This is a genomic window from Kitasatospora sp. NPDC087271, assembly GCF_044744605.1.
In the GTDB taxonomy this organism is placed as follows: domain Bacteria; phylum Actinomycetota; class Actinomycetes; order Streptomycetales; family Streptomycetaceae; genus Kitasatospora.
The window spans coordinates 756,095-811,823 of record NZ_JBIUYQ010000002.1; the positions used below are offsets into that span (position 1 = coordinate 756,095).

General features: G+C 74.3%; 50 protein-coding genes, 5 tRNA genes and 1 riboswitch (1 of these 56 only partly in view). Of the genes, 25 read left to right on the plus strand and 30 right to left on the minus strand.

The genetic code is table 11. The features are described 5' to 3' along the window. Positions 1-3,554: the 5' portion of an ATP-dependent RNA helicase HrpA gene (hrpA, locus tag ACIO9K_RS06540; protein ID WP_363621226.1), read on the minus strand. The gene continues 433 nt to the left of window position 1, outside the view; the window shows 3,554 of its 3,987 coding nt (coding positions 1-3,554); its start codon is at positions 3,552-3,554; the stop codon falls past the left edge of the window. A 187-nt stretch (positions 3,555-3,741) separates the two neighbouring features. Between hrpA and ACIO9K_RS06545 the strand changes: the two genes are divergently transcribed. Both ACIO9K_RS06545 and ACIO9K_RS06550 read left to right on the plus strand, forming a co-directional pair. Next, the gene (locus ACIO9K_RS06545) at positions 3,742-4,272 is read left to right on the plus strand and encodes a SigE family RNA polymerase sigma factor (RefSeq protein WP_400327432.1); all 531 of its coding nucleotides are present in this window, start codon (positions 3,742-3,744) and stop codon (positions 4,270-4,272) included. Next, positions 4,269-5,312: a hypothetical protein gene (locus ACIO9K_RS06550; protein ID WP_400327434.1), complete on the plus strand. Its 1,044-nt coding sequence runs from the start codon at positions 4,269-4,271 to the stop codon at positions 5,310-5,312. The genes ACIO9K_RS06545 and ACIO9K_RS06550 overlap by 4 nt, the downstream gene beginning before the upstream one ends. A gap of 265 nt (positions 5,313-5,577) precedes the next feature. Here ACIO9K_RS06550 and ACIO9K_RS06555 read toward each other — a convergent pair. The 4 genes from ACIO9K_RS06555 to ACIO9K_RS06570 form a co-directional block, all read right to left on the minus strand. Then, positions 5,578-5,651, minus strand: a tRNA-Phe gene (locus tag ACIO9K_RS06555). A gap of 27 nt (positions 5,652-5,678) precedes the next feature. After that, positions 5,679-5,752 (minus strand) — tRNA-Asp (locus ACIO9K_RS06560). Positions 5,753-5,807: 55 nt separating this feature from the next. Beyond that, positions 5,808-5,880: transfer RNA gene (locus ACIO9K_RS06565), tRNA-Glu, on the minus strand. Between the two features lie 126 nt (positions 5,881-6,006). Next, the gene (locus ACIO9K_RS06570) at positions 6,007-6,348 is read right to left on the minus strand and encodes a metallopeptidase family protein (RefSeq protein ID WP_350880588.1); all 342 of its coding nucleotides are present in this window, start codon (positions 6,346-6,348) and stop codon (positions 6,007-6,009) included. A gap of 70 nt (positions 6,349-6,418) precedes the next feature. On the opposite strand from ACIO9K_RS06570, the gene crcB (ACIO9K_RS06575) reads away from it, so the two are divergent. The 5 genes from crcB (ACIO9K_RS06575) (at position 6,419) to ACIO9K_RS06595 (ending at position 12,114) form a co-directional block, all read left to right on the plus strand. Then, positions 6,419-6,910, plus strand: coding sequence for a fluoride efflux transporter CrcB (gene crcB, locus ACIO9K_RS06575; RefSeq protein ID WP_363581401.1), 492 nt, complete (start codon positions 6,419-6,421; stop codon positions 6,908-6,910). Next, complete coding sequence (locus ACIO9K_RS06580; protein WP_063348329.1) at positions 6,907-7,257, plus strand: DUF190 domain-containing protein; 351 nt, start codon at positions 6,907-6,909, stop codon at positions 7,255-7,257. Before crcB (ACIO9K_RS06575) ends, ACIO9K_RS06580 begins: the two co-directional genes overlap by 4 nt. Further along, the gene (gene crcB / locus ACIO9K_RS06585) at positions 7,254-7,628 is read left to right on the plus strand and encodes a fluoride efflux transporter CrcB (RefSeq protein ID WP_400327437.1); all 375 of its coding nucleotides are present in this window, start codon (positions 7,254-7,256) and stop codon (positions 7,626-7,628) included. The genes ACIO9K_RS06580 and crcB (ACIO9K_RS06585) overlap by 4 nt, the downstream gene beginning before the upstream one ends. A 1,104-nt stretch (positions 7,629-8,732) precedes the next feature. Then, positions 8,733-11,042, plus strand: a complete 2,310-nt coding sequence (locus ACIO9K_RS06590; protein ID WP_400327439.1) for a DEAD/DEAH box helicase — start codon at positions 8,733-8,735, stop codon at positions 11,040-11,042. Between the two features lie 205 nt (positions 11,043-11,247). Continuing rightward, positions 11,248-12,114: a TIGR02452 family protein gene (locus ACIO9K_RS06595; RefSeq protein WP_400327441.1), complete on the plus strand. Its 867-nt coding sequence runs from the start codon at positions 11,248-11,250 to the stop codon at positions 12,112-12,114. Positions 12,115-12,206: 92 nt separating this feature from the next. Here ACIO9K_RS06595 and ACIO9K_RS06600 read toward each other — a convergent pair whose 3' ends face one another. Next, positions 12,207-12,542: a hypothetical protein gene (locus tag ACIO9K_RS06600; protein ID WP_063348325.1), complete on the minus strand. Its 336-nt coding sequence runs from the start codon at positions 12,540-12,542 to the stop codon at positions 12,207-12,209. A gap of 125 nt (positions 12,543-12,667) precedes the next feature. Between ACIO9K_RS06600 and ACIO9K_RS06605 the strand changes: the two genes are divergently transcribed. Beyond that, positions 12,668-13,180 (plus strand): RICIN domain-containing protein, encoded by a 513-nt coding sequence (locus ACIO9K_RS06605; protein WP_400327515.1) that lies wholly within the window; start codon positions 12,668-12,670, stop codon positions 13,178-13,180. 17 nt (positions 13,181-13,197) lie between these two features. On the opposite strand, the gene ACIO9K_RS06610 is transcribed toward ACIO9K_RS06605, so the two are convergent. Then, entirely contained in the window at positions 13,198-13,893 is a 696-nt protein-coding gene (locus ACIO9K_RS06610) for a tyrosine-protein phosphatase (RefSeq protein ID WP_363621242.1), read from the minus strand. Positions 13,894-13,948: 55 nt separating this feature from the next. Continuing rightward, complete coding sequence (locus ACIO9K_RS06615) at positions 13,949-14,713, minus strand: SDR family oxidoreductase (protein ID WP_363581387.1); 765 nt, start codon at positions 14,711-14,713, stop codon at positions 13,949-13,951. 182 nt (positions 14,714-14,895) lie between these two features. On the opposite strand from ACIO9K_RS06615, the gene ACIO9K_RS06620 reads away from it, so the two are divergent. Further along, complete coding sequence (locus ACIO9K_RS06620; protein ID WP_363621245.1) at positions 14,896-15,669, plus strand: DNA polymerase beta superfamily protein; 774 nt, start codon at positions 14,896-14,898, stop codon at positions 15,667-15,669. Between the two features lie 37 nt (positions 15,670-15,706). Beyond that, positions 15,707-15,779, plus strand: a tRNA-Lys gene (locus tag ACIO9K_RS06625). 129 nt (positions 15,780-15,908) lie between these two features. Here the strand turns inward: ACIO9K_RS06625 and ACIO9K_RS06630 are convergent. Then, positions 15,909-16,991, minus strand: coding sequence for an acyl-CoA desaturase (locus ACIO9K_RS06630; RefSeq protein WP_363581383.1), 1,083 nt, complete (start codon positions 16,989-16,991; stop codon positions 15,909-15,911). A 465-nt stretch (positions 16,992-17,456) separates the two neighbouring features. Here ACIO9K_RS06630 and ACIO9K_RS06635 point away from each other — a divergent pair, with 465 nt between their 5' ends. From ACIO9K_RS06635 to ACIO9K_RS06670, 8 genes are all read left to right on the plus strand, one after another. Then, positions 17,457-19,205, plus strand: coding sequence for an LCP family protein (locus ACIO9K_RS06635; RefSeq protein ID WP_400327445.1), 1,749 nt, complete (start codon positions 17,457-17,459; stop codon positions 19,203-19,205). Between the two features lie 217 nt (positions 19,206-19,422). Next, positions 19,423-19,872 (plus strand): SRPBCC domain-containing protein, encoded by a 450-nt coding sequence (locus tag ACIO9K_RS06640; protein ID WP_363581379.1) that lies wholly within the window; start codon positions 19,423-19,425, stop codon positions 19,870-19,872. A gap of 237 nt (positions 19,873-20,109) precedes the next feature. After that, positions 20,110-20,910 (plus strand): VOC family protein, encoded by an 801-nt coding sequence (locus ACIO9K_RS06645; RefSeq protein ID WP_363581377.1) that lies wholly within the window; start codon positions 20,110-20,112, stop codon positions 20,908-20,910. 170 nt (positions 20,911-21,080) lie between these two features. Further along, positions 21,081-21,827 (plus strand): beta-phosphoglucomutase family hydrolase, encoded by a 747-nt coding sequence (locus ACIO9K_RS06650; RefSeq protein ID WP_363621251.1) that lies wholly within the window; start codon positions 21,081-21,083, stop codon positions 21,825-21,827. A gap of 22 nt (positions 21,828-21,849) precedes the next feature. Beyond that, entirely contained in the window at positions 21,850-24,255 is a 2,406-nt protein-coding gene (locus tag ACIO9K_RS06655; RefSeq protein ID WP_400327448.1) for a glycoside hydrolase family 65 protein, read from the plus strand. A 114-nt stretch (positions 24,256-24,369) separates the two neighbouring features. Next, positions 24,370-26,103, plus strand: coding sequence for a pyruvate dehydrogenase (locus tag ACIO9K_RS06660; RefSeq protein ID WP_371517612.1), 1,734 nt, complete (start codon positions 24,370-24,372; stop codon positions 26,101-26,103). Positions 26,104-26,182: 79 nt separating this feature from the next. After that, on the plus strand, positions 26,183-26,815 hold the full coding sequence (locus ACIO9K_RS06665) for a helix-turn-helix domain-containing protein (protein WP_400327450.1): 633 nt from the start codon (positions 26,183-26,185) through the stop codon (positions 26,813-26,815). 32 nt (positions 26,816-26,847) lie between these two features. Beyond that, entirely contained in the window at positions 26,848-27,045 is a 198-nt protein-coding gene (locus tag ACIO9K_RS06670; protein WP_363621259.1) for a DUF6126 family protein, read from the plus strand. Between the two features lie 22 nt (positions 27,046-27,067). Here the strand turns inward: ACIO9K_RS06670 and ACIO9K_RS06675 are convergent, their stop codons facing one another. From ACIO9K_RS06675 to ACIO9K_RS06685, 3 genes are all read right to left on the minus strand, one after another. Next, the gene (locus ACIO9K_RS06675) at positions 27,068-28,495 is read right to left on the minus strand and encodes a PLP-dependent aminotransferase family protein (RefSeq protein ID WP_400327453.1); all 1,428 of its coding nucleotides are present in this window, start codon (positions 28,493-28,495) and stop codon (positions 27,068-27,070) included. A 51-nt stretch (positions 28,496-28,546) separates the two neighbouring features. Beyond that, on the minus strand, positions 28,547-29,467 hold the full coding sequence (locus tag ACIO9K_RS06680; RefSeq protein ID WP_363621263.1) for an undecaprenyl-diphosphate phosphatase: 921 nt from the start codon (positions 29,465-29,467) through the stop codon (positions 28,547-28,549). A 158-nt stretch (positions 29,468-29,625) separates the two neighbouring features. Continuing rightward, positions 29,626-30,438 carry an NRDE family protein gene (locus ACIO9K_RS06685; protein WP_400327455.1) on the minus strand — a complete coding sequence of 271 codons (813 nt, stop codon included), beginning with the start codon at positions 30,436-30,438 and terminating at the stop codon, positions 29,626-29,628. A 242-nt stretch (positions 30,439-30,680) separates the two neighbouring features. On the opposite strand from ACIO9K_RS06685, the gene ACIO9K_RS06690 reads away from it, so the two are divergent. Further along, a complete protein-coding gene (locus ACIO9K_RS06690; protein ID WP_400327457.1) occupies positions 30,681-31,166 on the plus strand; it encodes a carboxymuconolactone decarboxylase family protein in 486 nt (161 codons plus the stop codon). Positions 31,167-31,195: 29 nt separating this feature from the next. After that, a complete protein-coding gene (locus ACIO9K_RS06695; protein WP_400327517.1) occupies positions 31,196-32,011 on the plus strand; it encodes an isocitrate lyase/phosphoenolpyruvate mutase family protein in 816 nt (271 codons plus the stop codon). 155 nt (positions 32,012-32,166) lie between these two features. Here ACIO9K_RS06695 and ACIO9K_RS06700 read toward each other — a convergent pair whose 3' ends face one another. From ACIO9K_RS06700 to ACIO9K_RS06750, 11 genes are all read right to left on the minus strand, one after another. Then, on the minus strand, positions 32,167-32,424 hold the full coding sequence (locus ACIO9K_RS06700) for a hypothetical protein (RefSeq protein ID WP_350880538.1): 258 nt from the start codon (positions 32,422-32,424) through the stop codon (positions 32,167-32,169). 43 nt (positions 32,425-32,467) lie between these two features. Beyond that, positions 32,468-33,574 (minus strand): cytochrome P450, encoded by a 1,107-nt coding sequence (locus tag ACIO9K_RS06705; protein WP_363581355.1) that lies wholly within the window; start codon positions 33,572-33,574, stop codon positions 32,468-32,470. Continuing rightward, a complete protein-coding gene (locus ACIO9K_RS06710; protein WP_400327460.1) occupies positions 33,538-34,986 on the minus strand; it encodes a cytochrome P450 in 1,449 nt (482 codons plus the stop codon). Before ACIO9K_RS06710 ends, ACIO9K_RS06705 begins: the two co-directional genes overlap by 37 nt. After that, complete coding sequence (locus tag ACIO9K_RS06715) at positions 34,983-35,618, minus strand: GTP-binding protein (RefSeq protein ID WP_400327462.1); 636 nt, start codon at positions 35,616-35,618, stop codon at positions 34,983-34,985. Before ACIO9K_RS06715 ends, ACIO9K_RS06710 begins: the two co-directional genes overlap by 4 nt. Continuing rightward, positions 35,596-35,943 carry a DUF742 domain-containing protein gene (locus ACIO9K_RS06720; protein WP_350880532.1) on the minus strand — a complete coding sequence of 116 codons (348 nt, stop codon included), beginning with the start codon at positions 35,941-35,943 and terminating at the stop codon, positions 35,596-35,598. Before ACIO9K_RS06720 ends, ACIO9K_RS06715 begins: the two co-directional genes overlap by 23 nt. Next, positions 35,940-36,353: a roadblock/LC7 domain-containing protein gene (locus tag ACIO9K_RS06725; protein ID WP_363581351.1), complete on the minus strand. Its 414-nt coding sequence runs from the start codon at positions 36,351-36,353 to the stop codon at positions 35,940-35,942. The genes ACIO9K_RS06720 and ACIO9K_RS06725 overlap by 4 nt, the downstream gene beginning before the upstream one ends. Further along, positions 36,337-37,605, minus strand: a complete 1,269-nt coding sequence (locus ACIO9K_RS06730) for a sensor histidine kinase (RefSeq protein ID WP_400327519.1) — start codon at positions 37,603-37,605, stop codon at positions 36,337-36,339. Before ACIO9K_RS06730 ends, ACIO9K_RS06725 begins: the two co-directional genes overlap by 17 nt. A 233-nt stretch (positions 37,606-37,838) precedes the next feature. After that, positions 37,839-40,022: a SpoIIE family protein phosphatase gene (locus ACIO9K_RS06735; RefSeq protein WP_400327465.1), complete on the minus strand. Its 2,184-nt coding sequence runs from the start codon at positions 40,020-40,022 to the stop codon at positions 37,839-37,841. A gap of 172 nt (positions 40,023-40,194) precedes the next feature. Continuing rightward, positions 40,195-41,325 carry a PP2C family protein-serine/threonine phosphatase gene (locus tag ACIO9K_RS06740; RefSeq protein WP_079135705.1) on the minus strand — a complete coding sequence of 377 codons (1,131 nt, stop codon included), beginning with the start codon at positions 41,323-41,325 and terminating at the stop codon, positions 40,195-40,197. Positions 41,326-41,546: 221 nt separating this feature from the next. Next, positions 41,547-42,116, minus strand: a complete 570-nt coding sequence (locus ACIO9K_RS06745; RefSeq protein WP_363581345.1) for a TetR-like C-terminal domain-containing protein — start codon at positions 42,114-42,116, stop codon at positions 41,547-41,549. A gap of 70 nt (positions 42,117-42,186) precedes the next feature. Beyond that, on the minus strand, positions 42,187-43,014 hold the full coding sequence (locus ACIO9K_RS06750; protein WP_400327468.1) for an alpha/beta fold hydrolase: 828 nt from the start codon (positions 43,012-43,014) through the stop codon (positions 42,187-42,189). 345 nt (positions 43,015-43,359) lie between these two features. Then, positions 43,360-43,518, plus strand: a riboswitch (cyclic di-AMP (ydaO/yuaA leader). A 12-nt stretch (positions 43,519-43,530) separates the two neighbouring features. Here ACIO9K_RS06750 and ACIO9K_RS06755 point away from each other — a divergent pair. Further along, on the plus strand, positions 43,531-44,364 hold the full coding sequence (locus tag ACIO9K_RS06755; RefSeq protein ID WP_380492494.1) for a M23 family metallopeptidase: 834 nt from the start codon (positions 43,531-43,533) through the stop codon (positions 44,362-44,364). A gap of 60 nt (positions 44,365-44,424) precedes the next feature. Here the strand turns inward: ACIO9K_RS06755 and ACIO9K_RS06760 are convergent, their stop codons facing one another. Then, positions 44,425-45,414, minus strand: a complete 990-nt coding sequence (locus ACIO9K_RS06760) for a hypothetical protein (RefSeq protein WP_400327470.1) — start codon at positions 45,412-45,414, stop codon at positions 44,425-44,427. 42 nt (positions 45,415-45,456) lie between these two features. Between ACIO9K_RS06760 and ACIO9K_RS06765 the strand changes: the two genes are divergently transcribed. The 4 genes from ACIO9K_RS06765 to ACIO9K_RS06780 all read left to right on the plus strand — a co-directional run bounded on the left by ACIO9K_RS06765 (position 45,457) and on the right by ACIO9K_RS06780 (position 48,311). Then, positions 45,457-46,029, plus strand: coding sequence for a GNAT family protein (locus tag ACIO9K_RS06765; RefSeq protein ID WP_363621279.1), 573 nt, complete (start codon positions 45,457-45,459; stop codon positions 46,027-46,029). 191 nt (positions 46,030-46,220) lie between these two features. Beyond that, on the plus strand, positions 46,221-46,961 hold the full coding sequence (locus ACIO9K_RS06770) for a sensor domain-containing protein (protein WP_363621281.1): 741 nt from the start codon (positions 46,221-46,223) through the stop codon (positions 46,959-46,961). A gap of 99 nt (positions 46,962-47,060) precedes the next feature. Next, on the plus strand, positions 47,061-47,813 hold the full coding sequence (locus ACIO9K_RS06775; RefSeq protein ID WP_363581333.1) for a hypothetical protein: 753 nt from the start codon (positions 47,061-47,063) through the stop codon (positions 47,811-47,813). A 36-nt stretch (positions 47,814-47,849) separates the two neighbouring features. Further along, entirely contained in the window at positions 47,850-48,311 is a 462-nt protein-coding gene (locus ACIO9K_RS06780) for a GNAT family N-acetyltransferase (RefSeq protein WP_400327473.1), read from the plus strand. On the opposite strand, the gene ACIO9K_RS06785 is transcribed toward ACIO9K_RS06780, so the two are convergent. The 6 genes from ACIO9K_RS06785 to ACIO9K_RS06810 all read right to left on the minus strand — a co-directional run bounded on the left by ACIO9K_RS06785 (position 48,308) and on the right by ACIO9K_RS06810 (position 55,280). Then, entirely contained in the window at positions 48,308-49,468 is a 1,161-nt protein-coding gene (locus ACIO9K_RS06785; RefSeq protein ID WP_400327475.1) for a hypothetical protein, read from the minus strand. The two genes, ACIO9K_RS06780 and ACIO9K_RS06785, sit on opposite strands and share 4 nt — an antisense overlap. Positions 49,469-50,043: 575 nt before the next feature. After that, positions 50,044-50,117 (minus strand) — tRNA-Met (locus ACIO9K_RS06790). A gap of 50 nt (positions 50,118-50,167) precedes the next feature. Then, complete coding sequence (locus ACIO9K_RS06795) at positions 50,168-51,457, minus strand: PrsW family intramembrane metalloprotease (RefSeq protein WP_400327477.1); 1,290 nt, start codon at positions 51,455-51,457, stop codon at positions 50,168-50,170. A gap of 116 nt (positions 51,458-51,573) precedes the next feature. Next, positions 51,574-52,404, minus strand: a complete 831-nt coding sequence (gene trmB / locus ACIO9K_RS06800; RefSeq protein WP_400327479.1) for a tRNA (guanosine(46)-N7)-methyltransferase TrmB — start codon at positions 52,402-52,404, stop codon at positions 51,574-51,576. Between the two features lie 55 nt (positions 52,405-52,459). Next, the gene (lhgO, locus tag ACIO9K_RS06805) at positions 52,460-53,695 is read right to left on the minus strand and encodes an L-2-hydroxyglutarate oxidase (protein WP_400327481.1); all 1,236 of its coding nucleotides are present in this window, start codon (positions 53,693-53,695) and stop codon (positions 52,460-52,462) included. A gap of 157 nt (positions 53,696-53,852) precedes the next feature. Further along, a complete protein-coding gene (locus tag ACIO9K_RS06810) occupies positions 53,853-55,280 on the minus strand; it encodes a hypothetical protein (RefSeq protein ID WP_063348294.1) in 1,428 nt (475 codons plus the stop codon). Positions 55,281-55,729 lie beyond the last annotated feature (449 nt).

A 55,729-nucleotide genomic window follows, 5' to 3' on the forward strand; every position in this document is an offset into this window, starting at 1 on the left:
GCGGTGGCCGTCTTCAGCGTGGTGTCCGCGGACAGGTCGTACAGGTCCGCCCGCACCTTGTCGTGCAGCGTGCCGAAGGCCGCCTCGTCCCAGGCCGGTCCGCCGGCCAGGGTCATCAGCCGGTCCGTCGCACAGGCCACCACGTCCTCGAAGAGGGCGTTCACCGAGCCGTGCGGGTTGTGCGAGAGCGCCAGCTTCGCCTGGTTGCCCAGCCGGCCCTGGATCGACTTGGCCGGGGAGGTGGTGGTCAGCATCAGCAGCCGGCGGGTGCCCTCCCACATCGACCGCGTCTGCGCCTGCGGGGTGTCGAACAGCTTCACGCCGACCGACGCCCCCTCGTCCACCAGGGCCGGGTAGGCGCGCAGCGAGTGGCCGCGCGAGCGCTGCTCGAAGGTGCGCTGGAGCACGGGCAGGCCGCCCGGCCAGGCGGTCAGCCCGCCCTGCTCGATGCCCTGGCCGGAGGCCGCCGAGGACAGCGTCTCCTTGAGCTTCGGCTTGAGCCGCAGCCGCAGCTCCTCCAGGTCCTTGGACTCGGCGAGCTTGCGGCGGCCGTCCACCACCCGGAAGGTCACCTTGAGGTGGTCCGGCACCCGCTCGTCGTCCCAGGCCTCCGGCGGCACGGTGATGGCCGTCAGGCGCTTGAGGGCGTGCTCCAGGGACGGCAGCAGCGGCTCCTGGCGGTCCTTCACCGCGCGCAGCGCCGCCTTCGCGAAGTCCGGCGCCGGCACGAAGTTGCGCCGGATCGCCTTCGGCAGCGACTTGATGTACGCGGTGACCAGCTCCGTCCGCAGGCCCGGGATCTGCCAGTCGAAGCCCTCCGCGGTGACCTGGTTGAGCACCGGCAGCGGGATGTGGACGGTCACGCCGTCCGCGTCGCTGCCCGGTTCGAACTGGTAGGTCAGCTGGAAGCGCAGCTTGCCCTGCTGCCAGTGGTCCGGGTAGTCGGCCTCCGTGACGCCGTCCGCGGAGTCGTTGATCAGCATCGACTTCTCGAAGTTGAGCAGGTCCGGCTGCTCGTGCCGGGCCTTCTTCCACCAGGAGTCGAAGTGCCGGGTGGAGACCACGTCCTCCGGCAGCCGGGCGTCGTAGAACTCGAACAGGGTCTGGTCGTCGACCATGATGTCCCGGCGCCGGGCCCGGTTCTCCAGCTCCTCGACCTCGCCGAGCAGCTTGCGGTTCTCGGCGAAGAACCGGTGGTGGGTCTCCCAGTCGCCCTCGACCAGCGCGTTGCGGATGAACAGCTCGCGGCACAGCTCCGGGTCGATCCGGCCGTAGTTGACCTTGCGCTGGGTGACGACCGGCATCCCGTAGAGCGTCACCCGCTCGTACGCCAGGACGGCTCCGGCCTTCTTCTCCCAGTGCGGCTCGCTGTACGTCCGCTTGATCAGGTGGCCGGCCAGCGGCTCCACCCACTCCGGCTCGATCTTGGCGTTGATCCGCGCCCACAGCCGGGACGTCTCCACCAGCTCGGCCGACATCACCCAGCGCGGCGGCTTCTTGAACAGGCCCGAGCCCGGGAACACCGCGAACCGGGCGCCGCGCGCGCCGCCGTACTCGCGCTTCTCCACGTCGAACAGGCCGATGTGGGAGAGCAGGCCGGCCAGCAGCGACTGGTGGATCCGGTCGGCGTCCGGCTCGGCGTCCTCGTGCGGCTCCTCGATGGTGACGCCCAACTGCTTGGCGACCGTGCGCAGCTGGGTGTAGATGTCCTGCCACTCCCGTATCCGCAGGTAGTTGAGGAACTCCGCCTTGCACATCCGGCGGAAGGCCGAGGAGGACAGCTCGCGCTGCTGCTCCCGGACGTAGCGCCACATCGCCAGGTAGGACAGGAAGTCGGAGGTCTCCGAGTTGAACCGGCGGTGCCGCTCGTCGGCGGCCTGGCGCTTCTCGGCGGGGCGCTCGCGCGGGTCCTGGATGGACAGCGCGGCGGCGATCACCATCACGTCGCGCACGCAGCCGTTCTTGTCGGCCTCCAGCACCATCCGGGCCATCCGCGGGTCCACCGGGAGCTGGGCCAGCTGGCGGCCGAGCGCGGTGAGGCGCTTGCGCGGGTCCTTCTCGTCCGGGTCCAGCGCGCCCAGCTCGTGCAGCAGGTGCACGCCGTCCTTGATGTTGCGGGAGTCCGGCGGGTCCAGGAACGGGAAGGCGGCGATGTCGCCGAGGCCCGCCGCCGTCATCTGCAGGATCACCGAGGCCAGGTTGGTGCGCAGGATCTCGGCGTCGGTGAACTCGGGGCGGGAGAGGAAGTCCTCCTCCGAGTAGAGCCGGATGCAGATGCCGTCGGAGGTGCGGCCGCAGCGGCCCTTGCGCTGGTTGGCGCTGGCCTGGCTGATCGCCTCGATCGGCAGCCGCTGCACCTTGGTGCGGTGGCTGTAGCGGGAGATCCGGGCGGTGCCCGGGTCGATCACGTACTTGATGCCGGGGACGGTGAGGCTGGTCTCGGCGACGTTGGTGGCGAGGACGATCCGGCGGCTGCCGGAGCGCTGGAACACCCGGTGCTGCTCGGCCGAGCTCAGCCGGGCGTACAGCGGCAGGATCTCGGTGGACTTGAGTTTCAGCTTGTCCAGGGCGTCGGCGGTGTCGCGGATCTCGCGCTCGCCGGAGAGGAAGACCAGGATGTCGCCCGGGCCCTCGGCCTGGAGTTCCTGGGCCGCTTCGCAGATCGCCTGGATCTGGTCCCGGTCGCGGTCGGCGTCCGTCGCGTCGTCGTCCTCGTCCAGGTCGTCGACGACCGGGCGGTACCGGACCTCCACCGGGTAGGTGCGGCCGGAGACCTCGATGATCGGGGCGTCGTCGAAGTGCCGGGCGAAGCGCTGCGGGTCGATGGTCGCGGAGGTGATCACGACCTTGAGGTCCGGGCGGCGCGGGAGCAGCTGCTTGACGTAGCCGAGGATGAAGTCGATGTTGAGGCTGCGTTCGTGCGCCTCGTCGATGATCAGGGTGTCGTACTGGAGCAGTTCGCGGTCGGTCTGGATCTCCGCGAGCAGGATGCCGTCCGTCATCAGCTTGACCAGGGTGTCCTGGCCGACCTGGTCGGTGAACCGGACCTTCCAGCCGACCGCCTCGCCCAGCGGGCTGCGCAACTCCTCCGCGACCCGCTCGGCGACCGTACGGGCGGCGATCCGGCGCGGCTGGGTGTGGCCGACCAGACCGCGCACGCCGCGGCCCAGCTCCAGACAGATCTTCGGGATCTGGGTGGTCTTGCCGGAGCCGGTCTCACCCGCGACGATCACCACCTGGTGGTCCCGGATGGCCGCCAGGATCTCGTCCTTCTTCTGGCTGACCGGCAGCTCGGCGGGATAGCTGATCGGCGGGACGGCACCTCTGCGCTGCTCGACCAGCAGCTCGGCGCGGTCGATGTCGGCGGCGATCTGGGCGGCGACCTTCTGCCGGGCCTCGGGCTTGCGGACCCGACGGGCCCCCTCCAGTCGGCGCCCGATCCGCACCTGGTCGCGCAGGGTCAGCTCGGGCAGGCGGGCGGCCAGCTCACCGATACCGGGACCCTCGGCGGGTGCGGGGGCGGACTGGACTGCGGGAGAACTCACTGCGGGCATCCCTCTAGGTTCGCAAGGAGGCACGGCGGCGCGCACCTCGGTTTTCGAGCCTCTCCAGTGTCACAGCCCCCGGCGGCCGAGCGCGAACGGCGGGCCCGGGTGCCGGTGACGTCGGGCCGGGCGGCTCCGGGCCGGGCCGGGCAACGGTTCGCGGCGGTTTCGGGCTCTGGGGGTTGAGGAGGTGCTCATGGGAGCCCAGAAGACCGCGAGGGACGAGGAGTTCCGCGCGTTCACCGGCAGCGCGTGGACGCGGCTGCTCAGGACGGCGTACCTGCTCGCGGGGGACCGGCACACCGCCGAGGACTTGGTCCAGCAGGCCCTGGAGCGGGCGTACGTCGCCTGGGGCCGGGTCCGGGCGGCCGACGACCCGCACGCCTACGTGCGCCGGATCCTGATCAACGAGCACGCCCGCCGGTTCCGCCGCCGAGCGGCCGAGGAACTGGTCACCGCCGTCCCCGACCGGGCCGCACCCGAGGGCCCCGACGGCTACGCGCGGCTGGACGAACGGGCTGCGCTGCTCGCGGCCCTCGGCACGCTGCCGCCCCGGCAGCGGCAGGCCGTCGTGCTGCGGTACTGGGAGGACCTCACCGAGACCCAGACCGCCGCGGCGATGGGCTGCTCGGTCGGGACGGTGAAGAGCCAGGCGGCCAGGGGCCTGGCCAAGCTGCGGGAGGCCTCCTCACTCAACGGGCTGGCGAGCATCGGAGGCGGAAGATGAGCAACGAGGGCAACGAGGGCAACGAGGGCAACGAGGGCAACGAGGGCAACGAGGGCAACGAGGGCAACGAGGGCAACGAGGGGGCCGTGGGGAACGTGGACGGCGAGGACAGGGCCGGGGCGGGGTCCGAGGCCTCGGCGGCGCGGGTCCTGGGCGAGCTGGCCGGAAGCGTCGAGATCGGGGCCGTCCCGTACGACCGGCTGGTCGCCGGGGGGCGGCGCCGGCTGCGGCGCCGGCGGCTGCTGACCAGCGGGGCGGTGGCGGCGCTGGTCGCGGCGGCCGTCGTCGGGGGGACGGCACTCGGCGGGCTCGGGCGGGGGCGGGGGCCGGGCGACGCGGCCGACGCGGGGGCGGTGGTGGCGGACGCCCGGACCGTCACCACCGCCGAGGCCGCCGCGGGCACCGCAGGCACCGCGGGCACCGCCGCGACACCGACCGCTCCCGCGCGGGATCCGTTCACCCCGGTCCGGGTCGTGGTCGGCCAGGGCACCACGAACGGCAGGCAGTGGCAGGCGTGGGCCGCGTTCTGGCCGGCGGCCGCCACCAAGGAGGACGCCCTCCGGCAGGCCCGGCTGATCTGGGCGGACCGGCACGCGGCCATCCCGCAACTGCCGGAGACCACCAGGGCGGACATCGACCGGAGCTGGCGCCCGGACGTGGACCTGGTGAACCTCTACGCCACCGTGGACGGGCAGCGCCAGGTCGACGACGCGATGCACGACACCCCCGCCCCGGGGGCGCCGGACGGGGCGATCATCGACCGGGCCACCTCCGGAGGGGGGACGATGCTCGGGCTCAAGGGCGGGGAGCTGGGCGCCTCACCGGTGGTGATCGCCGGGGTCCGGCCCCAGGTCGCGAAGGTCGTGGTCACCTGGGACACCGGCGGCGTCAGCGCGTCGGTGCCGGTCGCCCTCGGGGACTCCCCGACGCGCTGGTACGCGATCGCCAAGAAGCCGGGCGCCCAGGCCCGCACGTTCACGTACTACGCGGCGGACGGCTCCGTGCTGGGCACCGACGCCAGCTGGTTCCGCTCCTACTGAACCCGCCCGGCGCTGTGCCGGCCCCGGCGCCGCCCGCGCGACCGGCCCACGTCCCCCTCGGGTCAGCCCGCCCGAGGGGGAGCCGCCCGGGATCAGTAGGGCAGCAGGTCGCCGGTGGCCAGCTCGAAGCCGAAGTGTTCCGGGGCCATGAGTGCGACGCCTCCCGAACCGAATCCCACCGGTGTCCGGCACCCAGCGTGGTCGGCGCCCGGCCCCCGGGACGGCGGAAGCCCCGCAGCGATCACGCTGCGGGGCTTCCGATCTGTGGCCAGGGCCGGGGTCGAACCGGCGACCTTCCGCTTTTCAGGCGGACGCTCGTACCAACTGAGCTACCTGGCCGTACTACACCGTCTCTTGCGAGACGAGCGATCCCGACGGGACTTGAACCCGCGACCTCCACCTTGACAGGGTGGCGAGCTAACCAACTGCTCCACGGGACCTTGTAGTGGTTTCCCACTAAGGTCTTGCGGCACTGCTTTTTACTACGGTACTGCGTGCCCCCAACGGGATTCGAACCCGTGCTACCGCCTTGAAAGGGCGGCGTCCTGGGCCACTAGACGATGAGGGCTTGCGGCCTGTCCCGCTGTTTCCAGCGTTCGGGGACGTCGAGAAGCATATGGGATGCAGGGCGGATCGCCAAAACGGGTTTCGGCCGGGTGGGTGGGGGCCGTCCGAGGGCCGCCCGGGGCGGGGGTCAGGACCAGCCGAGTTCGTCGAGTTCGTGGTCGTCGAAGCCGAAGTGGTGGGCGACCTCGTGGATGACCGTGGTGCGGACTTCGGCGACGACCTGGTCGTGGGTCTCGCAGTGCCGGAGGGTGGGGCCGCGGTAGATGAGGATCCGGTCGGGCAGGACGCCCGCGTACCACTCGCCGCGTTCGGTGAGCGGGGTGCCCTCGTAGAGGCCGAGGAGTTCCGGGTCGGCGGGGTCGGGTTCGTCCTCGACGAAGACGGCGACGTTGTCCATCATGGCCGCGAGCTGCGGGGGAATCTGGTCGAGGGCGTCGCTGACCAGCGTCTCGAACTCTTCCCGGGTCATCTCCACCGGTTCATTGTCGGGTCTGGAGTGACGCTGTGCCAGACGGCGGAAGCCGGTGTTTGATGGGGTTATGGCGACCTCGGACGGCACGGTGGACGGCCCGGCGCGGACCCGGCCGGTGGGCGACGGGACGGCCGCCCGGAGACGGCCGCCGGTGTGGCGCGGGCAGGGGCCGGCCGTGGCCGTGATCGCGGTGGGCGGGGCGATCGGGGCGGTGGCCCGGTACGGCGCCGGGTTGGCCTGGGCGAACGGGCCGGCGGCGTTCCCGTGGACGACGCTGCTGATCAACGTGGTCGGGTGCGCGGTGATCGGGGTCTTCCTGGTGGTGATCACCGAGGGGCGTCCGGCGCACCCGCTGCTGCGGCCGTTCTTCGGCACCGGGGTGCTGGGCGGCTTCACCACCTTCTCGACGTACGCGGTGGACATCCGGCGGCTGGTGGAGGAGGGGCGGCTCGGGCTCGGGCTGGCGTACTTGGGGCTGACGCTGCTGGGCGCGCTCGGCGCGGTGTGGGCGGCGGCCGCGCTGACGCGCCGTCTGATCGCCCGTGGGGGCGTGCGGTGAGCAGGTTGAGCGGGCCGGCGCTGCGGCTGACCGTGCTGGTGGGGGAGAACGACCGCTGGCACCACCGGCCGCTGTACAGCGAGATCGTGCACCGGGCGCGGGCGGCGGGGCTGGCCGGGGCGAGCGTGTTCCGGGGAATCGAGGGGTTCGGGGCGTCGTCGCTGGTGCACACGGCGCGGCTGCTGTCGCTGAGCGAGGACCTGCCGGTGGCGGTGGTGATCGTGGACGAGGAGGAGCGGGTGCGGGCGTTCCTGCCGCAGTTGGACGGGCTGGTGGCGGAGGGTCTGGTGCTGCTGGACCGCTGCGAAGTGGTCAGGTACGTGGGGCGGGAAGGGGCTTCGGGGTGAACTGGCTGCTGGTGGTGGCGGGCGCGGCGGTCGGCGCGCCGCTGCGGTACCTGACCGACCGGGCCGTGCAGGCCCGGCACGACTCGGTGTTCCCCTGGGGGACGTTCGCGGTGAACGTGGCCGGCTGCCTGGTGCTCGGCCTGGTGACCGGGGCGGTGGCGGCGGGGACCGCGTCCCCGCACGTCCAGGTGCTGCTGGGGACGGGGCTGTGCGGGGCGCTGACCACGTACTCGACCTTCTCGTACGAGACGCTGCGGCTGGTCGAGACCGGGGCGGGGCGGTACGCGCTGGCGAACGTGGCGGGCAGCGTGGTGGCGGGGCTGGCCGCGGTGTACGTGGGGGCGGGGCTGGCCTCGGCGTTCTGGGGCTGAGCGTCTGCCCGCCTGCCCGCCTGTCCGTCCGCCGGTCTGTCCGCCTGTCCGCCTGTCCGCCTGTCCGCCTGTCCGTCCGCCGGTCTGCTCGCCTGCCGGTTCGGCGGGTTGTGGCGGATGCGGCCCGGACGCTTCCTGGCGCGCTGCCCGTGTCCCGTCGGGGCGGGCGCGCGTTGGGCACCGAAAAGCGGCCGCGCGAGCAGTGGGCGGCCCGGGTGGGGCGGTGGAGAGGGAGCTCGGTGGCTTCGGTGCGGGCGGTTCGGGCGGTGGTGCGTACGGCTTCGGTGCTGGCGGTGGCCGGGCTGGGGTTGACGGGGTGCATGTCGGTCGGTCCTGAGGCGGAGGTGAAGCACGGGGTGGCGCCGGTCGGGCAGGCCGGTCCGGCGGGCAAGCCGGGGGTGACGAGCGGGCCGTCGGCCTCGCCGAGCGGCGCGCATCCGGGGAGTGCGTCCGGGCGACCGGAGCGTTCGGGGGGCTTGCAGAGCGAGAACGCGCCGGCCGGGGTGACGGCTGCGGCGGCGGGCGAGGTGGCACCCGGCGCGAACGGCGCGGCCGCCGGCGTGGTCCCGGTGCCGGGGGCGCCCGCCGTGGACGCCGCACCGGCCGGCACCGGCGTGAACGGTTCAGCGGGGGGCGTGAGTGCCAGCCCCGCGCCCCGGCCGGGCGGCGGTGCGTCGGCCGGTACCGGTGGTGCGGCGGGCACCGGCGGCGCGGGCGGGGCGGGTGGCACCGGTGAGGGCCGCTCCGGCGGCACGGCGGGCACGCCGTCGGCCACGCCGAGCAGCCACCCCTCGACGTCCCCCGAGCCCGAGCACAGCTCACCCGCCGCGACCGTCCCACCGACCCCGGAGCCCTCGGCCGGCAACTCCGGTTCCTCGGCCCCGAGCCCGCATGCGGGTGGGCATTAGCGGGCTGGCCAGGGCATTTGCCTCTGATCCCGAGGTTCGTCTATGGTGGTAGATCGTTCGTTTGATTCATTTGACTGGCGCCCTATTCCCATCTGGCGCCCTTGGCGCGTTCCGGCGATCCGTGGCTGACCGCATAGAGGCGGTTGTGAAACAGAACCCCCGGACTTTGGCGCGTGCCACTTCCGGAAGGTTTTACATGTCTCTCGTTGACGACGCCCGCTTCGCCATGCCCGCGAGCGAGGCCGCCGCCGATGTCACCGACACCGCCGACACCCTCACCGACGCCGTCGAGGCCGTCGAGCCCACCGACGCCGACGTCGAGCTGAACGCCGACGCCGCCGAGGCCGAGGAGGCCGTCGAGGCCGCCGAGCCCACCATCACCTTCGGCGACCTCGGCCTGCACGACGACGTCGTGCGCGCCCTCGCCAAGCGCGGTGTCACCACCCCGTTCCCGATCCAGGCCGCGACCATCCCGGACGCCCTGGCCGGCAAGGACGTGCTGGGCCGTGGCCGTACCGGCTCCGGCAAGACCCTCAGCTTCGGCCTGCCGCTGCTGACCCGCCTCGCCGACGGCGAGCGCACCAAGCCCAAGCACCCGCGCGGCCTGATCCTCGTCCCGACCCGCGAGCTGGCCATGCAGGTGGCCGACGCCCTGGAGCCGTTCGGCTCGGTGCTCGGCCTCAAGCTCAAGGTCGTCTGCGGCGGCACCTCGATGTCGAACCAGATCTACGCGCTGGAGCGCGGCGTCGACGTCCTGGTCGCCACCCCCGGCCGTCTGCGCGACCTGCTGAACCGCGGCAGCGCCAAGCTGGCCGACGTCCGGACCGTCGTGCTCGACGAGGCCGACCAGATGGCCGACATGGGCTTCCTGCCCGAGGTCACCGAGATCCTCGACCAGGTGCCGGCCGGTGGCCAGCGCCTGCTGTTCTCCGCCACCCTGGAGAACGAGATCGACACTCTGGTCAAGCGCTACCTGAAGAACCCGGTCACCCACGAGGTCGACCCGTCGGCCGGCGCGGTCACCACCATGACCCACCACATCCTCGTGGTGAAGCCCAAGGACAAGGCGCCGATCACCAACGCGATCGCCGCCCGCAAGGGCCGCACGATCATCTTCGTCCGCACCCAGATGGGCGCCGACCGCGTCGCCGAGCAGCTCATCGAGGCCGGCGTGAAGGCCGACGCGCTGCACGGCGGGATGACCCAGGGCGCCCGTACCCGCGTCCTCGGCGACTTCAAGGACGGCTACGTCAACGTCGTCGTCGCCACCGACGTCGCCGCCCGCGGCATCCACGTCGACGGCATCGACCTGGTCCTCAACGTGGACCCGGCCGGCGACCACAAGGACTACCTGCACCGCTCCGGCCGCACCGCCCGGGCCGGGCGCTCCGGCGCCGTCGTCACCCTGGTGCTGCCGCACCAGCGCCGCGGCGTCTTCCGCCTGATGGAGGACGCGGGCGTCGACGCCTCGCGCCACATCCTCGACCACGCCTTCGACGCCGAGGTCGCCAAGATCACCGGCGCCCGTTCGCTGATCGAGGTCCAGGCCGAGAGCGCGGCCGGCATCGCCGGTGCCGCCGAGCGCGAGCTCGCCGACATGACCCGCCAGCTGGAGCGCGCGCAGCGCCGCACCACCGAGCTGCGTGAGGAGGCCGACCGCCTGGCGGCGCGGGCCGCCCGCGAGCGGGCCGAGCTGGGCATCGAGGACGAGGCCCCGGCCGCCGAGGCGGGCGACGAGGCCGCTGCGGAGACCCCGGCCACCGAGGCGCCGGCTCCGGCCGCCGCGCCGCAGGCCGAGGAGCGCACGCCGTCGTACCGCGAGGCGCGCACCGAGCGTCCGGCCTTCGGCCGTGACCGTGACCGTGACCGCGATGACCGTGGCGGCCGTTCCGGTGGCTTCAACCGTGACCGTGACGACCGTGGTGGCCGTTCCGGTGGCTTCAACCGCGATGACCGTGGCGGCCGTTCCGGCGGTTTCAACCGTGACCGTGACGACCGTGGTGGCCGTTCCTTCGGTGACCGCGACGACCGCGGTGGCCGTTCCGGTGGCTTCAACCGTGACCGTGACGACCGTGGTGGCCGTTCCTTCGGTGACCGCGACGACCGCGGCGCCCGCTCGGGCGGTTTCAACCGTGACCGTGACGACCGCGGCGGCCGCTCCTTCGGTGACCGTCCGGCCCGCACCGGTGGTGGCTTCGACCGCGACCGTTCCGGCGGTTTCAACCGTGACCGTGACGACCGCGGCGGCCGCTCCTTCGGTGACCGTCCGGCCCGCACCTTCGGTGACCGCCCGTCCTTCGGCCGGGACCGCGACGAGCGCGGCGGCAGCAACAACCGTCCGTTCGCGCGTCGTGACGACCACCGCTCCGGCGGCCGTCCGCAGGCCTCCGGTGGTGGCTTCGGCCGTGACCGTGACGACCGTGGCGGCGCCCGCTCGGGTGGCTTCGACCGCGACCGTTCCGGTGGCTTCAACCGCGACGACCGCAAGCCGCGCTGGAAGAACTGACGCCGTACGGCCGGTGGTTGACCACCGGTAGCTGAACACCTGAACACACACGACGGGCCCGCTCCATGCACTGGAGCGGGCCCGTCGCGTTCCCCCCGATGCCCCCGGGTACCTCCCCCGGTACCCCTCGTGCCCCCGAGGCGTTGTTCTGCGGCTGAGAATAACCTGTGGCGCGGCCCGGCGGAAGTCCCGTAGCGTCCCGGACATGAGCAGCAGACTGCACGACGTGGCCCGGGTGAACGAGGAGATCGCCGAGCGGGGGAGCTACCGGGCGGCCGGTGGCGAACTCGTCACGGTGGGGGAGCAGTTGGCGGCCGCCAGGGCCGGCACGGTGTCGTACGCGCCGCCGGCGCTGGACGCGCTGCTGCGGGGCGGGGGCCCGGGGCCCGGGCCGGGTGGGCCCGGTGGGCCCGTCGGGGCGGTGGAGGTGACGGCCGAAGGCAGCATCGAGGCCGCCCGGCGCCTGGTCGAGGGCGGGGCGGGCCCGGTCGGGGTGCTCAACTTCGCCTCCGCGCGCAACCCCGGCGGCGGCTACCTGCGCGGCGCCCGCGCCCAGGAGGAGGACCTGTGCCGCAGCGCGCTGCTCTACACCTGCCTGCTGGAGGCGCCGGACTACTACGAGGCGCACCGCGCCTCCGCTGACCTCCGGTACAGCCACCGGGTGATCGTCTCGCCCGACGTCCCGGTGATCCGCGGCCGGGGCGGGGACCTGCTGGCGCGGCCGTACCCGGTCACCTTCCTTACCTCGCCCGCGCCCAACGCGGGCCAGCTGGAACGGCGTTCGGCCGACGTGGACGTCCGGGGCGTGCTCGCCGAGCGGGCCGTCCGGGTGCTCGCGGCGGCGGCCCGGCACGAGGTCCGCACGCTGGTGCTCGGGGCCTGGGGCTGCGGGGTGTTCCGCAACGACCCGGCCCAGGTCGCCGAGGCCTTCGAGGGCGCGCTCTCCCGGTACGGGGCGGCCTTCGAACGGGTGGTGTTCGCGGTCTGGGACCGCTCACCGGTCTCGGCGAACCGGGCCGCGTTCGAGGCGCGGTTCGGCGGGGCGGCGCAGCCCGGCGCGGCGGTGCGCTGAGGCCGCCGCCGGGTATCGCCGCCGGGTGTCGCTGCCGGGTGTCGCTGCCGAGGCCGGTGAGCGGGCCGGCGCGCGGCTCGCGCCGGGTGCTGCTACCGCTTGCGGGCGGCCAGCGCCGTCGCGGCCGTAGAGGCCGCCGCGACCACACCGGTGACGGCGAAGACCGACGGCCAGGCGCCGATCTTCTTCGCCAGCGGATGCGAACCGCCGAACGCCGCCACGTACAGACCGGTCAGCGCCGCCGCGGTGGCCGCGCCCGAGCTGCGGTGCCACTGCGCGGCCGCCCCGGCACCGGCCACCGCCAGCACGGCGCCGCCCAGTTCGCGCCGGCCGCTCCAGCGGGCGACGCCGTAACCGCCCACCAGGCCGCTCGCCGCGGTCAGCGCGGCGGGCGCGGCGGCCGAGAGCACGTTGGGGACCTTCGCCATCGTCGACTCCACTCGTAGAGGTTGTCCTGACTTCCTGTTCCGGCTTCCGACCATAGCCCGCCCGCCCCGCGCGCCGGTCCGGGCCTCCGGCCTCCAGCAGGCCGCCGTCCTCCCTGCCGTCCTCCCTGCCGTCCGCTTCGCCGTCCTCGACTCCGAGGCCTGTCAGCCCCCGGTGGCAGACTGCGAGCGTGACTGACACCGCGATCACCGACGGCCGCTACCGGATCCGCAACGTCGACAGCGGCCTGCTGCTCGAAGTCGCCGACGGCAGCCGGCGCAGCGGCGCCCGCGTCCGCCAGGGCGCGGACGACGGTTCCGACGCCCAGCTCTGGCAGCTCACCGCCGTCCACCCGGGCGGCGCCCTCTGCCACCTGGAGAACGCCGCCAGCGGCAAGCGCCTCGACGTCACCGGCGCCTCCACCGACGACGGCGTCCCCATCCAGCAGTGGTCCGCCAACGCCTTCGGCGCCCAGGAGTGGCTCCTCGAAGCCCACGTGGACGCCCCCGGCACCTACACCATCACCAGCTTCATCAGCGGCAAGCCCCTCACCGCCGCCGCACCGCCCGACCCCACCGTCCACCAGTGGGAGGACACCGACTCGCCCGCCCAGTGGTGGCGCTTCGAACGCCAGGAGTAGGTGCGTCCCCGGGCCGGTCAGGCCGACAGGTTGGCGCGCAGGGCGGTCAGTTCCTCGTCGGTGACGCCGTGGGCGCGGAGGTAGGCGGGGACGGAGGAGTGCTGGGTGTGGATCCAGCCCAGGGCGGAGGCGAGGAGTTCGGCGGTGACGGGGCGGGAGACGCGTTCGGTGCCGGTCTCGTCGACGTAGGGGGTGGGGCCCCGGTCGAGGCCGAGGCCGACGTTGGAGAGCAGGAAGTCGGCGGTGACGTCGGCCTCCGAGGCACCGAGCAGGGACTGCAGGACGGCGATGGTCAGGCCGGTGCGGTCCTTGCCGACGGCGCAGTGCACGAGGGCGGGCAGCGCGCCTGGGGCGGCGAGGCGGCGGACGACGGCGGCGAGGGACGGGCCGGCGGTCCGGGCCATGAAGGGGTAGAGCGCCGCCTGGTCCTCGGGCCAGGGCTGGTCGACGTCCTCGCGGTTGGCGGGCAGGGTCGGCAGGTTGAGGGCCTCGTGGTCGAGGCCGTGCCGCAGGTCGGGCCAGACCTCCAGCTCGACCGGACTGCGCAGGTCGAGGACGGTGCGCAGGCCGAGGGCCTTGAGGCGCCGGGCGCCCTCTTCGGTGAGGGTGTGGAAGGAGCCGGAGCGGTAGAGCACGCCCCGCCGCAGGGCGCCGATCCCGCCCGCGTCACGGAAGTTGCGCACACCGGGGATGTCGATGAAGGCATCGGTCATGGCCCCACGGTACGGGCGGGGGGCGGGCCGGCGGAAGGAAACCGGAGGGAACCTTTCAGCGCCCGCCGGAGACGTCCAGGAAGGCGTTGGTGGTGTACGAGGCGGCGGGGGAGAGCAGGAAGAGGATCGCCTCGGCGACCTCCTCCGCCCGTCCGCCGCGCCGCATCGGCAGTCCGGGGGCGACCCGGTCGACCCGGCCGGGCTCGCCGCCGAGGGCGTGGATGTCGGTGTGGATCAGGCCGGGGCGGACGGCGTTGACCCGGATCCCCTCGGCGGCGACCTCCAGGGCGAGGCCGCGGGTCATCGAGTCGACGGCGCCCTTGGCGGCCGCGTAGTCGACGTACTCGTTGGGCGAGCCGAGCCGCGAGGCGGCCGAGGACACGTTGACGATGGCACCGCCGCGGCCGCCGTGCCGGGTGGACATCCGGCGCACGGCCTGGGCCGCGCACAGGAACGGGCCGGTGATGTTGGCGGCCCAGATCCGGTTCAGCCGGTCCTCGTCGATGTCCTCCAGCCGGCACTGCTTCTCCAGCGTGCCGGCGTTGTTCACCAGGCCGGTGAGCAGCCCGAGTTCGGCGTCCACGGTGGTGAACAGCCGCTCCACCTCGGCGGTGCGGGTGACGTCGGCCCGGACGGCGAGCGCGGTGCCGCCCTCGGCCCGGACGGCGTCCACCACGGCGGTGGCCGAGGCCTCGTCCGTGCGGTAGTTGACGCAGACCCGGTAGCCGCGCCGGGCGGCGAGCAGGGCGGTGGCGGCGCCGATGCCGCGGCCGGCGCCGGTGACGATCAGGACGCCGTCGTCGGAGGTGGTGGTCGACATGCTCGGTACGCTACCCGGCGGACCGGCCGGGGCGGGCCCCGGAGCGGAAATCGTTCGCCCGGCGCGGCCCGGACCGGCGAGGATGCGGTAGCGGCGCCGCCACCGCAGCCCTGCCGACTGCCAGGTCGAGAGGCGTCGAGAGGCGTCGAGAGAGTCGAGAGAGTCGAGAGAGGAGACCGGCGATGTCCGACGCACCCGCACCGGCACCCGCACCCGTACCTGCCGTCCCCGGCACCGTCCTGCTCGCCGGCGTGGTCGGCTCCACCGCGTACGGCTTCGCCCACGCCGGCTCCGACGTCGACCGGCTCGGCCTGTACGCCGCCCCCACCGAGGAGCTGCACGGCCTGCACCGCCCGGCCGAGTCGCACGTCACCACCGGGCCCGACGTCACCCTGCACGAGGCCGCCAAGTGGTGCCGCCTGGCGCTGTCCTGCAATCCGACCGCCTCCGAGCTCGTCTGGCTGCCGGACGACCTGTACGAGATCCGCACTCCGCTCGGTGCCGAACTGGTCGAGATCCGCTCGAGCTTCCTCAGTGAATCGGGCGTCCGGAAGGCCTATCTCGGTTACGCAGAGCAGCAGTTCCGCAAACTGCTGACCCGCGACACGACCGACCCGGCCACCCGCCGCCGGGCCGCCAAGCACGCCCGGCACCTGGTCCGGCTGGTCGAACAGGCCGTCCGGCTGCACGAGACCGGCCACAACCCGGTCCGCCTCGCCGACCCCGGACACGTCCGCGACCTCGGCGAACGCATCGCCGACCGCCCCGCCGTCGCCGAATCCCTGCTCGCCGACGCCGCCGACCGGCTCGCCCGCCCCGGCGTCCTCCCGGCCGCCCCCGACCCGCGCCCCGCCGAATCCTGGCTCCGCCGCGTCCGTGCCGCCCACTACGCTCCGCCCCCCGCCCCCGGCGCGCCCGCGCAATCCACTGGCGGAGCCCTGCGCCCCACCGGGTAGGATCACGGTGGCCCTCCCCAACCGGGACGAGGGCCGCGGGCCACTAGCTCAATTGGCAGAGCTGCGGACTTTTAATCCGTAGGTTCAGGGTTCGAGCCCCTGGTGGCCCACCGAACTGAGGCCAGGTCAGACACCCTCTGACCTGGCCTTTTGCATGTCCGCCGCCGGTGAACGCACTGCGGCACCCCGGCTGGTCGAGTAGCCGGGGTGCCGCGGTGCGGTGTGGGTCGTGGGGCGGATCAGGCCGCGGCGCGGATCGGGGCGCCGGTCTGGTGGAGGTGGGTGAGGATCTCGCGGTACGAGCGGAAGAGGCCGGTCTCGTAGTAGGTGATCTCCTTCTCGGCGCAGAAGTCGCGGGTGAGGACGGCGGCGCGGCGCAGGGCCGGGGTGGGCATGCTGGGGAAGAGGTGGTGCTCGACCTGGTAGTTGAGGCCGCCCATCAGGGCGTCGATGAAGTAGCCGCCGCGGACGTTGCGGGAGGTGAGGACCTGGCGGCGGAGGAAGTCGAGCCGCATGCCGGGCGTCACCATCAGCATGCCCTTGTGGTTGGGGGCGAAGACGCAGCCCAAGTAGACGCCGAGCAGGGCCTGGTGGACGGCGAGGAAGGCGAAGGCCTTGCCGACCGGGAGGGCGGCGAAGACCAGCCCGAGGTAGGCGGCGAAGTGGGCGACCAGCAGGAAGCCCTCCAGGTAGGGGCGCTTCATGATCGGGCTGCGCAGCGCGCGGAAGCTGTTGTAGCTGAGGTTGAGGCCTTCGAGCAGGAGCAGCGGGAAGAAGAGGAACGCCTGGCGGCGGCCGATGAAGCGGGCGATTCCGCTGGCCCTCCTGGCCTGGTCCTGGGACCAGACGACGAGGTCGGGGGAGACGTCCGGGTCCCGCTCCTCGTGGTTGGGGTTGGCGTGGTGGCGGGTGTGCTTGTTCATCCACCAGCCGTAGCTCATGCCCATCAGGAGGTTGGCGACGATGCGGCCGCCGATCTCGCCGGCGCGGCGCCCGGTGAACACCTGACGGTGCGCCAGGTCATGTGCCATTAATCCCAGTTGGGCGAAGACGATGGACATGGCGGCGGCCAGTCCGAGCTGGAGCCAGGTGTCGCCGAGGGCGAACATGGCCCACCAGCCGCCGAGGAACGCGGCGAGGACGAGGCCCGCGCGGACGGTGTAGTAGACCGGGCGTCGGTCGAGCAGGCCCTCGGCGGTGATCCGGCGGCTCAGTTGGGCGAAGTCGCTCCCGCCGGTTCCGGGCGGGGCGGTGTCCGGTGGTCCGGCGGGCGGCTGCGGCCGGGTTTTCGCGGTCGGCGTCCCCGCGGTGTCGGTGGTCATGGTGCTGAGTCTGGTCTAGCGAACGGGCCTTGAGAAACGGGGGCATCCCCCTGGGGCGGGGTGAGGAAAACCCCCGGACCGTCCTGGGTGGCCGCGGACGTGCGGCGCGTGGTGCCTGATGGTGCCGCAGGGGCGGGGGGAGGTGGCGTAGGTCACGTCGTAATCGGCTGGTTTCGGGCGTTCTGTGGCGAGCTTGCGCCGTGGTGGCCGGGGTTGGTGGTGGACCGGAGGTCGGTGATCGGGTCGGGCCTAAATATGATCGGAAGCCACGTTCATCGGTTTGTACCGATGTTCGTATGTGCAACCTGGGAACGGTCCCGACCGTCTCCCTGTGTGCGGTGCGCCAGATCGTCCGGGGCGTCGCTTCCGTCGGTGAAAGGTACGCGCATGTCAGGTCAGTGGGGCGAGGGCCCGGCTCGGGGCGAGAACGCACCCGGCGCGCTCACGACGGGGAGCGATGGGTCCGTGCCTCCGCCGCGTACCGGGGGCCGGGCGGAGGCCCGGCGCGCCGCCCAGGGCAAGGGCGGTGGCCGCGGTGGCAAGGACGGCGGCAAGGACGCGGGCAAGGACGGCGGTCGGGGCGCGGGCAAGGACGGCGGCAGGCCGGAGGCGGCGGCCGGCGGCGGCCGGGCGGCGGCGCGCAACAGCCGCAAGCCCAAGAAGAACGTGAAGAAGATCGTCGCCTGGTCGGCGGCCGGCGTGCTGGTGCTGATCGCGGGCGCCGGCGGGGCGATCTACTTCAAGCTGAACGCCAACATCAAGTCCTTCGACGGCGACGCGATAGCAACCGACCGCCCGCCGGAGGCGCAGGCCGACGCGGACGGCAACAAGCCGGTCAACGTGCTGCTGATCGGCTCGGACAGCCGCGGCAGCAACAACTCCGACCTCGGCGGCGGCTCTGCGGACGGCGGCGCCCGCTCGGACACCACGATCCTGCTGCACGTCTACGCCGACCACAAGCACGCCGTGGGCATCTCGATCCCGCGCAACGCGAAGGTCCCGATCCCGCCCTGCAAACTGCCCAACGGCAAGTGGACCAAGGGGTCGTCCAGCGACCTGTTCAACGCGGCCTTCTCGGTCGGCGGCAGCGACGGCGGCAACCCGGCCTGCGCCCAGAACACGGTGGAGAAGCTCACCGGGATCCGGGTCGACCACACCATCGTGGTCGACTTCAACGGCTTCTCCGCGATGACCAAGGCCGTGAACGGCGTCGACATCTGCCTGCCGAAGGCCATCTACGAGGGCGACGTCAACCCCAACCTGCACAGGAAGGGCGACCTCGTCCTGCCGCAGGGCAAGCAGACCGTGCAGGGCCAGCAGGCGCTGGACTACGTGCGGCTGCGGCACGGCATCGGCGACGGCTCCGACATCGGCCGGATGAAGCGCCAGCAGGCCTTCCTCAGCTCGCTCGCGAGCAAGGTCAAGAAGGACGGGCTGAGCCCCACCAACCTGCTGCCGCTGGCCGACGCCGCGACCAAGTCGCTGGTGGTCGACCCGGGGCTGGCCTCCGCGGACAAGCTGCTCTCCTTCGGGCTGTCGCTCAAGAACATCGACATGCACGACCTCAAGTTCGTGACGGCGCCCTGGCGTTACCGCACCCAGGACAAGGACCTCGACCTGGTCCAGCCGGACGCCAACAAGCTCTGGGAGACCCTCAAGGCCGACCAGACCATCGACGGGCAGAACGCCACCGGCCAGCAGCCGGACGCCGCCGCCAGCCCGAGCGCACCGGCCGCGCCGCAGTCGGCCGCGCCCAGCGCGCCCGCCGCGCCGGTCGCGGACGCCGGCAACTCGTCGATCAAGGTGGCGGTCTACAACGGGACGACCGAGAACGGCCTGGCCGGCAAGGCGACCGCGCAGCTGAAGGCCGCCAAGTTCGCCGCCACCACGGCGGGCCAGGCGGCGAGCACCAAGTACAAGACCACCATGATCGAGTACGGCTCCGGGCAGAAGGCGAACGCCGACAAGGTCGCCGCGTTGTTCCCGGGCGCCAGCGTCGAGGCCGGCAACTCGGCGGGCGTGACCCTGATCGTCGGCAAGGACTTCTCCGCGGCCAACGGCGGCGGGGCCACCGGCCCGTCCACCGGGACGGGCGGCGCGGCCGCGAACGGCACCCCGGCGCCCCCGGCGCCGCTGCCCACCACCGTCACCAACGACGCCCGCTCGGCGGACGACGACATCTGCGCGAACACCACCTACGGCAGCGGCGGCTGACCGGACCCGAGCCGTGGGGACGACCCCCGGGCCCGCGCCGTCCAGGGCGCGCGGGCCCGGGGGTCGTGCCATGGTGGCCGGAGAAACCGGGGAGGCGCCCGGCACACGGGCGACCTGATGGACGAGGGCCCGACGCACCGGACCCCGACGCACCGGACCCGGGCACACCGGACCCGGCCCACGGACGAGGGGGGCGCGCACCGAAAGGCGGACCCCCATGCCCGAGATCGCCCTCCAGTTCGACATCGCCGCACCCCGGGCCGTCGTCCTCGCCGCGCTCAACACGCACGGCGGGCTGACCAGCTGGTGGACCACCGGCGTGGACCGGGAGGGCGACGTCCTGCTGTTCGACTTCCCCGGCGTCCCCGAGCCGTTCCGGCTGCGCCGCGAGCGGGCCGACCTGGACCGGGTGGTGTGGGCCAACGCCGGGGCCTTCCCGCCGCACTGGGCCGGCACCTGGATCAGCTGGGACCTCGCCGACCAGCCCGACGAGCCCGGCCGCACCCGGTTGCTGTTCCGGCACGGCGGCTGGCAGCCGGGCAGCGAGGACGGCGTCCCGCTGGTCGCCGGCACCTGGGCCGAACTGCTGGTCCGGCTCAAGGACTACGTGCAGAGCGGCAAGGTGCAGCCGTACTTCGTCACGGCCCAGCGGCACGACGCCGCGTGAACGGCCCCCGCGGCGGCGTGAGCGGCACGACGCCGCGTGAACGGCCCGCCGGCGGCTGAACGGGCCCCGGGCCCGTCCGATCGCCCGCCAGGGCGCCGTCCGGTGGCGGGATCGCGGCGCCGGGCCGATGGTGGGCGGTGTACCCGCCGTTCGCGCCGACGGCCGGCACCGGCAGCCCGGCACCGGGCGGCCGGGACCCGCCCGCCCCGACGACCACTGCCTTCGGGAGGCCCAGCAATGCCCGTAGTCACCGCTCCGTACAAGCCCGGCACCCCGTGCTGGATCGACCTGATGGCGAGCGACCAGCAGGCCGCGCTCGACTTCTACCGCGACCTGTTCGGCTGGCAGGGCGAGGTCGGCCCGGCCGAGTTCGGCGGCTACGCCGTGTGCATGCTCAACGACCGGCCGGTCGCCGGGATCATGGCGCGGTCCGCGCCCGAGGGCCAGCCGCTGCCGCCCGTCGCCTGGACCACCTACCTGGCCTCGGACGACGCCGACGTGAGCGGGGCCGCCATCGCCGAGCACGGCGGCACGATCCTCTACCCGGCGATGGACGTCGGCGTGATCGGCCGGATGCTGGTCGCCGCCGACCCGACCGGCGCGGTGTTCGGCGTCTGGCAGGCGATGGACTTCATCGGCGCGGGCGTGGTCAACGAGCCCGGCGCACTGGTCTGGAACGAGCTCAACACCGCCGACACCGAAGCGGCCGGCCGCTTCTACCTCCCGGCGCTCGGGCTGCGCCCGGCGACCATCCAGGGCATGGAGGGGTACTTCTCGCTCAACGCCGGCGACCGTACGGTGGGCGGCATGCAGCCGATCCCCGGGTACCTGGGGGCGGGCACGCCCTCGCACTGGATGGCCTACTTCTCGGTGGACGACACCGACTCCACCGTGGACGCCCTGGTCAAGGCGGGCGGCTCGGTGATCCAGCCGCCGTTCGACATGCAGTCCGGCCGGATGGCGGTCGTCCAGGACCCGCAGGGCGCGGTGTTCGCGGTGGCGGAGGCCGCCGAGGCGCAGATGCCCGACTCTCCGTAACAGCGCCGGGCACCCCTCGCCGTGACAGCGCCGGGCACCCACGAGCCCACCTGGCCACCCACGAGCACCCGGGCAACCCACGAGCACCCGGGCAACCGGAAGCCGCCCTTCCCGCGACGCGCCGCCGGGAAATGGGCGGCTTCCCCGCGTTCCCGGGTAAGACTGCACCCATGCTGGGGCTACCGGACGACATCCGCGCTTTCCTCTTCGACCTCGACGGGGTCCTCACCCAGACCGCCAAGGTGCACGCCGCGGCCTGGAAGGACACCTTCGACTCCTTCCTGCGCGCCGAAGCCGCCCGCACCGGCGGGCAGTTCGTCCCCTTCGACGCCGTCACCGACTACGACACCTACGTGGACGGCCGCCCGAGACTGGACGGCACCCGGGCGTTCCTGCACAGCCGGGGCGTCGACCTGCCCGAGGGCACCGACGCCGATCCGCCCAACACCCGTACCGTGCACGGGATCAGCCGGGCCAAGAACGACACCGTCCTGCGGTTGATCCGCGAGCAGGGCGTCCAGCCGTACGACGGCTCGGTCGCGTACGTGCACCGGCTGCGCGCGCTCGGGCTGCCCAGCGCCGTGGTGTCCTCCAGCGCCAACTGCCGGGACGTGCTGCGGGCGGCGGGCATCGAGGGGCTGTTCGACGTGATCGTGGACGGCGTCGTCGCCCAGCGCGAGGGCCTGCCCGGCAAACCCGCCCCCGACACCTACCTGTACGCCGCCCGCACACTGGGCGTCGAGCCCGCGCACGCCGCCGTCTTCGAGGACGCGCTCGCCGGGGTGGCCTCCGGCCGGGCGGGCGGCTTCGGGGCCGTGGTCGGGGTCAACCGCACCGGGCAGGCCGCCGAACTGCGCCGGGACGGCGCGACCGTGGTCGTCGACGACCTCGCCGAACTGCTGGAGGAGCGGGCATGAGTGAGCGGAGCGAGGCAGTCGCATGAGTGGCTTGGACAACTTCTCCGTCGACCCCTGGCTGATCGCCGAGCAGGGCCTGGACCTGACCGCGATGGCCCGCGCCGAGTCGCTGTTCGCGCTCTCCAACGGCCACATCGGCCTGCGCGCCAACCTGGACGAGGGCGAGCCGCACGGCCTCCCCGGCACCTACCTGAACGGTGTCTTCGAGCTCCGCCCGCTGCCGTACGGCGAGGGCGGCTACGGCTACCCGGAGTCCAGCCAGAGCGTCATCAACGTGACCAACGGCAAGATCATCCGGCTGCTGGTCGACGACGAGCCCTTCGACCTGCGCTACGGCGAACTCGTCCGCCACAAGCGCTGGTTGGACTTCCGGGAGGGGATACTGCACCGCGAGGCCGAGTGGACCTCCCCGGCCGGCCGGACCATCCGGGTGCGCTCCTCCCGGCTGGTCTCGCTCACCCAGCGCGCGATCGCCGCGGTCGACTACAGCGTCGAGGCGGTGGACGGACCGGTGCGGATCGTGCTCCAGTCCGAGCTGGTCGCCAACGAGCAGCTGCCCGGCGGCCCCGAGGGCGATCCTCGGGCCTCCGCCGTCCTGGAGGCGCCGCTTCAGCCCGAGGTGCACCACGCGAGCGACACCAAGGCCGTCCTGGTGCACCGCACCCGCTACAGCGCGATCCGGGTCGCCGCCGGGATGGACCACGTGATCGAGGGCCCGGAGGAGCTCGAAACCGTCGCCGAGGCCGAGGCCGACCACTGCCGGATCAGCGTCACCACCGTGCTCCGGCCCGGACAGCGGCTGCGGCTGGTCAAGTTGATGGCCTACGGCTGGTCGGGGACGCGCTCGCAGCCCGCCGTCCGGGACCAGGTGGAGGCCGCGCTGACCGCCGCCCGGTACACCGGCTGGGACGGTCTGGCCGCCGAACAGGCCGCCTACCTCAAGGAGTTCTGGGAGACCAGCGACGTCGAGATCGAAGGCGACGTCGAACTCCAGCAGGCCGTCCGGTTCGCCGTCTTCCACGTCCTCCAGGCCGGCGCCCGCAGCGAGGAACGGGCCATCCCCGCCAAGGGGTTGACCGGCCCCGGCTACGACGGGCACAGCTTCTGGGACACCGAGACCTTCGTCCTCCCGGTGCTCACCTACTGCCTGCCCGGGGCCGTCAACCAGGCCCTGCGCTGGCGGCACACCACGCTGCCGCTGGCCCGCGAACGGGCCGCCCAACTCGGCCTGGCCGGAGCGGTGTTCCCCTGGCGGACCATCCGCGGCGAGGAGTGCTCCGGGTACTGGCCGGCCGGTACCGCCGCCTTCCACATCGGCGCCGACATCGCCGCCGCCGTCGCCCGCTACGTCCGGGCCACCGGGGACGCCGAGTTCGAGCGCGCGTACGGGCTCGAACTGCTCGTGGAGACCGCCCGGATGTGGCGCTCGCTCGGCCACCACGACGTCTCGGGGAAGTTCCGCATCGAGGGCGTCACCGGCCCGGACGAGTACAGCGCCGTCGCCGACAACAACGTCTTCACCAACCTGATGGCGCAGACGAATCTGCGCGCCGCCGCCGAGGCCGCCGCCCGCCACCCGCACGAGGCCGCCGAACTCGGCGTCGACACCGAGGAGACCGCCGCCTGGCGGGACGCCGCGGCCGCGATGTACATCCCGTACGACGAGGACCTCGGCGTGCACCCGCAGGCCGACGGCTTCACCCACCACCAGGTCTGGGACTTCGAGCACACCCCGCCCGAGAAGTACCCGCTGCTGCTGCACTACCCGTACTTCGACCTGTACCGCAAGCAGGTGGTCAAGCAGGCCGACCTGGTGCTCGCCATGCAGGTCCGCGGCGACGCGTTCACCGACGAGCAGAAGGCCCGCAACTTCGCCTACTACGAGCGGCTCACCGTCCGCGACTCCTCGCTCTCCGCGTGCACCCAGGCGGTGATCGCCGCCGAGGTCGGCCAGCTCGACCTCGCGTACGACTACACGGCCGAGGCGGCGCTGATGGACCTGCACGACCTCGGCGGCAACACCCGCGACGGCCTGCACATGGCCTCGCTCGCGGGTGCCTGCATCGCCCTGGTGGCGGGCTTCGGGGGGCTGCGCGACCACAGCGAGTCGCTGTCCTTCCGGCCCCGGCTGCCGGGCGGGCTGATGAGGCTCGGGTTCTCGCTGATGGTCCGCGGGCAGTTGCTGGGCGTCCAGATCACCCACGAGGGGACGACGTACACGCTGCGCCGCGGCGAGGTGCTGCACCTGTGGCACGACGGCGAGCCGGTGCAGGTGAAGGCCGGGGAGCCGGTCACCCTGCCGACCACCGCGCCGCCGGCCCAGGAGCGGTGCGGCCAGCCGCCCGGCCGCGAGCCCGCCCGGCGGCAGGCGCAGGCGGGCCTGGTCAGCGGCAAGCTCGGGCAGCAGGACCACCTGGCGGCGGAGTAGCCGCGCCGACCGGTCGTTCACCTGTTCGGGCCCGCTCCGGGTGCGGGGCGGGCCCGGCCGTCGGAGGGTGCAGGTGTCCTGCGGCAGCCGGCGGCCGGTGATTGGAGAGCACCCGTGGCGAGCGTGGCCGAACAGATGGTGGAGGTGCTCCGGCAGGCCGGGGTCGAGCGGGTCTACGGCGTGGTCGGAGACAGCCTCAACCCGGTCGTGGACGCGATCCGGCGGACCGACGGCATCGGCTGGGTGCACGTGCGCAACGAGGAGGCGGGTGCCTTCGCGGCGGCGGCCGAGGCCGAGCTCAGCGGCCGGCTCGCGGTCTGCGCAGGCTCCTGCGGGCCCGGCAACACCCACCTCGTCCAGGGCCTGTACGACGCCCAGCGCAGCGGCCTGCCGGTGCTGGCGCTCGCCTCGCACATCCCGTCCGGGCAGATCGGCACCGGTTTCTTCCAGGAGACCCACCCCGAGCGGGTGTTCACCGACTGCAGCACCTGGTGCGAGATGCTCTCCACCCCCGCCCAGTTGCCCCGGCTGATGCGGATCGCCATCCAGCACGCGCTCGGCTCGCACGGCGTCTCGGTGCTGGCCTTCCCCGGGGACGTCGCCGCGCTCCCCGCCGCCGGACCCACCGGGACCAGCCACTTCCTCACCGAGCAGGCCGTCGCCGCGCCGCCGTGGTCCCAGGTGCAGGAGCTGGCCCGGCTGCTCAACGCGGCCCGCAAGGTCGCCCTGTTCTGCGGCGCGGGGGTGCGCGGGGCGCACGGCGAGGTGATGGAGGCGGCCCGGGCCCTGAACGCGCCGGTCGGGCACTCCCTGCGCGGCAAGGAGTGGATCCAGTACGACAATCCGTACGACGTCGGCATGAGCGGCCTGCTCGGCTACGGCGCCTGCCACGAGGCGCTGCACTCCGCCGACCTGGTGCTGCTGCTCGGCACCGACTTCCCGTACGACTCCTTCCTGCCGCAGGCTCACACCGTCCAGGTCGACCACGACGCCACCCGGCTGGGCCGCCGCACCGCGCTCGAACTGGCCGTCCACGGCGATGTCGCCGCCACCCTGCGGGCCGTCCTGCCGCTGCTGGACGCCAAGCGCGACCGCGCCTTCCTCGACGAGATGCTGCGCAAGCACTGCCGCTCGCTGGAGGACGTGGTCGGCGCCTACACCCGGGACATCGAGAAGCACCTGCCGATCCACCCCGAGTACGTCGCCTCGGTGCTCGACGAGGTGGCCGCCGACGACGCGGTGTTCACCGTGGACACCGGCATGAACAACGTCTGGGCCGCCCGCTACCTCCAGCCGAACGGCCGCCGCCGGGTGATCGGCTCCTTCCTGCACGGCTCGATGGCCAACGCCCTGCCGCACGCCATCGGCGCCCAACTGGCCTGCCCCGGGCGCCAGGTGATCGCGATGGCCGGCGACGGCGGGATCGGCATGCTGCTCGGCGAACTGCTGACGGTGGCCAAGCACCGGCTGCCGGTGAAGACCGTCGTCTTCAACAACGGGGCGCTCGGCATGATCAAGCTGGAGATGCTGGTCTCGGGCTACCCGGAGTACGAGATCGACAACGGGGACGTCGACTACGCGGGGATCGCGCGGGCGACGGGCATCCCGGCCAAGCGGGTCACCGAGCCGGCGAGGGTCCGGGAGGTGCTGGCGGAGGCGCTGGAACGGCCCGGCCCCGCCCTGGTGGACGTGGTCACCGATCCCAACGCGCTGTCCATCCCGCCGTACATCACGGCCGCCCAGCTGAAGGGCTTCGCGCTGGCGGCCGGGCGGACGGTGCTCTCCGGCGGGGTCGGGCGCATGATCGACCTGGCCCGCAGCAACCTGCGCAACATCCCGCGGCCCTAGCCGAGAAGGGGGATCCGGGCCCTCTTGCCTCTGAGGCAAAAATCTTGCCCGAGCGGCACGGCGGGTGTCCACTGGTCACATGACCACCAGCCCGACCGGGGACGCCGCCCCGGGAGACCGGCTCGACGACCAGGAAGTGGCCGGCCTCGCCGCCCGCCTCCGGGAACACCGGCTCAGCAGCCGCCTGACCCTCGAAGTGGCCTCCGCCCGGGTCGGGCTCTCCCCAGCCTATCTGTCCCGGCTGGAGACCGGCCGCCGCCAACCCTCCCTCCCCGTCCTGCTCGGCCTCGCCCGCGCCTACGGCACCTCCGTCTCCGGCCTGCTCGGCGAGACCATGGCCGAACCCGACCCGGTCGTGCGCGGCGGCGCCATCGAACCCGGCCGCGCCGGGGGCTGGGGCTACCGCCGGGCCGGCGCCCCCGGCCGGGCGATGCAGGCGCTGCGCGTCCACGTGCCCCCGGGCGTGCAGGACACGGTGGTCCGGGTCCACCCCGGCGAGGAGTGGCTGTACGTCCTGCAAGGCCGGCTCAAGCTGACCCTCGGCGACCGCGTCCACCGCCTCGACGTCGGCGACTCCGCCCACTTCGACTCGCTCACCCCGCACTGCATCGCCGCCGACGCGCCGGACGGCGTCGAACTGCTCTTCGTCCACACCCTGCTGCAGAGCCCCGGCGGCGAACTCTGCCTCGGCGGCCCCGCAGCACCCCACTGACCCAACGTCAGAACTCTTGGAGGAGATCCCTCATGGCCGATCCCACCAGCCCCGAGAAGGCCGCCGCGGCCACCGCCCCGGCCGCTCCGACCCCCGCCCCGCTGACCGTCGACGCCGGCATCTCGGCCAACCGCCGGGTCGGGGTCCGCCTGGTGATCTACACCGCGGGCATCCACGCCTTCGCCGGCTTCATCATGCTGCTGTTCGAACTGGGCAACCGCAACAAGTAGTTCACCGGGGCGGTCGCGGCCCTCAGTGCTCGCGCAGCAGCTCGCAGAGGGCGTCCAGCGCGGCTGGGAAGGCGTGCTCGGGCGGGGACGCGTAGCCGATCACCAGAGCGGGAGCGGCGTCCGGGGCGGCGGCCGACCGGTCGGCGAGGTGCCAGGACAGCCCTTCGAGGGCCAGGCCGGCGGCCTCGGCCCGGGCCAGCAGCTCCGCCTCGGACGCGGAACCGGGCGGCAGTTGGAGAACGGCGTGCAGCCCGGCGGCGATCCCGGTGACCCGCACGCGCGGGGCGTGCTCGGCGAGCGCGGCGACCAGCCGGTCCCGCCGGCGCCGGTAGTGCAGCCGGCAGCGGCGGACGTGCCGGTCGTACGTCCCGGAGGTGATCAGCTCGGCGAGGGTCAGCTGGTCGAGCACCGGGGACATCGTGTCGGCCAGCGTCTTCAACCGGGCCACCGGCTCGACCAGCGCGTCCGGCAGGGCCAGCCAGGCCAGCCGCAGGCCCGGCGCGAGGCTCTTGGCGGCCGTCCCGGCGTAAACCACCCGCTCCGGGTCGAGCGCCTGCATCGCGCCGACCGGCTGCCGGTCGTAGCGGAACTCGCCGTCGTAGTCGTCCTCGACGACGTACCCGTCCCGCTCGCGGGCCCAGCGCACCGCGGCGGCCCGCCGGTCGGCGGCCAGCGGCGCACCGGTGGGGAACTGGTGCGCGGGGGTGAGCAGGACGGCCCCGCACCGGCCGTCCAGCCGCTCGACCCGGGCGCCCGCCCCGTCCAGCGGCACCGGGACGGTGGCCAGCCCCGCCGCCCGGGCGACGGCGTGCTGCGGCGGCAGCCCGTACTCCTCGACCGCGAGGGCGCGGTCCCCGCGCTCCCGCAGGGCGGCGCAGAGCAGGCCCAGGCCCTGGGAGACACCGGTGCAGATCAGCAGGTGGTCGGGGTCGGTGCGGACGCCGCGGACCCGCGCCAGGTAGTCGGTGAGCGCCCGCCGCAGCTCGATCCGGCCGAACGGGCTGCCGTAGCCGAAGGCCTCGTGCGGCGCGGTGGCGAGGGCCCGGCGGGCGGCGGCGAGCCAGGCGGTGCGGGGGAAGAGCGAGAGGTCGGGCCGCCCGGCCATCAGGTCGTGCCGGACGGCCCGCCGCCCCGCCGCGGGCCGGGCCACCCGCCGGCTCCGGCCGGGCGCGGCCCGCCGGGCGACGGTGGTGCCGGAGCCCTGCCGGGAGGTGAGCCAGCCCTCCGCGGTGAGCTGCCCGTACGCCTCGACCACGGTGTTCCGGGCGATCCCGAGGTCCTCGCCGAGGGCCCGCGAGGACGGCAGCCGGGTGCCGGGCACGAGCCGCCCGTCCTGGACGGCCTCGCGCAGCGCGTCCTCCAGAGCGGCCCGCAGCCCGGCCCCGGCGGCGCGCCGCTCGGTGAGGTCCAGGTGCAGGTCGCCGCCGAAGGAGGTCCAGGAGCTGCTCACGGGCCCGATTATCGCGCGGCCCGGCATCCTCGCCCCCGAGTCGGTGGCGGATCAGACCGACAGGTAGACCGCGCTGCCGACGCCGGCGAGGAAGCAGTAGAGCGCGAACGGCGTCAGGCTGCGGGTCTCGAAGTACTTGGTGAGGAAGCGCACCGAGACGTAGCCGGCGACGAAGGCGGCGATGCTGCCGGCGACGACCGGGCCGAGGACGGCGGAGTTCTCCGGCTTGAACAGCTCGGGCACCTTCAGCACGGAGGCGGCCAGGATGACCGGGGTCGCGAGCAGGAAGGAGAAGCGGGCGGCGTCCTCGTGGTGCAGGCCGCGCAGGATGCCGGCGCTCATGGTGACACCGGAGCGGCTGATACCGGGGAAGAGCGCGAGGATCTGGGCGGCGCCGATCCAGGCGCCCTGGACGAAGCTGAGCCGGGCGAGGCGGTGGTCGGAGGCGATCGCCGGGTCGAGGCCCGGTTCCTCGGCGGGCGGGGCGGCGTGCCCGGCCCGCCGGCGGCCGGTGCCGCCGCGCTTGAGCCGTTCGGCACCGAGCAGCACCAGCCCGTTGAGGGCCAGGAAGACGGCGGCCGGGACGGGCTTGCCGAGCGCGTTGCGCAGCGCCTTCTCCAGGGCGAGGCCCGCCACCCCGACCGGGATGGTGGAGATGATCAGCAGCCAGGCGAGCTTCTCGTCCCGGCTCTCGACCCGGCGGCGGCGGACCGAGCTGAAGAAGCCTCCGATCACCCGGACCCAGTCCTTGCGGAAGAACACCACCAGCGCGAACGCGGTGGCCAGGTGCAGGCCGACCAGGACGGCGAGGTAGGAGGAGCCCTCGGCGGTCATGTCGAGGTCCCGCTGGATCTTCCCGCCGATCAGGGCGGGGAGCAGGATGCTGTGGCCCAGGCTGGAGACCGGGAAGAGTTCCGTCACACCCTGCAGCAGGCCGACGCCTATCGCTTCCGGGTAGGTCAGGGTGGACATCGCGCACCTTCGCTCGGGGGTCTGGATCCGGGGGAGCCCCGCGAAGCTACTACGGGCATGTAGACGCCCGGCAGCCCCGCCGCCAGAAGTTCATCGAGCGGACGTCTGGGCGCCACCGCCGCCGGTCAGCCGCCGGTGAGTCGCCGGTAAGTCGCCGGTCAGCCGCCGGACCGCGCCGCCGACCCGCCTCCGCCGAGCGGCACCCGCCGCCACGCCCCGCCGCCGGCGGGCACCGGCGCGGGGGCGAAGTCGTAGCGCGGCCCGTCCGGCCCGAGCGCGAGCAGCGAGATCGAGGAGGACCCCCAGATCCGCCCGTCGCCGAAGTCCCGCCGCTGGATCAGCGCCGCGTCGTCGTCCAGCGGCAGGCCGTCGCCCGCGACGATCGGCAGCCAGTCGCCCCAGGCCCGTTCGGCGGGCCCGTCGCCGGTCGGCTCCGGCCGGGGCGCGGCGGCGAGGCGGGCCCGGAAGCGGTCGGCGCGGGCGGCCATCAGCGCGCGGATCCGCTCGGAGGCGGTCCGGTTGGCGGCCGTGCCCTCCAGCCCGTCGTTGAGCACCACGCTGAGGCCGACCGGCAGTTCGCGCTCCTCCAGCCGGCCGCCGCCCCAGCTGGCGACCCGGGCGCCGTCGGGCCGGACCAGGACGAGGTGGAACGGGTCGTACGGGGTGAGGTCGAGGTGGCCGATCCCGCCGTCCCGGACGGCGGTGAGCGGCAGTTCGCCACGGGAGAGCCGGGTGTCGGCGGGGGCGAGCGGCCCGAAGCCGTTCAGCAGGCAGGCGGCGGTCCGCCGCCCGGGGTCGACGGCCAGCCAGGTGCCGCCGGCGGCGAGGTCGAGTCCGCCGACCAGGGCCGGCCGGTCCGGCCAGTGGTGGTCCGGCGGCAGCCAGTCGCGCCCGAGGTACTCGTCCCGGACGGAGAGGAGCAGCACCGGCACGGCCGCCCCCGGTTCGATGCTGACGAACGCCGTACACACGATCGTGGCCCCCTGACCTCGCCCGGCGGGGGCACGCGTGGTGGCGCCCCCGCGGTCGATCCTCGCACTCCCGTTCGCGCGCCGGGAGTGCGCGTCCGCGACCGGAGGTTCCCCCGGGCCCTCCCTTTTCGGCCGCCGCCGTGCCACACTCGCCCCACGGCCGGGCGCACGCGAAGTGGCCCAGGATTCTGTGGTTCGAATGCACCAGGAAACGGGTCCACCAGGTCCCTAGGCTGGCGGTCATGACGACGAACGATCACCAGCCGACCGAAGCGCCCGTCCCGGCCCCCGCCCAGCGCCTCGCGCTGCACAGCCTGGCCCCCGACTTCTACCAGGCCATGATCGCGGTGGACCGCGCCGCCCGGAAGGGCATCGACCACACGCTCGCCGAGCTGGTCAAGGTGCACGCCTCGATGATCAACGGCTGTGCCTTCTGCATCGACATGCACAGCACCGACGCCCTGAAGGGCGGCGAGCAGGACCACCGGCTGCTCTCCCTCCCGGCCTGGCGCGAGACCCCCTGGTTCACCGCCCGGGAGCGGGCCGCGCTGGCCCTCACCGAGTCGATCACCCTGCTGACCCAGGGACACGTCCCGGACGCGGTCTACGCCGAGGCCGCCGCCCGGTTCGACGAGACTGAGCTGGCCCAGCTGATCGCGCTGATCGTCACCATCAACGCCTGGAACCGGATCGGGGTGGCCTCCCGGCTCAGCCCGGCCGCCAAGTGAGGCCCGGGAACATGGCGGATATGGCGGATATGGCGGACATGGTGGACGTCCAGCAGGAGAGGGCCCGGCTGCTCCGGGAGCTGCACCGGCCGGGCGAGCCGCTGGTGCTCGCCAACGTGTGGGACGCGGCGAGCGCCCGTCTGGTCGCCGCCGCCGGAGCGCGGGCGGTGGCGACGGCCAGTGCGAGCGTCTCCTGGTCGCTCGGCAGCCGGGACGGCGGCGGCGCCGACCTCGAACAGGTCCTCGTACGGACGGCGCAGGTGGTCCGCGCGGTGGACCTGCCGGTCACCGCCGACCTGGAGAGCGGCTTCGCGCGGACCGCCGCCGGCGTCGGCGAGTCCGTCGCCGCGCTGCTGGCCACCGGCGCGGTCGGCGTCAACCTGGAGGACGAGGGCCGGCCGGCGGCCGAGGCCGCCGAGCGGATCGCGGCGGCCCGGGCGGCGGCGGACGCGGCGGGCGTGCCCGCTTTCGTCAACGCGCGCACCGACGTGTTCCTGCACGGGATCGGCGCGCCGGAGGGCCGGCTGGACGACGCGGTGCGCCGGCTGCGGGCCTACGTCGAGGCGGGTGCGGACGGCGTGTTCGTGCCCGGTGTCGCGGACGAGGAGACGATCGCCGCGCTGGCCGCGGCCGTCCCGGTGCCGCTGAACGTGCTGGCGGGGCCGGGCGCGCCGTCCGTCCCGGAGCTGGCGAAGCTGGGCGTGGCCCGGGTGAGCCTCGGCCCCGGGCTGGCCGAGGTGGCGTACGCGGCGGTGCGCCGGGCCGCCGCGGAGGTGTACGCGAGCGGCACCTACACCGCGCTGGAGGGCGGGCTGACCTACCAGGAGCTGAACGGCCTCTTCTGAGCGGGCTTCTCGCGGTCCGTCCGGCGCTGAGCGGGCCCGGCGGCGCGGGCTGGACGGCGCCGGGCGGGCCCGGGTACGGCGAAGCCCCGGCTGCCGCCGACGGGGGGTGGCGGCAACCGGGGCGGTGCCCGGTGGGCGTGGTCGGCCGATCCAGGTCAGCCGATCTGACCGCTGAGCCCCGGGTGGGTCATCTGGTTGGTGCCGACGGCCTCCACCTCCTGGGCGGCGTGGCCGACCACCGGCAGCTTGCCGGCGGCGTGGATGGCGAGGTCGGCCGGGGAGAGGTTGAGACCGTCGGTGAGGCCCCCGGTGGCGTCCGGGGAGCTCGCGGTCTGGGTGGTGGCGGACGCCGCCGGGGCGGCGAGCGCGAGGCCCGCCATGGTGAGGGCGGCCAGGGTGGCGAGTTTCTTCATGCACTGCCGAACGACCCGGGCCGCCTTCAGGTAACCGGACGGCTCAGACCGTCACCCGCAGGGTTCGCACGCTGTTGCTGATGAAGGAGCCGATCGGCTCCGGCGCGTCGCCCTCGGCGAGGGCCAGCCCGGGGAACCGCTCGAACAGGTGCCGCAGCGCGGTCTCGGCCTCCAGCCGGGCCAGCCCGGAACCGAGGCAGAAGTGCGGGCCGTGACCGAGCGACAGGTGCCGGTTGGGCCGGCGGGTGACGTCGAAGCGGTCGGCGTCCGGGTGGTGCCCGGCGTCGCGGCCGGCCGCCGCGTAGGAGGCGAGCAGCGCCTCGCCGCGCCGGATCACCACGTCACCGACCTCGATGTCCTCGGTCGCGTAGCGCAGCGGGAACTGGCCGACCGGCGAGTCGTAGCGCAGCGTCTCCTCGATGACCGCCGACCACGGCTGCTCGCCGGAGAGCACCAGCCGCAGCTGGTCGGGGTGGGCGAGCAGGGCCCGGACGGCGTTGGTGATCAGGTTGAGCGTGGTCTCGTGCCCGGCGACCAGCATCAGCAGCAGGGTGCCGACCAGCTCGGCCTCGCTGAGCCGGTCCCCGGCCTCGCGGGCGGCGATCAGGTCGGTGGTGAGGTCGTCGCCGGGCGCGGCCCGCTTGGCCGCCACCACGGAGCCCAGCAGCGCGTACAGGGCCTGCTGCGCGGCGGCGGCCGCCGCCGGGGTGGCCGAGCTGGAGACCAGGGTGTCGGAGAGCTCGTGCAGCCTGTCCTGCTCGTCCAGCGCCAGTCCGAGCAGTTCGCCGATCACCTGCATCGGCAGCGGGTAGGCGAAGTGCTCGCGCAGGTCGAACGCGCCGTCCAGCTCGGCGACCCGGTCGAGCAGCGAGACGGTGCGGGCCTCGATCGCGGGCGCCAGGTCGGCTATTCGGCGCGGGGTGAAGGCCTGGCTGACCAGGCCGCGCAGCCGTCGGTGGTCGTCGCCGTCGGCGGTGACCATGCCGGGCACGGTGACGAAGTTGAGCAGCGGCCAGCCCTGGGGCAGCCGGCCCTCCCGGAAGGTCGTCCACAGCTGGGCGTTCTTGCCCACCCGGTGGTCGGCGAGCAGCGCCTGGAGGGTGTCGTGGTGGGTTATCGCCCAGACCACCACCCCGCCAGGGAGCTCCACCAGGACCGCGGGGCCGGCCGCCCGGAGGCGGGCGTTCTCCTGGTGCTGGTCGCGTCCGAAGGGGTCGAGTCTGACGGGCTCGGGTCGGGGGTCGACGGCGGTGTCCATGCGGGCCTCTCGGGGGCTGGCGGGCGGGGCGGGGTGAAGGCGCTGTACAGCACCGGCAGGCCGAGCAGGGCCCGTGACCACGGGGACGGGCGCCATCCCAGGTCGCCGGACGGCACGGCGAGTTGGAGATCGGGCAGGCGGTGCAGCAGGGTCTCGACGGCGGTCTCGACGATGATCCGGGCCGGGTGCTGGGCCGGGCAGACGTGCCGTCCGGCGCCCCAGGCGAGGTGGGCCCGGTTGCCGCCGAGCGAGCCCTGGGCGGCGGAGGCGACGCCCTGGGCGGCCGGGTCGGCGTTGGCCGCGGCCAGGCCGAGGACGAGCATGTCGCCGGCGCTGATGTACTGGCCGCCGAGGACGGTGTCGCCGGTGGCCCAGCGGCCGGGGAAGTTCTGCGTCGGCGGGTCGCGCCAGAGCACCTCCTCCAGCGCGTCGGAGACGGTGAGCCGCCCGCCGGTGAGGGTGGTCCGGAACCGGCGGTCGGTGAGCAGCAGCCGCAGCGTGTTGCCGGTCCAGTTGATGCTGGTCTCGTTGCCCGCGACCAGCATCACCACCAGGTGGTGCACGGCCTCCTCGTCGGTGAGCGCGGCCGGGTGGGCGAGCAGCCAGGAGGTGAGGTCGGCGCTGGGGGCGGTGCGGCGCCGCCGGACCAGGTCGACCAGGATCGCCTGGAACTCGGCGTTGGCGCGCACCGACTTGGGGCCGCTGTCCACGAAGTGGCTGATCAGCTCGACCAGGTGGGGCCCGGCCTCGCGGGGCAGGCCGACCAGCTGGGTGAAGACCAGCAGCGGCAGCGGGCGGGCGTACTGGGCGATCAGGTCGGCGGTGCCGTCCGGGCCCCAGCTGTCGATGAGGTCGTTGGCGCAGGCCTCGGTGGTCTCGCGCAGCTGGCGGTGGTCGATCTGGGAGAGGGTGTCCGACACGGCGGAGCGCAGCCGCTGGTGCTCGGCGCCGTCCAGGTTGAGCAGGGTGGGCCGCCAGGAGGTCATCGGCAGCAGCCGGGAGTCGGGGGACAGCCGGCCCTCGGCGGGCACCCGCCAGCGGCGCGAGTCCTTGGAGAACAGTGCCTCGTTGCGGGTGAGTTCGAGCAGTTCGGCGTAGCCGAGGACGAGCCAGGCCTCGACCCCGGGCTCCAGCTCGATCGGCGCCACCGGGCCGTAGCGCTGGCGCAGCCGGGCGTACAGGCCGTGCGGGTCCTCGGCGACGGCGTGGCCGTACAGCGGGGTCAGCGGGATGCCGGTGGGCAGGCTGCCGCCGTGCGGGACCGGGCAGCCGGGGGAGGCGGTGCCGGGTTCGGGCGCGGTCATCCCTGGAGCTCCAGGATCGAGCTGCGGTGCAGGTGGTCGACGAAGTCGATCAGCAGGTCGTAGGACTGCCGCCGGTCGCGGGCGTCGCAGTGCAGGATCGGTACCTCCGGCAGCAGGTCGAGGGCGGAGCGCAGCTCTTCCTCGGGGTAACTCGGCGTGTCCGAGAAGGTGTTGACCGCCACGGCGAACGGGATGCGCTGCTCCTCCAGGCGGCCGAGCACGTCGAAGCTCTCGTCCGGGCGGCGCAGGTCGACCATGGCGATGGCGCCGAGCGCGCCGCGCGACAGGTCGTCCCAGAGCGGCCAGAACCGCCGCTGCCCGGGCGTGCCGAACAGGTACAGCGCGAGCCGCGGGTTGAGCGTGATCCGGCCGAAGTCGAGCGCGACCGTGGTGGTGGTCTTGTCGCCGCGCCCGGTGAGGTCGTCGATGCCGCTGCTGGCGGCGGTCATCGTCTCCTCGGTGCGCAGCGGAGTGATCTCGCTGAGCGAGCCGACCAGCGTGGTCTTGCCGACCCCGAACGGGCCGGTGACCAGGATCTTCACCGCGCCCTGGACCGAGGACGGCAGGTACCGCGGCTCGGCGGGCAGGTCGGCGGTGGCCCCGGGGGCTTCAGCGGAGTTGGCGGAGGCCAACGAGCACCTCTTCCAGAAGGGTTGCGGGCAGGCGTTCGGCCTGCGGGACGGGCGGGAGGACCTGGACGGCGCCGAGGTCCCAGAGGTCGCCGACCAGCACCTTGACGACGCCGAGCGGCAGCCCCAGGTGGGCCGCCACCTCGGCGATCGACAGCAGGCTGTGGCAGAGCGCGAGGATGCGCCGGTGCTCGCGGTTGAGCAGGGCGTGGTCGGGGAGCTCCGGCGGCTCGGGTAACGCGCTGACCAGGCTCTCGATGGCCAGTTCGGCCCGGGTGGACCGGCTGCGGCCACCGGTGATGACGTAGGGCCGGACCGGCCCGCTCACCGGTGTCCCCCCGCCGCGTGGTCGACCCGCGGCGGGCTGGTGAGGTGGCTGCCGATCCGTTCGACCAGGACCTGCATCTGGTAGGCGACCAGGCCGGCGTCCACGGCGTCGCTGGTCACCACGGCTAGGTGCGCGCCGACCCCGGCGGCGACGATGAACAGGTAGCCGCCGCCGTACTCGATGATGATCTGGCGGGTGGCGCTGCCCGGTCCGCCGAACCCGGTCGCGACGCCGCGGGCCAGCGACTGGAGTCCGGAGCAGGCGGCGGCGAGCCGTTCGGCGTCCTCGCGCGCGATGTTCGCGCTGCGGCCGATCTCCAGGCCGTCGTTGGAGACGACGACGGCGTGCTGGACCTGCGGGACGTTGACGATGTCGGCGAGCATCCAGCCGAGATCAGGGGTGGTGGTCATGGAACTCTCCGGAGCGCTGGGGAAGTCGGGGGGAAGCGGGCAGGGAAGGGTCGGGCTGGGCCTGGGCCCGGGCGGCCGATCGGCCGCTGGCGGTGCCGGCCTGGAACATCGCCATGAACGCCTGCGCGTCCCGGGCCGAGCGGTACGGCGGGGCGGGCGGCGGCGCGGGAGAGGCGTGCTGGGCGGGGCGGGCGGCGCGGTCGCGTCGGTGGCTCCGGCGGGGCAGCGGCGGCGGGGTGTCGGCGGCCGCGGGGGGTCGGCCGGCCGGCGGGGTCTCCACCAGGGGGTGTCCGGCGGGGTGTCCGGTCGGCCGGAGGTCGGTGCTGAACGCCCGGTCGTCCGGTCCGAGGCCGGGGACGGTGGGCGGCAGCGGTTCGGTGAGCAGGGCGTTCGGCAGCATCACGACGACGCGGACGCCGCCGTACGGCGAGGGCGCCGAGCTGAGGGTGACCCGGAAGCCGTACTGCTCGGCCAGCCGGCCGACCGCGGCGAGGCCCAGTTGCGGCACCTCGCCGAGCCGGGAGACCTCCAGGCTGGTGCCGCCGGCGAGGGCGGCGGCGGCCTTGGCGACGGCCTGTTCCGGCATGCCGACGCCACCGTCGTCGATCTCGATGACGGCTCCGTTGTGCACCGGCATCAGGGTGACGAACACCTGGGTGCTGGGCGGGGAGTAGCGGGTGGCGTTGTCCAGCAGCTCGGCGACGGCGTGGATCAGTGCCTCGGCGGCGGCGCCGACCACCGCGGTCTCGATCCGGCTGCGGACCACCACCCGCTGGAACGGCAGGATGCGGGACTGGGCGCCGCGCACGACGTCCTCCAGCGAGACCGGCTCGGGCCAGTGGCGGCCGGCCCGCGCGCCGCACAGCACGGCCAGGGTCTGGGCCAGCCTGGCCTGTTGGGCGGCGGCGTGGTCGGCCTTGAGCAGGCCCTCCAGCAGCGCCGGGTCGTCGTGGGTGCGTTCCATCTCGTCGAGCAGGGCCTGCTGGTCGTGGGCCATGACGAGGATGCGGCGGGCGACGCTGAGGAAGGCCCGCTGGGTGGAGGCGGTGAGTTCCTGCTCCTGCTGGACGGCGGCCAGGTCGGCGCCGCGGCGGGAGAGTTCGGCGCCGAGCTGCTCCTGGAGCCGGGCGAGGTCGCGCCGCAGCCGGTCGGCGCGGCGGCGCTGGGTGACGGACACGGCGCGGTACCGGGCGGTGGCCACGAGGGCGAGGGCGGCGAGCACGCCGGTTGCCGTTGCGCACCACTGAGTCATCGTCACGCCGCGAATTCTAGGGTGATGATCCTACGAAGGTGTGAACGGATCTCGCCAAGTGACCGGATCTCGTCAATATCCAGTCAATACGGCGTCAAACCGGCGCCGTTCGACCGCGATCCGGGCGGCCCGAGGACGTTCGTCCCCGGTGGGGCGCCTGCGGCGCGTCGGCCGGGCCGGGCGGGAGATGGCCGAGTCACGTCCTGGGATGTGTGGGGAACGTGCGCACGGTGTTACGGAAGGGGCGACGTCCGGTGCAGGAGCAACAGCGCCACGTCGTCCGGCCGGGACCGCCGCTCGGTCACGTTCAGCGTGAGCAGGTCGGCCAGCCGCTCCAGCGCGGGCGCCGCGCCGGCCCGGGCCGGGCCGGTCTGCCGGGCCCACAGCTCCAGCCCGCCGAGCATCCGCTGCACCGACTCGTCGTAGTCCTCCTCGCGGTCCTCGACCAGCCCGTCGGTGTACACCAGCAGCGTCTCGCCGACCGCCAGCCGGCCGGCCGTCAGCGGGTACGGCTGCCCCGGGTCCACGCCCAGCGGCGGCCCGCCCGGCAGGTCGAGCTCGACGGCCCCGGCGTCCGCGATCCGCACCGGCGCGGGATGCCCGGCCCGGGCCGCGGTCAGCGCGCCGTCGGCCGGGTCCAGGGCCAGGAAGAGGCAGGTCGCGAACAGGTCGGTGTCCAGCTCGGTCAGCAGCCGGCTGGTCCGGGCCAGCGTGGCGGCCGGATCGTGCCCGTCCGTCGCGTACGCCCGCAGGCCGCTGCGCAGCTGGCCCATCACCGCCGTCGCCTCCGCGTTGTGGCCCTGGACGTCGCCGATCACCAGCCCGATCCGGCCGTCCGGCAGCCTCAGCAGGTCGTACCAGTCGCCGCCGATCTGCATGCCCTCGGTGCTCGGCAGGTAGCGGGCGGCACTGGCGATCCCGGGCAGCCGGGGCAGGGTGCGCGGCAGCATCGCGCGCTGCAGCTCGGTGGCGCGGTGGTGGTGGGTGTCGTACAGCCGGGCCCGCTCCAGGGACTGCGCCAGGATCCCGGCGAAGGCCGAGTACAGGGTGCGGTCCTCCCGGCCGAACGCCCGCTCGGCGGAGAAGGTGATCAGGCAGGAGCCCACCTGCCGCCCGGAGGCGACCAGCGGCAGCACCGCCCAGGAGGCCGGGGTGAGCGGGCCGTGTCGGCCCCGGCCCGCGTCGGGCTCGCTGAACAGCGGGGCCGAGCGGGTCAGCGCGTGCTGCATCACGTTCTCGGAGAGGTCCGCCAGCCGGGTCAGCTCGGTGCGCCTCGGCCCGCCGTACACGGTGTGCGAGACGGGCAGCAGCCGGCCCTCGTCCACCAGGTCCAGGACGATGCTGGCGGCGCCGAACGCCGGGCGGGCGACGTCGGTGACGGCGGTGGTGACGTCCCGGACGGTCACCGCCCGCGACAGCGACCGGGTGAGCGCGAGCAGCAGTGCCGTCCGGGCCCCGCCTGGGGTGGCCTGCTCCTCGGCCTGCTCCCGGGGGTGTTCCCGGCGCTGGTCCCGGTCCTGGCCCTGGGCCCGGCCCTGGTCCCGGTCGGAGAGCAGCCCGGCGACCCGGACCGGCCGGCCGTGGACGTCCAGCATCACCTCGCCGGTCTCCTCGATCCGCGCCACCTTGCCGCCCCCGCGCAGCACCCGGTACCCGATCCGGTACCACCCGCCGGTGGTGAGCGACTCGGCGAGCGCGGCCTGCACGTCCGGCAGGTCCTCCGGGTGGACGATCCGGTCCAGCTCCGGAGCGGAGCCGTCGGCGGTGGCGGGCTGGCCGGTGACCCGGAACGCCGCGGCGTCCCAGTAGCTCTCGCCGGTGACCAGATCGCGCTCGAAGGCACCGTGCCCGGCCGCCCGGACGGCGAGCGACAGCATCGGGTGGGCCAGCCCGGCGGGGAGGCTCCCGGCCCCGTCCGGCGGTGCCCCGGCCGGATCCTGGGGTATCCGGGCGTCCGCGTGGTCGAGCAGGTGGGACAGCCGGTGGGCGCAGGCCTCGCCGATGGTCTCCAGGACGTCCAGGTCGCGGCGGGGGACGGTGCCCCGGTGGGCCAGCGCGAGGGCGAGGACGCCGACCGGCCGCTCGTCGACGACCATCGGCAGGGCGATCACGGCGACCATGCCGGTGCCCATGCCGACGTTCTTGTTCGGGTAGTCGACGCTGGTGTGCTCGGGACTGAGCAGGTAGGGGCGGCGTAACCGCAGGGCCATCGCGGCGGGGAGGTCACTGGCCGGATCGACGGTGCTGTAGCGCTCGTGGGCCCAGTCCGGCAGCCCGTGCGAGGCGGTCAGCCGGAGCATCCCGGCGGAATCCAGCAGGTAGAGCGCGGAACCCTCGCCGGTGATCCACCCCGGCCCCTCGGCGAGGACGGTGCCGAGCAGTTCGGCGGCGCTGGTGCAGCCGAGCAGTAAGCGCACGCAGCGCATGGGGCTGCGGGCGGTGGGACTGCTGCGCGGCGTCCGGCTCTCGTCCTCGGAGGGGGGAACCCACGGAGAGCTCAGGTCCATCGGATACCCGGCCTTTCCGCTCTCGGGGGGTGGGTGCCCTCTGGGTGCCCGAACGGGCACTTAATTCTTAATACCTTATTTCTCAAGCGGGTGCTGAAGCGGGTGAATGGTGGCCCAGACGGCGCACCAGCACCAGCGTCCGGTCGTCCGCCGCGTCCCGCGCCACCGTCCGGACCAGCCGCTCCGCCGCACCCCGGGTGAGCTGCTGCTGCGTCCGCCACGGCCGCACCACGGGCTCGGCCGCCGCCAGCAGCCGACCCACCCCCTCGTCCAGATCCCGACCCGGCACCTCCACCAGGCCGTCACTGAACAGCAGCAGCGAATCGCCCCGCCGCAGCCGCCCCGACACCGCCGGATACAGCGCGCCCGACACCAGCCCCAGCGCCGGGCCGCCGTGCCCCGACCGCGCCCAGCCGCCGCCGTCCGCCCGGCGGAACTGCGCGGGCGCCGGATGGCCGGCGTTGAACAGCAGGTAGTCGCCCGTCGCCGGGCGCAGCGCGAGGTGCACCGCCGTCGCGAAGTCGTCCTCCCAGCCCATCCGCACCAGGTGGTCGTTGGCCGCCGGCAGGAACGCCTCCGGCGGCACCCGCCCCAGCAGCATCGCGAACGCGCCCGACAGGTGCGTCGAGCGGGCCGCCGCCCGGCTGCCCTTGCCCGACACGTCCACCAGCAGCAGCTCCAGCAGATCCTCCTCGGGGCGGTGCGCGCACAGCAGGAAGTCACCCGAGAACGAGGTGTCGCCGGCCGGCGCCAGCGCACTGTCGAAGTGCCAGTCGAGCAGCCGCTCCGGAAGCCGGGCCAGCGTCCGGGTGTGCTCGGCCAGCTCCAGCAGCATCGAATCGCCCTGGGTCCCGCGCAGACCCAGCCGGTGCCGGAACCGGTTCGCGGCCAGCACCGTCACCGCGGTCGCGGCCAGTACCAGCGTCACCCCGATCCGCACCCCGAGCGGATCCCGCACCACCGCCCCCAGCACCCCGCCGGCCAGCGCCGCGCACACCAGCACCAGCAGCTGCCCGCGCCGCAACAGCAGCCCGCCGACCACCAGCGGCAGCACCAGCGCCGACGGCGGCCAGCTGTACGGCAGCACGATCGGCAGCACGCTCAGCACCGCGGTCACCCCGAGCAGCACCCCCAGCGCGTACCGCGCGGCCCGGGCGTTCCCGTCCAGCAGCCGCAGGTACCACCGCCGCGCCCTCGCTATCGGTGCGGGCACGTGGACCTCCGCCAAGGGGTCGGTGGTCCCCTGTCATGACCACCAGTCAGCCCGGCCACACTAACCCGTCCGCCCCCACCACCCCCAGGCCCGCTGCCTGCCCGCCGCACGGGAAGTCGGCGGGTCCGACTTCCCGCGCACGCCTCACCCGGTGCGCCGGCCGTTCCGTCGTCGGGGGAGACCGGGCGGGTCGTGCCGCGGCCGGTGCGGTGGCCGGCGTCTCAGGGGGTGGGCCAGGTGCGGAGCCCGGTGGTGAGGAGGGTGATGAGGCGGCTCTGGGTGGTGGCCAGGTCTTCGGCGAGCTGGAAGCCGCCGCCGATGGAGAGGGAGGCGAAGCCGTGGGCGACGGAGCGGACGGTGCGGGCGGCGTGGATCGCCTCCGCGCCGTCGAGGCCGTACTCCCGCAGGACGGCGATGATCACCCCGACGAGCCGGCCGGCCGCGCGGGTGAGGTCGTCGTCCGGCTGCGGGGCCTGCGGGAGGGCGTTGTAGCGGTGCGGGTACTCGGTGGCGTACGCGTGGTAGGCGCGCAGGACGGTGTCGACGGCGTCGTCGCCGCTGCGGCCGACGGCGGCCTCGGCGAGCCGGTCGGCGAGTTCCTCGGTGACCCGGACGGCGATGAGCCGCCGCAGTTCGGCGAGGCCGCCGCTGACGTGCTTGTACAGCGACGGGGTGGCGACCCCGGCCCGGGCGGCGACGGCGGCCAGGGTGAGGGCGTCGGCGCCCTGCTCGTCGATGAGGGCGATGGCGTGGTCGACGACCTGCTCGGGGGTGAGTCCTACTCGGGGCATGGTGTGGGCTCTCCGTCGGTGGAAGGCGTACGTGGCGGGGCGTGGCGTGGCTGACGTGGGCGGGCGGGGCTCAGGCGAGTTCGGCGAGGAAGGGCAGCAGGGCGCCGGCGGTGGCCTGCGGGTTGTCGGCCATCGGGTAGTGCCCGGATCCGTCGATCATGACCTTCCGCGCGTTGAGCGCGGCGGCCTGCCGGTCGGCGACGGCTTCCGGCTCGGGGAAGTCGGGGTCCTTGCTGCCCATGATGACGAGCGAGGGGCAGCGCACGGCCGCGGTCCAGCCGACGGGCGCGGAGTCCCCGCTGACGTGTCCGCGGGTGGCGGTCTTGCGGCCGGGGGTGCGCATGGCGGCGACGAGTCCGGCCACGTACGGGTCGAAGTCGGCGGGCTTGGCGCCCGGGTAGGCCAGCTTGCGGTGGTAGAGGCCCCAGAAGGCGGGCGAGTGGACGGTCAGGAAGCCCATGACGCGGAGGGCGCCGCGCATGAGGGCGCCGGGCGGGGGGTTCTCGACGAAGGCGTCGATCAGGGCGATGCCGGCGACCCGCTCGGGGGCGTCGCCGGCGGCCTTGACGACCGTCGCGCCGGTGTAGGAGTTGCCGACCAGGACGGCGCGGTCGATGCCGAGGTGGTCGAGCAGGGCGAGGACGTCGGTGGCGATGGCGGCGGGGGAGTAGTCGTCCCAGATGATCGAGGATTCCCCGAAGCCGCGCAGGTCCATGGTGACGACCCGGCGGCCGGCGGCGGCCAGCAGCGGGCGGAGGTGCCGGTAGGCGGCGCGGGTGTCGAGCATTCCGGGGAGCAGCACGACGGGGGCGCCGTCGCCCTGTCGGGTGTCGTCGTAGGCGAGGCGGCCGCCGGTGACGTCGAGGTACTGGGTGGTGGGGGCGCTGGTGGCGTTCACGGTGGGCCTCCGGAGGGTTGCCGGTGCGGGGCTTCGGCGCTGCCGCCGATAGCCGTAAAGCTAAGGCTAATAGCCTTAGCCGTCAAGCCCTCGCGCCCTGCGGAGCGGGGGAGGCCGGCGGGGAGTGCGCGGATGAAGGGTCGTTCGTTGACGTCCGATCACGTGAGGTGGCGTCAACGGTGCTCAAGGGGGTGCAGGGGTGCCCAAGGGGAACAAAACGCCCGTCGTGCCCCGGAGTGCCCCGCCCGTCTCCGGTCGTCCCGGGCGAACGGCTTGGAATCAGGGCCTCCTAGGATTAACGTTTGATAACGCAGCGCGGTCGTCAACGCCGTACCCAGACGGCACCGTGCGCCGTCGCCTAATCCCGCCGACCGGCCTCCGGGCAGGTCAGGGAGCCGGGGAACCACGTTCCTTGGGGTGAATCGGCGGGGCTCCGGCCCGGCCGTAGGAGACCTTCCTGCTCCGAACCCGTCAGCTAACCCGGTAGGCGCGAAGGAAGGAAAGGAGCGCGCCTCCGTGGCGTCGACGCACACTCCGGCACACCCGGCCGGCCTCGCAGCAGGTACCCGGCTCCTCGACCACCCCGGCCCGGACGGCCCCGAGTACGCGGGCCCGGAGGCCGAGACCAACCGGCACCGGATGCCGCGTCAGGTCCGTGGGACCTCCCCGCTGCTCGGCGTCACCGCCGTCGCCGCCACCCTGGGCGCCACCGGCTTCGCCTCCGCCACCCCGGCCGCCGCCCCCGCCATCGAGACCCCGGACGAGACCCCGGTCGCCCTCTCCGCCGACCCCGGCCTCGCGCTCGCCGCCCGCATCCAGCTGCAGGCCGACAGCCAGCGCACCGCCGCCGAGGAGGACGCCCGCGTCCAGGCCGCGAAGGAGGCGGAGGCCAAGGCCGCCGCCAAGGAGGCCGAGGCCAAGCGGGCCGCCGAGGAGGCCGAGCGGGCCAAGGCCGCCGCCCTCACCCTGCCGGTGCGCGACTACCACCTCACCGCCCACTACGGCCAGAGCGCCCGCTACTGGGCCCACCTGCACACCGGCCTGGACTTCGCCGCCGACACCGGCACCCCCGTCTACGCGGTCGGCCAGGGCACCATCACCTCGGCCGGCTGGTCCGGCTCGTACGGCTACCGGATCGTCGAGACCCTGCCCGACGGCACCGAGATCTGGTACTGCCACCTCTCCTCGATCATCAAGGGCTCCGGCAAGGTCGGCTCCGGCCAGCAGATCGGCAAGGTCGGCGCCACCGGCAACGTCACCGGCGCGCACCTGCACGTGGAGGTCCGCCCCGGTGGCGGCGCCCCCGTCGACCCGGAGACCTGGTTCCAGCAGCGCGGCCTCAACCCCTGACGCACCCGCGAAGCCCCGGCCGCCGGAACCAGAAGGCACCGCGGCCGGGGCTTCGCCGCGTCACTCCTGCGCCGGGTCCGCCGACTCCGCCGACTCCGCCGGGTGCGCCGGCTCCGCCGGGTGCGCGTCGAACTCCTCCTGCGCCGGGCCCGCCAGCCCCTCCAGGCGGGCGTCGAACTCCTCCTGCGCCAGCCCGGCCAGGTACGCGTCGATCTCCTCCTGCCCCGGCTCCGGCGCGAGGTCCGGGAACTCCTCCACCAGCAGTCGCGGCAGCCCGGGCACCGTCCACTCCCCGTACAGGTCGAGCGCGGCCTCCACCGCGGCCTCCTCGAACGCCCCGAAGTCCCCGGCCAGTTCGTCCGGCATCGGCCGGCCCAGCGCGGTCAGCTCGGCCAGGTTGCGGTAGCTGCGCCGCATCAGGCCCTGCTCCAGCAGCCGGCGCGCGCCGTCGGTGGCCATGCCGACCGAGATCACCCGGGTCGGGCTCCAGCCCTGCTCGTCCACCTCGTCCAGCCAGCCGGTCTGCGCCAGTGCGGCGAACACGGCCAGCCGCTCCTCCTGCGCCAGCTCCCGGAAGCCGGTCAGCCACTCCCGCACCGCCTCCGGATCCGCGACGTCCGCCCCGTACGCGTGCAGCAGCAGCGCGTACAGCCGGGGCCAGGTCACCAGGTCGGCGCGGCGCAGCAGCCCGGCCGCGACCTCGCCCTGCCACTCGGCCTCGGCGTGCAGCCGCTCCTGGCGCTTGGCGTTGAGCCGCTTGGCGGCCCGCTGGTGGTCGGTCAGCAGCCGGACGGCGGCGCCGTACGCCAGCGGGTCCGCCTCCGGTTCGGGTTGGACGTACAGGTAGAGCCGCTCGTACAGCAGGTGCTCCACCGCGTTCGAGGTCAGTTCGGGCCAGCCGTCGTGCATCCTGCCCTCGCCCAGCTCCAGCAGGGCCAGCACCGCGCGCAGCGGCGCTTCGGCCACCGGGGCGCGGTCCTCTTCCGCCGCCCAGGCGAGCAGGTCGGAGGCCCTGGTACGCGGGGCGAGCCGCAGGTCTTCGTCGTTCATAGCTCGAACGGTAACCGCTGGCCGGGAGTAGGGTCGGCTGCCATGGTCCCCGTACGACTCACCGGCCCCCGGCTGGCCATCCGCGAGTATCACCACACCGTCGGCGACGTGGACGCGCTGTACGGGCTGTTCAGCGACCCGGAGGTCACCCGCTACCTCCCCTTCGAGCCGCGCGACCGTGAAACCTGCGCCGACCAGATCGAGCTCTACCTGGAGGAGGCGATGGCGCCGGAACGGGACACCTACCGGCTGGCCGTCACCCGGCGCGACGACGCCGAGGACCCGGTGGACGCCGTGCCGATCGCCCACGCCTCCCTCACCCTCGGCAAGCACCGCTCCGCCCACCTCGGCTACGTGCTGGGCCGCGACGTCTGGGGCCGCGGCTACGCGGGCGAGATCGCCGGCCTGCTCTGCGAGCTCTCCTTCGAGGCCCTCGGCGTGCACCGGCTGGCGGCCCGGGTCGACGTGGACAACGCCGCCTCGGCCAAGGTGCTCCTCCGGCTCGGGTTCCAGCTGGAGGGGCGGGTCCGGCACGACCTCTACAAGGGCGGCGCCTGGTCCGACTCGTACCTGTACTCGCTGCTCGCCGACGAGTGGAGCGGCGCGACCGGCTGACGGCCCGGCGTGCACGTCCGGCGTGGACGTCCGGCGTGGACGTCCGACGCGGACCTGGGGGCAGGCCTGCCGGGTCAGGCCCGGGGGGTTAACCCCACCCCCGATCCGCCAGGCCTCCGGATCCTCCCCGGCCCGCCGTTCGACCAGACTGATGCCATCAGCAGTCGAGAACGAGGGACCGGGGCCGGGACATGAGCATCAGCCGAAGCGCGCAGGACCGCGAGTGGGACGTCCTCGGTGGTTACGGCGACGACCCGCGTCCCGCTCGGGCCCACCGGACCGAGGAGCCGCCGGCCGTCTGGCGGGCGCCGTTCTCCGGGCACTACTACCGCGAGATCGGCTACACGCTCACCGGCCTGCCGCTGTCGGTCATCGGCTTCTCCGTCTCGATCGTGCTGTTCTGCATGGGGATCGGCACCTTCGTCACCGTCCTCGGCCTGCCCGTCCTCGCCCTCCTGACCACCGTCGCCCGCGGCATGGGCCGGATGGAGCGGGCCCGGGTGCGCGGCATGCTGGCCCTGGACGTGCCCGCCCCGACGCCGGTGCGCCAGACCCGCCCGGGCACCTGGGGGGCGATCACCGCGCGGCTGGCGGACCCGGCCGGGTGGAAGGCCGCGTTCTACCAGGTGGTGATGTTCCCGTGGGCGGTCCTCAGCTTCGTCCTGTCGCTGGTGTTCCTGCTGCTCGGCTGGGCGATGGCGCTGTACCCGCTCTACCACTGGGTCTTCCCGGCCTTCACCTCCTGGCGCGGGTACCGGATCTTCGACTTCTACGACAGCGACAACGTCCAGCACGTCTACTACATCGAGGGGGCCTGGCAGATCGCCGGCCTCTCGCTGGTCGGGGTGCTGCTCATCATCCTCACCGCCCAGCTGGTCCGCGGCCTGACCAACGTGAACCGGGCCGCCGCCCAGGGCCTGCTCGGCCGCTGAACCCCGCGGCCCTCCCCGGCCCCGCCCGCCTCCCCGGCCCCGCCCACACCCGGACGTGCTCCGGATGCGGGTGGGGCCGGCCCGTGTTGGGATGGCCGGGTGGCCGCCGCACACACCCCCGCCGACCCGGGCGCCCTGGGCCGGGACATCCTGGTCACCTCCCGCCCGCTGGACGAGTACTGCGACCTGTTCGACCTCACCCGGGCCCAGCTCGCCGCGCTGCCGGGCCCGGTGCTGGACTGCCCGGGCGGTGCGGCCGGCCTGGCCGCCGAGGCGCGTCGGCTCGGCTGCCGGGTGATCGCCGCCGACCCGGCGTACGCGCTCCCCGCACCCGAGGTCGCGGCCCACGCGCTGGCGGCCCGGGCGTCGATGGCCACCGCGATGGCCGCCCGTCCGCACCTGTACCCGTCACCGCGCTCCTGCCGGCCGGACCGCTACCTGCGCAGTTGGGACCGCGCCCGCCGCCTGTTCGCCGCCGACTCGGCCGCGCACCCGCAGCAGTACGTGGCCGCCGCGCTGCCCCGGCTGCCGTTCGCGGACGGCGCCTTCGCGCTCACCCTGAGCGGCTACCTGCTCTTCGCCTACCCCGAACTGTTCGGCCCCGAAAGGCAGTTGGACGCCCTGGTGGAACTCGTCCGGGTGACCTCCCCGGACGGCGAGGTCCGCGTCCAGCCGCTGCACGACGGGCACGGCCTCCGCTGCGCCCACCTCGACCCGCTGCGGTACGCGCTCGGCGAGCGCCGTGTCGCCAGCGAGATCCGCCGCTTCCCCCGCGCCGCGGACGGCCGCACCCGCCGCGTCCTGGTCCTGCGGGCCGCCGACCGCCGCCGCCGGTCTGCTGCCGAAAAGTAATGGTCTCTCCTGGTCAGTGCCCCTATACTCGCCCGCATGAACGAGACGACCGTCAGGCGTGCCGGGGCGGCCGACGCCGACCGGCTCACCGAGCTGATACAGGCCTCCACCGCCTACCGCGGCCACTACTCGGCGATGATCGACGGCTACCGGGTCACCCCCGAGTACATCGCCCGGCACGAGGTGTTCCTGGCCTCGGACCCGACCACCGACCGGCTGCTCGGCTTCTACGGCCTGATCCGCGAACCGGCCGAACTGGACCTCATGTTCGTCGCCGACGAGGCCCAGGGGCTCGGCATCGGGCGAAAGCTGATCGCGGACATGCTGGAGCGCGCCCGGGCCGCCGGGATCGCCTCGGTCAAGGTGGTCTCCCACCCGCCCGCCGAGGGCTTCTACCTCCAGGTGGGCGCCGAGCGCACGGGCACCCGCCCGCCGCAGGTCAAGACGCCCTGGGAGCAGCCCGAACTGCGCTTCACCGTCGAGGAGTTCGGCAGCTAGCTGGGGTCGCCCGCCGACGGAGCCGACTGGACGGGCTGAGCTGGCTGAGCGGGTGGGACCGGCTGTCCCGGGTGGTCAGGCTCAGCGGGTCGGGCCGGCTGCGTCGGGACGAAGGCCGTCGCCTCCAGCCGGGACAGTATCTTCTCCGCCAGCCAGCTGCGGTCCGACCCGTACGGGATCCCCTCCGGCAGCACCAACTGCCCGGCCACCGCGTCCCGCAGCCGCTGCGCCTCGGCGCCGGGCAGCCGGGAGAGCAGGCCCCGGGCGGCCAGCAGCGCGTGGTACTGCTCGAAGCCGGAGCGCGGACGCTCGATCGCGTCCAGCAGGCTCGGCAGGTCGGCCAGGGACGGGTCGCCCTGCATCAGCGCGAGCGCCTGGATCCGGCGGCCCTCGGAGCCGTCCGCGTACAGCGCCCGCACCTGGTCGGCGGTCAGCGCCGAGCGCCGCGCCGTCGAGCGGACCTCGGCCACCACGCCCTCCGGCCCGGACGAGGGCGAGGAGGTGGGCGGCAACTGCGCGGCGAGCGCGGCCGACTGCTCCGCGCTGCCCCCCAGCAGGCCGAGCTGCTGCATCGCCCGGACCCGCAGGTCGTCGGCGCCCACCTTGTCGCCCCGCCGGTCGCGGTCCTGCCCGGCGAGGAAGAGGTCCAGGGCCTGGTCGGCGTCGGTCAGCACCTGCGGCAGCGCGAGCCTGGTCACCAGCCAGCCGGCCAGGAAGCCGAAGACCACGAAGTACAGCACCAGTGCCGCCGCGAACGGCACCGCGGCGTCCCCCCCGCCCAGTGCGGGGGCCAGCGCGGTGCCGAGCTGGTGCAGCCGCTCGCCGAGCGAGCCGAGCTGGGTCAGCCCGACGCCCAGCAGCACCTTGGTCAGCCAGTCGGACACCTGCTCCAGGTTGGTGTTCGGGGCGTACGAGCCCTGCGGCTCGCCGCTGCCGCTGCGCACCCGGGGCACCCCGAACAGGAAGCCGAGCGCGCCGCCGAGCACCGTCGAGGCCCCGGCCACCACCAGCCCGCCGCCGAACGCCTGCCAGGCCTGCTCCCGGCCGAGCGAGAAGAGCAGCAGCCCGAGCAGGCCCGTCCCGGCCAGCACCCCGGTCGCGGCCCACCGGGCCGTCCGCAGGGGCGTCGTGCCGCTCCGCCGCCGGGCCTTCGCCATCGCCTACCCCCTGTGCCTGCGCGGCTCCGCTCCGGAACCCGCGCCGACTCTAGCGCTGCGGCCCCACCACGCGAACGACGCGGGGGCGCCCCGGACGGGGCGCGGGTGACGGCGAAGAGCGGCGGAAGACACCGGAGAGCGGTGGAGAACGCAGACAGCCCGCAGGCTGCTCCTCCGCGCCGGCCCGTGCACTGGCCTGGCGCCGAGGCACCGGGGATGTACCGGTGAGCCTGCGGGCCGGGTGACTGCTATGGATTTCGCCTGCCGGAGGCCTCAGGCCTCACCCCGCGCAGGCAGGGGCGGCTCTAGCGAGCAGCCACCTCACGCATCCTGATGGAACTCAATTCAGGATCACCTCCCTTCAGTGTGCCGCCACGATAGGCAGCCCATCGCCCGGAGGGCAACGGATTTATCGGCGGCCCGGCGGGCGGCCCGCCAGGCCGCCGTCGTTCGGGCGGTCTCCGCTGACGGGGGCCCAGGTCCGTTGCGGCTTCGCGGCAGAACGTTCCTTCGCCGTGCCGGGGAACGCGAAGGGCCCGGAGGACGAATCCTCCGGGCCCTTCGTTGCTACTGAGTAGCGGGGACAGGATTTGAACCTGCGACCTCTGGGTTATGAGCCCAGCGAGCTACCGAGCTGCTCCACCCCGCGTCGGTGAGCACAACGATACGGGGAAGTCGCCGAGATGGGAAATCGGTTCTTCAGACCACCCCGGCAGAGCGCCTGCCGCGCCGGGCGGCGTGCCGGGACGCCCGGGACCTGGCCCAGGCCGCGAAGCAGACCAGCGCGGCGAAGCAGGGCACCATCAGTGCCCCGTACACCGCCAGGAAGCCGTCCGTGCCGAGGTCGGCGGCGGCGTTCCAGGTGCCGTGCAGCGCCATCGCCAGCAGCAGCCCGGTCGGCGCGGCCAGCCGGGCCAGCCAGCGCCGCCCGGTGGTCAGGGCGACGGCCAGGCCGATCCCGGTGAGCGCGGTGAACAGCGGGTGCGCGAAGGGGGAGAGCAGGGCGCGCAGCACGAAGGTCTGCACGGTGCCGTCGAAGTCGCGCAGGCTGGGCGGATCGCCGAGGCCGATGCTGTCCAGCCGCTGCCGCTGGTCGGTGGTGAACGCCCGGCCCAGGTAGAGGGCGTTCTCGGTGAAGGCGAAGCCGCAGGCGGTCATCCCGCCCAGCACCACCCCGGCCGCCAGGGTGCGGGGCCGGGAGCGGCGGTGCGGGCCGCCGCCGGAGGGCGGGGCCGGGCGCAGGTACGGCAGCGGGCGCAGGTACGGGCGCAGCCGCAGCCGGCCCCGGGCGTGCGGACCGGCCGGGCGGCGGGCGTACGTCCGGGGGAGCCGGGGGGCCGGCAGCCGGTGCAGCAGCGGCGCGCAGGGGCGGCCGGTGCGGCGGCCGTGGCAGCGCAGCCGCTGGCCGAGCGGCAGCAGCAGCACCAGCAGGGCGGTGGCCTTGGCGGTCTCCTCGATCAGCGGGGTGGCGATGCCGGCGCCCAGCAGTTCGCCGAGCGGGCCCTGGTGCGAAGTCAGGTAGCTGGCGGTCCAGTTGTTGGCCACGATGGCGACGGTGGTGGCCGCGCAGGCGCCCCAGGCGAGGCAGAACACGGTGTGCCGCAGTGGCACCCGGGCGGTCAGGTTGAGCCAGGCCAGGGCGCCGAGCACGAACGGCAGCGGCACCATCGCCAGGCCGACGCCGACCAGCAGCCCGACGGTGCCGGTCTGCCGCTGGACCAGGTGCAGGATCAGCACCCCGCAGCCGGCCAGGGTCAGTACGGCGGTGGCGGTGACGGAGGAGACCGCCACCGAGCGGCCGCGCCGGGGCGGTGCGACGGCTCCGGCCGGCGGCGGTGACGCGGGGCCGGCCCAGGGCGCGAGGCGGTGGGCCCGGCGCCTCCGGGGCCCCGGGATGGTCCGGGTGTCGCCGGTGCGCGGGACCGTCTCCGGTGCGTCAGCGGCGGCCTGGACGGTGGCCCGGGACCCGCCGCCGGCCGGGCTGCCCATGCGGCACAGGGTAGGCCACCGCACCCGCCCGCCGGGAGGACTCGGGACGAACCGTCCGTCCGGGGAACGGCCCCCCGGTCATCGCGCGGTGGCCTGTTCGAACGGCCGACGGCGGCTCAGCGGCGGCGGAACAGCAGGTCGTGGACGACGTGCCCCTTGGCCAGCCCGGCCCGTTCGAACTTGGTGACCGGGCGCCAGTCCGGCCTCGGCGCGTAGCCGGGGATGCTGCCGTCCGGGTGGTCCGCGGGCTCCAGCCAGCCGCTGCCGTCACCCTCGGGGTGCAGGTTCTCCAGCTCCGGCGAGGCGGACAGCACGGCCAGCATCTGCTCCGCGTACGGCTCCCAGTCGGTCGCGCAGTGCACCAGGGCGCCGGGGGCGAGCCGGGGCAGCACGAGTTCCAGGAAGGACGGCTGGACCAGCCGGCGCTTGTGGTGCTTGGGCTTGGGCCACGGGTCGGCGAAGTAGACCCGCAGGCCGGCCAGCGAGGCGTCCGCCAGCATGTCGCGCAGCAGGATCACGGCGTCGCCGGCGGCCGGCCGCACGTTCCGCGAGCGGTCGCGCTCCAGCAGGCCGAGCAGGTTGCCGTGGCCGGGGGTGTGGACGTCGGCGGCGAGGATGCCCATGGCCGGGTCGGCGGCGGCCATGGCGGCCGTGGTCTCGCCCATGCCGAAGCCGATCTCCAGGGTGACCGGCAGCTCGCCGAACAGCTCCCGCAGGTCGAGCGGGCTGCCGTCGATCGGTATGCCGTACGCCTCCCAGCCCCGGTCCAGGGCGCCCGCCTGGGCGTTGGTCATCCGGCCCCGGCGCGGCTGGAAGCTGCGGATGCGCCGCTCGCGGTGCTGGGCCTCGGTGGCCTTGTGCGGGTACATCGGCGCGGGGTAGCCGGCCGGTGCGGCGGACAACCGGGCGGACGGCGAGGGCTGGGGGATCGGGGCGGTGGCAGTCACAGTTCCCCGAGTCTACGGGGCCCCCGGGCCCCTCCCGAAGGTGCTGTGACCGGGCTCATCCGCCGGCCTCCAGTGCCGCCAGCGCCCGGCGGGCCACCTCGCGGCCGATCGGCAGCGAGGCCGTGGCGGCGGGGGAGGGGGCGTTCAGCACGTGCACCGCGCGGCGCGGGGAGCGCGGGTCGGCCGGGTCGAAACCGGCGAAGGCGAAGTCGTCCAGCAGCGAGCCGTCCCGGGCCACGGCCTGGGCCCGGACCCCGGCGCAGGCCGGCACCAGGTCCTCGGGGGCGACGGCGGGCAGCAGCCGCCGCACGGCGGCGGTGAACGCCCGCTTCGACAGCGAGCGGTGCAACTCGCCCACCTCCTGGCGCCAGTGCCGCCGGGCGATCCGCCAGGCGCCGGGGAAGGCCAGTGTCCCGGCCAGGTCGCGCGGGCGCACGGTGCGCCAGTCGTAGCCCTCGCGGGCCAGCGCGGGCACCGCGTTCGGGCCGACGTGCACGTCCCCGTGGATGCCCCGGGTGAGGTGCACGCCGAGGAACGGGAAGGCCGGGTCGGGCACCGGGTAGACCAGGCCGCGCACCAAGTCCCGTCGCCCCTCGGCCAGTTCGTAGTACTCGCCGCGGAATGGCACGATCCGCACCCCGGGCTCGTCCCCGGCCAGCCGGGCGATCCGGTCGCTGTGCAGCCCGGCGCAGTTCACCAGCACCTGGCAGCGCAGCTCCCCGGTGGAGGTCTGCACCGTCACGCCGTCCGCCCGCCGGGCCACCGCCCGCAGCTCGCAGCCGAGCCGGAGCTCCGCACCCGCCTCCCGGGCCAGCCGGGCGTAGGCGGTGGCGACGGCCGGGAAGTCGCAGACGCCGGTCGTGCCGACGTGCAGCCCCGCCACCCCGGTGACCTGCGGCTCGTACCGGGCGATCCCGGCCCGGTCCACCTCGGTGACGGGGATGCCGTTCGCCCGCCCGCGCTCGGCCAGCGCCGCCAGCCGGGGCAGTTCCTCCGTGCCGGTGGCCACGATCAGCTTGCCGGTGACCTCGTGCGGGACGCCCTGCTCGCGGCAGAACGCCACCAGCTCGGCGGCGCCCGCCACCGCGTACCGGGCCTTGTACGAGCCCGGCCGGTAGTAGACGCCGCTGTGGATCACCCCGCTGTTGCGCCCGGTCTGGTGGGCGGCGAAGCCGGGCTCCTTCTCCAGCACCGCGAGCCGCAGCCCCGGCCGGGCCCGGGTCAGCGCGTACGCGGTGGCGAGGCCGACGATCCCGCCGCCCACCACCAGCACGTCGAAGTCGTACGCCACCGCCCGCTCCTCGCAGTCCGCCCGGCTCCCCCGCCGCCGATGCTGCCACGCCGGGCGGGACCGGTCGAGGGCGCCCGGGCCCAGGTGGCGGTGCCGTACCTGGGCGCCCGGGCCCCTCTCGCCGGTGCACCTCAACTGCCGCCGGGCACGCCCCCGGTCACGCCGGGGCGACCAGGACCGCGCGGGCCCGTTCGGTCAGCTCCCGGACACGGCGCTCGCCCTGGAAGGGCTCCAGGCGGCGCAGCATCTCCACCACGTACTCCCGGCTGCGCTGGGAGGAGATCCGGCCGGCCACCTCGACGGCGCGCTCGCCGGCGGCGACCGCGGCGTCCAGGTTGCCGGCCTCGGCCTCGGCCATCGCCGAGACCACCAGTCGCAGTCCGTGCGAGCGGACGAAGCCCTCGGTGGGCTTGGCCAGTGCCTCGCGGGTGAACTGGCGGACCTTGGAGGGCACTCCGAGGTCGCGGAAGCACTCGGCGGCGTCGGCGGCGAGCCGGTCGTAGGCGTAGAAGTCGATCCACGCCGGATCGGGATCCCCGGCGCGGGCCCGTTCGAGTGCGCTCTCCGCCGCGCCGAGCGCCGTCGCGCACGCCGCCGCGTTGCGGGCCTTGGCCTGGGCCCGGGCCTCCACCAGGTGGAAGAAGCTCATCGTCCGGGCGGTGGCCAGGCCCCGGTTGCGCTCCAGGGCGGCCTGGGCGAGGTCCACCGCCTCCTCGGCGAAGCCCCGGTAGCCGGCCTGGAGGCTCATCGAGGCGAGCACGTAGCCGCCGAGCGGCACGTCGGCGGCGGCCCGGGCGAGCCGCAGGGCCTGGATGTAGTAGCGCTGGGCGGCCTCGTGCTGCCCGGTGTCGAAGGCCATCCACCCGGCCAGCCTGGTCAGTTCGGCGGTCGCGCCGAACAGCGCCCGGCCGACGGTGTCGCTGTACGAGGCCAGCAGCAGCGGGGCCGCCTCCACCCGCAGGCACTCCGGCACCATCGACGAGCGCCAGTCCCCGCCGCCGTACTTGGAGTCCCAGCGGCGGGCCTCCTGGGCGGCCTCGCGGAGCTTGGCGGCGTCCGAGTGGCCGACCCGGTAGGAGGACGCCTCACTGGGCGCACGCGGTGCCTCCCGGGCGACCGAACCGTCCGCCGGGGTGATCAGCCAGCGGGACACCGGCGTCGCGTAGGCGGCGACCGAGAAGGTGCCGGCCAGGCTGTCGCTCCAGCGGCCGCCGCCGGGGCCGCGGCGCAGGTCGAGGTCGACCCGCCACAGGTCGGTGGCGGAGCGGACCGCCTCGGCGACGTCGCGCGGGAAGGCCAGGCCGAGTTCGGGGGCCGGGTCGGTGTCGCCGAGGCCGATCTCCTCCAGCGGCACCGGGCGGCCGAGCTTGCCGCCGATCGCGGTGGCGATCAGGTGCGGGACGGGACCCTGCGGGACCATGCCCTTGCTGACCCAGCGGGCCACCGAGGTCTTGTCGTACCGCAGGGTCAGCCCGCGCTGGGCGCCCAGGTCGTTGACCCGGCGGGCCAGTCCGGCGTTGCTGATCTGGGCGAGGGTCAGGAGCGTGCCGAGCCGTTCGTTCGGTCCTCGTGGGCTGACGGTCATGGTGGCGGCGGCACCTCCTGCGGCCTTGTGCTCGGGGCCCGGGCGGCACCGGGCCGTAGCTGCTGTACCTAGAGTAGTCGGACGCGTTCCGACGGTTAAGAGGCCGCATTCCGGATGGCGGGATCGTGCACCCGGCGGTGCGGCGCCGGCTCCTCGCCGGGGTTGGTCCGGACCACTCGGATCGGGCCGGGGGTGCCGCGCGCCGGAGCGTCGTGCTCCGGTCCTGTGTTCACGTGCGCCCGGCCGTGCCCCCTGGCTCGACCGGCTGGTCGGCGATTCGCTGGTGGTCGTGGGTCGGCCCGCCGTCGAGGACCCGGCGGGCCGGGGGACGCCGCCGCCTCAATCCCCGCGGGCGGCGGCTGAGTCCGGGAGGGCATGCGGATGCCCTCCCGGGCTGGGCGACGCCTTTCGGCCATCTCGCGATGCCCATGCCAAAGGCGGCGCGGGGG

Bases quoted from the DNA above. Each gene is read 5' to 3' on its own strand.
- crcB (WP_363581401.1), top strand. From the start codon at position 6,419: ATGGCGACCTCGGACGGCACGGTGGACGGCCCGGCGCGGACCCGGCCG.
- ACIO9K_RS06550 (WP_400327434.1), top strand. From the start codon at position 4,269: ATGAGCAACGAGGGCAACGAGGGCAACGAGGGCAACGAGGGCAACGAG.
- ACIO9K_RS06700 (WP_350880538.1), bottom strand. From the start codon at position 32,424: ATGAAGAAACTCGCCACCCTGGCCGCCCTCACCATGGCGGGCCTCGCG.
- ACIO9K_RS06785 (WP_400327475.1), bottom strand. From the start codon at position 49,468: ATGGCGAAGGCCCGGCGGCGGAGCGGCACGACGCCCCTGCGGACGGCC.
- ACIO9K_RS06795 (WP_400327477.1), bottom strand. From the start codon at position 51,457: ATGGGCAGCCCGGCCGGCGGCGGGTCCCGGGCCACCGTCCAGGCCGCC.
- ACIO9K_RS06600 (WP_063348325.1), bottom strand. From the start codon at position 12,542: ATGGCGAAGGTCCCCAACGTGCTCTCGGCCGCCGCGCCCGCCGCGCTG.
- ACIO9K_RS06650 (WP_363621251.1), top strand. From the start codon at position 21,081: ATGCTGGGGCTACCGGACGACATCCGCGCTTTCCTCTTCGACCTCGAC.
- ACIO9K_RS06680 (WP_363621263.1), bottom strand. From the start codon at position 29,467: ATGTCCACCCTGACCTACCCGGAAGCGATAGGCGTCGGCCTGCTGCAG.
- ACIO9K_RS06615 (WP_363581387.1), bottom strand. From the start codon at position 14,713: ATGTCGACCACCACCTCCGACGACGGCGTCCTGATCGTCACCGGCGCC.
- ACIO9K_RS06655 (WP_400327448.1), top strand. From the start codon at position 21,850: ATGAGTGGCTTGGACAACTTCTCCGTCGACCCCTGGCTGATCGCCGAG.
- ACIO9K_RS06665 (WP_400327450.1), top strand. From the start codon at position 26,183: ATGACCACCAGCCCGACCGGGGACGCCGCCCCGGGAGACCGGCTCGAC.
- ACIO9K_RS06545 (WP_400327432.1), top strand. From the start codon at position 3,742: ATGGGAGCCCAGAAGACCGCGAGGGACGAGGAGTTCCGCGCGTTCACC.
- ACIO9K_RS06760 (WP_400327470.1), bottom strand. From the start codon at position 45,414: ATGAACGACGAAGACCTGCGGCTCGCCCCGCGTACCAGGGCCTCCGAC.
- ACIO9K_RS06710 (WP_400327460.1), bottom strand. From the start codon at position 34,986: ATGACCGCGCCCGAACCCGGCACCGCCTCCCCCGGCTGCCCGGTCCCG.
- ACIO9K_RS06620 (WP_363621245.1), top strand. From the start codon at position 14,896: ATGTCCGACGCACCCGCACCGGCACCCGCACCCGTACCTGCCGTCCCC.
- ACIO9K_RS06670 (WP_363621259.1), top strand. From the start codon at position 26,848: ATGGCCGATCCCACCAGCCCCGAGAAGGCCGCCGCGGCCACCGCCCCG.
- ACIO9K_RS06570 (WP_350880588.1), bottom strand. From the start codon at position 6,348: ATGACCCGGGAAGAGTTCGAGACGCTGGTCAGCGACGCCCTCGACCAG.
- ACIO9K_RS06810 (WP_063348294.1), bottom strand. From the start codon at position 55,280: ATGACCGTCAGCCCACGAGGACCGAACGAACGGCTCGGCACGCTCCTG.
- ACIO9K_RS06780 (WP_400327473.1), top strand. From the start codon at position 47,850: ATGAACGAGACGACCGTCAGGCGTGCCGGGGCGGCCGACGCCGACCGG.
- ACIO9K_RS06745 (WP_363581345.1), bottom strand. From the start codon at position 42,116: ATGCCCCGAGTAGGACTCACCCCCGAGCAGGTCGTCGACCACGCCATC.
- ACIO9K_RS06690 (WP_400327457.1), top strand. From the start codon at position 30,681: ATGACGACGAACGATCACCAGCCGACCGAAGCGCCCGTCCCGGCCCCC.
- ACIO9K_RS06695 (WP_400327517.1), top strand. From the start codon at position 31,196: ATGGCGGACATGGTGGACGTCCAGCAGGAGAGGGCCCGGCTGCTCCGG.
- ACIO9K_RS06590 (WP_400327439.1), top strand. From the start codon at position 8,733: ATGTCTCTCGTTGACGACGCCCGCTTCGCCATGCCCGCGAGCGAGGCC.
- ACIO9K_RS06730 (WP_400327519.1), bottom strand. From the start codon at position 37,605: ATGACTCAGTGGTGCGCAACGGCAACCGGCGTGCTCGCCGCCCTCGCC.
- ACIO9K_RS06765 (WP_363621279.1), top strand. From the start codon at position 45,457: ATGGTCCCCGTACGACTCACCGGCCCCCGGCTGGCCATCCGCGAGTAT.
- ACIO9K_RS06630 (WP_363581383.1), bottom strand. From the start codon at position 16,991: ATGACCACCGACACCGCGGGGACGCCGACCGCGAAAACCCGGCCGCAG.
- ACIO9K_RS06770 (WP_363621281.1), top strand. From the start codon at position 46,221: ATGAGCATCAGCCGAAGCGCGCAGGACCGCGAGTGGGACGTCCTCGGT.
- ACIO9K_RS06595 (WP_400327441.1), top strand. From the start codon at position 11,248: ATGAGCAGCAGACTGCACGACGTGGCCCGGGTGAACGAGGAGATCGCC.
- ACIO9K_RS06640 (WP_363581379.1), top strand. From the start codon at position 19,423: ATGCCCGAGATCGCCCTCCAGTTCGACATCGCCGCACCCCGGGCCGTC.
- ACIO9K_RS06610 (WP_363621242.1), bottom strand. From the start codon at position 13,893: ATGACCGATGCCTTCATCGACATCCCCGGTGTGCGCAACTTCCGTGAC.
- ACIO9K_RS06645 (WP_363581377.1), top strand. From the start codon at position 20,110: ATGCCCGTAGTCACCGCTCCGTACAAGCCCGGCACCCCGTGCTGGATC.
- ACIO9K_RS06725 (WP_363581351.1), bottom strand. From the start codon at position 36,353: ATGACCACCACCCCTGATCTCGGCTGGATGCTCGCCGACATCGTCAAC.